Annotated in this window: 46 protein-coding genes, 2 tRNA genes and 2 pseudogenes (2 of these 50 cut by a window edge); 21 read left to right on the top strand and 29 right to left on the bottom strand. The window is 63.8% G+C overall.

Annotation, left to right across the window (positions count from 1 at the left end):
• Nucleotides 1-127: the 5' end (the start) of a DUF2333 family protein gene (locus LLJ08_RS03080; protein WP_228208186.1), read on the bottom strand. The gene continues 932 nt to the left of window position 1, outside the view; 127 of the gene's 1,059 nt are visible here — the first part of the coding sequence; the start codon lies at nucleotides 125-127; its stop codon lies off the left edge, out of view.
• Nucleotides 128-342: 215 nt separating this feature from the next.
• Here LLJ08_RS03080 and LLJ08_RS03075 point away from each other — a divergent pair, with 215 nt between their 5' ends.
• Nucleotides 343-1,938 (top strand): response regulator, encoded by a 1,596-nt coding sequence (locus LLJ08_RS03075; protein WP_014819059.1) that lies wholly within the window; start codon nucleotides 343-345, stop codon nucleotides 1,936-1,938.
• Nucleotides 1,939-2,075: 137 nt separating this feature from the next.
• Complete coding sequence (locus LLJ08_RS03070) at nucleotides 2,076-4,037, top strand: methyl-accepting chemotaxis protein (RefSeq protein WP_228208185.1); 1,962 nt, start codon at nucleotides 2,076-2,078, stop codon at nucleotides 4,035-4,037.
• A 55-nt stretch (nucleotides 4,038-4,092) separates the two neighbouring features.
• Here the strand turns inward: LLJ08_RS03070 and LLJ08_RS03065 are convergent, their stop codons facing one another.
• Nucleotides 4,093-6,372 (bottom strand): YgiQ family radical SAM protein, encoded by a 2,280-nt coding sequence (locus tag LLJ08_RS03065; RefSeq protein ID WP_228208184.1) that lies wholly within the window; start codon nucleotides 6,370-6,372, stop codon nucleotides 4,093-4,095.
• Between the two features lie 78 nt (nucleotides 6,373-6,450).
• Entirely contained in the window at nucleotides 6,451-6,768 is a 318-nt protein-coding gene (locus LLJ08_RS21070) for a hypothetical protein (RefSeq protein ID WP_228208183.1), read from the bottom strand.
• Between LLJ08_RS21070 and LLJ08_RS21065 the strand changes: the two are divergent.
• Nucleotides 6,697-6,846 (top strand): annotated as a pseudogene (locus LLJ08_RS21065) (7TM-DISM domain-containing protein); the annotation flags it as partial. The gene LLJ08_RS21070 and the pseudogene LLJ08_RS21065 overlap by 72 nt on opposite strands.
• A 108-nt stretch (nucleotides 6,847-6,954) precedes the next feature.
• Here the strand turns inward: LLJ08_RS21065 and alr are convergent.
• The 9 genes from alr to rnr all read right to left on the bottom strand — a co-directional run bounded on the left by alr (nucleotide 6,955) and on the right by rnr (nucleotide 17,505).
• Nucleotides 6,955-8,031, bottom strand: coding sequence for an alanine racemase (alr, locus tag LLJ08_RS03050; protein ID WP_228208182.1), 1,077 nt, complete (start codon nucleotides 8,029-8,031; stop codon nucleotides 6,955-6,957).
• 131 nt (nucleotides 8,032-8,162) lie between these two features.
• Entirely contained in the window at nucleotides 8,163-9,557 is a 1,395-nt protein-coding gene (gene dnaB / locus LLJ08_RS03045; protein ID WP_014819054.1) for a replicative DNA helicase, read from the bottom strand.
• A gap of 103 nt (nucleotides 9,558-9,660) precedes the next feature.
• Entirely contained in the window at nucleotides 9,661-10,107 is a 447-nt protein-coding gene (gene rplI, locus LLJ08_RS03040) for a 50S ribosomal protein L9 (protein ID WP_014819053.1), read from the bottom strand.
• A gap of 21 nt (nucleotides 10,108-10,128) precedes the next feature.
• A complete protein-coding gene (locus LLJ08_RS03035; RefSeq protein ID WP_014819052.1) occupies nucleotides 10,129-11,022 on the bottom strand; it encodes a YybS family protein in 894 nt (297 codons plus the stop codon).
• 34 nt (nucleotides 11,023-11,056) lie between these two features.
• The gene (gene rpsR / locus LLJ08_RS03030; RefSeq protein WP_003283112.1) at nucleotides 11,057-11,287 is read right to left on the bottom strand and encodes a 30S ribosomal protein S18; all 231 of its coding nucleotides are present in this window, start codon (nucleotides 11,285-11,287) and stop codon (nucleotides 11,057-11,059) included.
• A gap of 29 nt (nucleotides 11,288-11,316) precedes the next feature.
• A complete protein-coding gene (gene rpsF / locus LLJ08_RS03025) occupies nucleotides 11,317-11,733 on the bottom strand; it encodes a 30S ribosomal protein S6 (RefSeq protein WP_003298557.1) in 417 nt (138 codons plus the stop codon).
• Nucleotides 11,734-11,912: 179 nt separating this feature from the next.
• Entirely contained in the window at nucleotides 11,913-14,081 is a 2,169-nt protein-coding gene (locus LLJ08_RS03020; RefSeq protein ID WP_228208181.1) for a PAS domain-containing protein, read from the bottom strand.
• A gap of 167 nt (nucleotides 14,082-14,248) precedes the next feature.
• Nucleotides 14,249-15,004: a 23S rRNA (guanosine(2251)-2'-O)-methyltransferase RlmB gene (rlmB, locus tag LLJ08_RS03015; RefSeq protein WP_228208180.1), complete on the bottom strand. Its 756-nt coding sequence runs from the start codon at nucleotides 15,002-15,004 to the stop codon at nucleotides 14,249-14,251.
• Entirely contained in the window at nucleotides 15,001-17,505 is a 2,505-nt protein-coding gene (gene rnr / locus LLJ08_RS03010) for a ribonuclease R (protein ID WP_228208179.1), read from the bottom strand. Before rnr ends, rlmB begins: the two co-directional genes overlap by 4 nt.
• A gap of 204 nt (nucleotides 17,506-17,709) precedes the next feature.
• Between rnr and LLJ08_RS03005 the strand changes: the two genes are divergently transcribed.
• A tRNA-Leu gene (locus LLJ08_RS03005) sits at nucleotides 17,710-17,796 on the top strand.
• 115 nt (nucleotides 17,797-17,911) lie between these two features.
• Nucleotides 17,912-17,998, top strand: a tRNA-Leu gene (locus LLJ08_RS03000).
• A 139-nt stretch (nucleotides 17,999-18,137) separates the two neighbouring features.
• On the opposite strand, the gene LLJ08_RS02995 is transcribed toward LLJ08_RS03000, so the two are convergent.
• The 11 genes from LLJ08_RS02995 to LLJ08_RS02945 form a co-directional block, all read right to left on the bottom strand.
• Nucleotides 18,138-19,433, bottom strand: a complete 1,296-nt coding sequence (locus LLJ08_RS02995) for an adenylosuccinate synthase (RefSeq protein WP_023447185.1) — start codon at nucleotides 19,431-19,433, stop codon at nucleotides 18,138-18,140.
• Nucleotides 19,434-19,520: 87 nt separating this feature from the next.
• Nucleotides 19,521-20,708 (bottom strand): ATP phosphoribosyltransferase regulatory subunit, encoded by a 1,188-nt coding sequence (locus tag LLJ08_RS02990; RefSeq protein ID WP_042928100.1) that lies wholly within the window; start codon nucleotides 20,706-20,708, stop codon nucleotides 19,521-19,523.
• A gap of 280 nt (nucleotides 20,709-20,988) precedes the next feature.
• Nucleotides 20,989-21,855: a protease modulator HflC gene (gene hflC / locus LLJ08_RS02985; RefSeq protein WP_003298550.1), complete on the bottom strand. Its 867-nt coding sequence runs from the start codon at nucleotides 21,853-21,855 to the stop codon at nucleotides 20,989-20,991.
• On the bottom strand, nucleotides 21,855-23,036 hold the full coding sequence (gene hflK, locus LLJ08_RS02980) for an FtsH protease activity modulator HflK (protein WP_014819046.1): 1,182 nt from the start codon (nucleotides 23,034-23,036) through the stop codon (nucleotides 21,855-21,857). The genes hflC and hflK overlap by 1 nt, the downstream gene beginning before the upstream one ends.
• Before the next feature lie 98 nt (nucleotides 23,037-23,134).
• Nucleotides 23,135-24,436: a ribosome rescue GTPase HflX gene (gene hflX / locus LLJ08_RS02975; protein WP_023443674.1), complete on the bottom strand. Its 1,302-nt coding sequence runs from the start codon at nucleotides 24,434-24,436 to the stop codon at nucleotides 23,135-23,137.
• Between the two features lie 11 nt (nucleotides 24,437-24,447).
• Complete coding sequence (gene hfq, locus LLJ08_RS02970) at nucleotides 24,448-24,702, bottom strand: RNA chaperone Hfq (protein ID WP_003298547.1); 255 nt, start codon at nucleotides 24,700-24,702, stop codon at nucleotides 24,448-24,450.
• A 93-nt stretch (nucleotides 24,703-24,795) separates the two neighbouring features.
• Nucleotides 24,796-25,767 carry a tRNA (adenosine(37)-N6)-dimethylallyltransferase MiaA gene (gene miaA / locus LLJ08_RS02965; RefSeq protein WP_041015959.1) on the bottom strand — a complete coding sequence of 324 codons (972 nt, stop codon included), beginning with the start codon at nucleotides 25,765-25,767 and terminating at the stop codon, nucleotides 24,796-24,798.
• Nucleotides 25,768-25,846: 79 nt separating this feature from the next.
• Complete coding sequence (mutL, locus tag LLJ08_RS02960) at nucleotides 25,847-27,724, bottom strand: DNA mismatch repair endonuclease MutL (RefSeq protein WP_228208178.1); 1,878 nt, start codon at nucleotides 27,722-27,724, stop codon at nucleotides 25,847-25,849.
• Entirely contained in the window at nucleotides 27,721-29,157 is a 1,437-nt protein-coding gene (locus tag LLJ08_RS02955; protein WP_179485651.1) for an N-acetylmuramoyl-L-alanine amidase, read from the bottom strand. The genes mutL and LLJ08_RS02955 overlap by 4 nt, the downstream gene beginning before the upstream one ends.
• Complete coding sequence (gene tsaE / locus LLJ08_RS02950) at nucleotides 29,154-29,624, bottom strand: tRNA (adenosine(37)-N6)-threonylcarbamoyltransferase complex ATPase subunit type 1 TsaE (protein ID WP_014819041.1); 471 nt, start codon at nucleotides 29,622-29,624, stop codon at nucleotides 29,154-29,156. The genes LLJ08_RS02955 and tsaE overlap by 4 nt, the downstream gene beginning before the upstream one ends.
• On the bottom strand, nucleotides 29,612-31,102 hold the full coding sequence (locus LLJ08_RS02945; RefSeq protein WP_228208177.1) for an NAD(P)H-hydrate dehydratase: 1,491 nt from the start codon (nucleotides 31,100-31,102) through the stop codon (nucleotides 29,612-29,614). Before LLJ08_RS02945 ends, tsaE begins: the two co-directional genes overlap by 13 nt.
• Nucleotides 31,103-31,171: 69 nt before the next feature.
• Between LLJ08_RS02945 and queG the strand changes: the two genes are divergently transcribed.
• Entirely contained in the window at nucleotides 31,172-32,245 is a 1,074-nt protein-coding gene (queG, locus tag LLJ08_RS02940; RefSeq protein ID WP_023443669.1) for a tRNA epoxyqueuosine(34) reductase QueG, read from the top strand.
• A 21-nt stretch (nucleotides 32,246-32,266) separates the two neighbouring features.
• Here queG and ftsH read toward each other — a convergent pair whose 3' ends face one another.
• The 4 genes from ftsH to mpl all read right to left on the bottom strand — a co-directional run bounded on the left by ftsH (nucleotide 32,267) and on the right by mpl (nucleotide 36,645).
• Complete coding sequence (gene ftsH / locus LLJ08_RS02935; protein ID WP_228208176.1) at nucleotides 32,267-34,114, bottom strand: ATP-dependent zinc metalloprotease FtsH; 1,848 nt, start codon at nucleotides 34,112-34,114, stop codon at nucleotides 32,267-32,269.
• Between the two features lie 88 nt (nucleotides 34,115-34,202).
• A complete protein-coding gene (locus tag LLJ08_RS02930; RefSeq protein WP_014819037.1) occupies nucleotides 34,203-34,493 on the bottom strand; it encodes a YceK/YidQ family lipoprotein in 291 nt (96 codons plus the stop codon).
• Nucleotide 34,494: 1 nt separating this feature from the next.
• The gene (gene ubiX, locus LLJ08_RS02925; RefSeq protein ID WP_014819036.1) at nucleotides 34,495-35,124 is read right to left on the bottom strand and encodes a flavin prenyltransferase UbiX; all 630 of its coding nucleotides are present in this window, start codon (nucleotides 35,122-35,124) and stop codon (nucleotides 34,495-34,497) included.
• Nucleotides 35,125-35,295: 171 nt separating this feature from the next.
• Nucleotides 35,296-36,645, bottom strand: coding sequence for a UDP-N-acetylmuramate:L-alanyl-gamma-D-glutamyl-meso-diaminopimelate ligase (gene mpl, locus LLJ08_RS02920; protein ID WP_228208175.1), 1,350 nt, complete (start codon nucleotides 36,643-36,645; stop codon nucleotides 35,296-35,298).
• A 204-nt stretch (nucleotides 36,646-36,849) separates the two neighbouring features.
• Here mpl and yiaY point away from each other — a divergent pair, with 204 nt between their 5' ends.
• The 5 genes and pseudogenes from yiaY to eutC all read left to right on the top strand — a co-directional run bounded on the left by yiaY (nucleotide 36,850) and on the right by eutC (nucleotide 43,597).
• On the top strand, nucleotides 36,850-37,998 hold the full coding sequence (gene yiaY / locus LLJ08_RS02915) for an L-threonine dehydrogenase (protein WP_228208174.1): 1,149 nt from the start codon (nucleotides 36,850-36,852) through the stop codon (nucleotides 37,996-37,998).
• Between the two features lie 152 nt (nucleotides 37,999-38,150).
• On the top strand, nucleotides 38,151-39,671 hold the full coding sequence (exaC, locus tag LLJ08_RS02910; RefSeq protein WP_041015951.1) for an acetaldehyde dehydrogenase ExaC: 1,521 nt from the start codon (nucleotides 38,151-38,153) through the stop codon (nucleotides 39,669-39,671).
• 195 nt (nucleotides 39,672-39,866) lie between these two features.
• Nucleotides 39,867-41,314 (top strand): annotated as a pseudogene (eat, locus tag LLJ08_RS02905) (ethanolamine permease).
• Nucleotides 41,315-41,325: 11 nt separating this feature from the next.
• Nucleotides 41,326-42,717 carry an ethanolamine ammonia-lyase subunit EutB gene (locus LLJ08_RS02900; protein WP_228208173.1) on the top strand — a complete coding sequence of 464 codons (1,392 nt, stop codon included), beginning with the start codon at nucleotides 41,326-41,328 and terminating at the stop codon, nucleotides 42,715-42,717.
• Nucleotides 42,718-42,802: 85 nt separating this feature from the next.
• The gene (gene eutC / locus LLJ08_RS02895) at nucleotides 42,803-43,597 is read left to right on the top strand and encodes an ethanolamine ammonia-lyase subunit EutC (protein WP_228208172.1); all 795 of its coding nucleotides are present in this window, start codon (nucleotides 42,803-42,805) and stop codon (nucleotides 43,595-43,597) included.
• Nucleotides 43,598-43,603: 6 nt separating this feature from the next.
• Here eutC and LLJ08_RS02890 read toward each other — a convergent pair whose 3' ends face one another.
• Nucleotides 43,604-45,157 (bottom strand): alkaline phosphatase D family protein, encoded by a 1,554-nt coding sequence (locus LLJ08_RS02890; RefSeq protein ID WP_228208171.1) that lies wholly within the window; start codon nucleotides 45,155-45,157, stop codon nucleotides 43,604-43,606.
• A gap of 148 nt (nucleotides 45,158-45,305) precedes the next feature.
• Here LLJ08_RS02890 and LLJ08_RS02885 point away from each other — a divergent pair, with 148 nt between their 5' ends.
• Nucleotides 45,306-46,118 (top strand): M90 family metallopeptidase, encoded by an 813-nt coding sequence (locus tag LLJ08_RS02885; RefSeq protein WP_125875658.1) that lies wholly within the window; start codon nucleotides 45,306-45,308, stop codon nucleotides 46,116-46,118.
• Nucleotides 46,119-46,224: 106 nt separating this feature from the next.
• On the top strand, nucleotides 46,225-46,752 hold the full coding sequence (ppa, locus tag LLJ08_RS02880; RefSeq protein ID WP_014819027.1) for an inorganic diphosphatase: 528 nt from the start codon (nucleotides 46,225-46,227) through the stop codon (nucleotides 46,750-46,752).
• A 54-nt stretch (nucleotides 46,753-46,806) separates the two neighbouring features.
• On the opposite strand, the gene LLJ08_RS02875 is transcribed toward ppa, so the two are convergent.
• Entirely contained in the window at nucleotides 46,807-48,291 is a 1,485-nt protein-coding gene (locus tag LLJ08_RS02875; protein ID WP_228208170.1) for a sensor domain-containing diguanylate cyclase, read from the bottom strand.
• A 244-nt stretch (nucleotides 48,292-48,535) separates the two neighbouring features.
• Here LLJ08_RS02875 and LLJ08_RS02870 point away from each other — a divergent pair, with 244 nt between their 5' ends.
• From LLJ08_RS02870 to LLJ08_RS02835, 8 genes are all read left to right on the top strand, one after another.
• Nucleotides 48,536-49,468, top strand: a complete 933-nt coding sequence (locus LLJ08_RS02870) for an ABC transporter substrate-binding protein (protein WP_228208169.1) — start codon at nucleotides 48,536-48,538, stop codon at nucleotides 49,466-49,468.
• Entirely contained in the window at nucleotides 49,462-51,852 is a 2,391-nt protein-coding gene (locus tag LLJ08_RS02865; RefSeq protein WP_228208168.1) for a putative bifunctional diguanylate cyclase/phosphodiesterase, read from the top strand. Before LLJ08_RS02870 ends, LLJ08_RS02865 begins: the two co-directional genes overlap by 7 nt.
• A gap of 89 nt (nucleotides 51,853-51,941) precedes the next feature.
• Nucleotides 51,942-52,439 (top strand): RNA polymerase sigma factor, encoded by a 498-nt coding sequence (locus tag LLJ08_RS02860; protein WP_041015942.1) that lies wholly within the window; start codon nucleotides 51,942-51,944, stop codon nucleotides 52,437-52,439.
• A gap of 196 nt (nucleotides 52,440-52,635) precedes the next feature.
• A complete protein-coding gene (locus tag LLJ08_RS02855) occupies nucleotides 52,636-54,159 on the top strand; it encodes a pyridoxal phosphate-dependent decarboxylase family protein (RefSeq protein ID WP_228208167.1) in 1,524 nt (507 codons plus the stop codon).
• A gap of 11 nt (nucleotides 54,160-54,170) precedes the next feature.
• Complete coding sequence (locus LLJ08_RS02850; protein ID WP_228208166.1) at nucleotides 54,171-55,490, top strand: lysine N(6)-hydroxylase/L-ornithine N(5)-oxygenase family protein; 1,320 nt, start codon at nucleotides 54,171-54,173, stop codon at nucleotides 55,488-55,490.
• Nucleotides 55,487-56,641 (top strand): MFS transporter, encoded by a 1,155-nt coding sequence (locus LLJ08_RS02845; protein ID WP_228208165.1) that lies wholly within the window; start codon nucleotides 55,487-55,489, stop codon nucleotides 56,639-56,641. The genes LLJ08_RS02850 and LLJ08_RS02845 overlap by 4 nt, the downstream gene beginning before the upstream one ends.
• Nucleotides 56,638-57,225: a GNAT family N-acetyltransferase gene (locus LLJ08_RS02840; RefSeq protein WP_228208164.1), complete on the top strand. Its 588-nt coding sequence runs from the start codon at nucleotides 56,638-56,640 to the stop codon at nucleotides 57,223-57,225. Before LLJ08_RS02845 ends, LLJ08_RS02840 begins: the two co-directional genes overlap by 4 nt.
• On the top strand, nucleotides 57,222-57,671 hold the 5' portion of the coding sequence (locus LLJ08_RS02835) for an IucA/IucC family protein (RefSeq protein WP_228208163.1). Its footprint extends 1,359 nt past the window's final position; the window shows 450 of its 1,809 coding nt (coding positions 1-450); it begins with the start codon at nucleotides 57,222-57,224; its stop codon lies off the right edge, out of view. Before LLJ08_RS02840 ends, LLJ08_RS02835 begins: the two co-directional genes overlap by 4 nt.

Below are 57,671 nucleotides of genomic sequence, written 5' to 3'. Positions count from 1 at the left end.
CCAGCAGGTAAACGCCCAGCAGGACGGCAAGAACCAGCAGAAGCGGATTACCCTCCCGCCGTCCGGGTCCGCCGGAAGGGCCACTCGAGCGGCCGAGACGAGCGAAGCGATTCTTCCAGTCCAACATGGGCAATGTGTCCTTCTCGCGAGTTCTGGGGTTCGACCGCACGACGTCGGAGACGTTGCGCTGACATGCCTTTACTATAACGCAGGGCCCCTGCTCACTCAGCGCCAAATTGAGAACCACTACCGCACAGTGGACTTCCAAAGCACCGCCGCAGTGATAGCATGCCGCCACCATAAAGCCAGGGCAGCGCACCCTGTGCACCGGGAAGAATCGCGATGTCGGATCAGGAAGAACTCAAGCAGCATTTCGCCCAGCGGGTCATTCACCAGGCACGCGAAGTGCTGGAAGTTTGGCAGCAACTGCAACGCAGCGAATGGAACGAGGACTACCACGCTGCCCTGACCGAAGCGACGACGCGGCTGCGGCGGTTCGCCGACCGCTTCGAGCAGACCGAGCACAGCGAGCTTGCCCTGAGCATCGAAGATTGCCTGAGCGACATCCGGGACAACCGTGGCCGTCTCTCCAGCAGCACCATCTCCACCCTCAGCCAGCTGATCTACCGTCTGGCGCGTACCGGGTTGCGCCACAGCGATCCGCATAATCAGTCGTTTCTGCCGCCGCTGAGCAAACCGGTGTACATCGCTCTGCAAGATCAGCAGCGCGCCGAACACTTGGTGCGCCAGCTGGACTTCTTCAGCATGTCCGCGCAGGCGTTCAGCAGTGTCGCAGCCTTCCGTACCGCGATGCATCGCCGCCATCCGGCCGCGATCGTCATGGAAGTGGATTTCAACGGTCCGAGCGAAGGGCTGCGCCTCGCCGAGCAGGTCCAACAGGGACTGGAATCGAAGCTGCCGATGCTGTTCTTCAGCCACCTGGAAACCGATACGCCAACGCGCCTTGCTGCGGTGCGCGCCGGTGGCCTGGAGTTCTTTACCGGCACCCTCGACGCCAGCAGCCTGCTGGAGAAGATCGAAATATTCACCCGCACGGCGCACTACGAACCGATCCGCGTACTGATCATCGACGACTCCCGGGCCCAGGCTACCCACACCGAGCGAGTGCTGAACAACGCCGGCATCGTCACCCAGACGCTGATCGAGCCGATTCAGGCCATCGGCGCCCTGGCCGAGTTTCAACCGGACCTGATCATCCTCGACATGTACATGCCCGAGTGCCAGGGCACCGAACTGGCCAAGGTGATTCGTCAACACGAGCGCTATGTCAGCGTGCCGATCATCTACCTCTCGGCCGAGGACGATCTGGACAAGCAGCTCGACGCCATGGGCGAAGGCGGCGATGACTTCCTCACCAAGCCGATCAAGCCCAGTCACCTGATCGCCACCGTGCGCACCCGCGCGACCCGCGCCAGAAGCCTGAAGGCACGCATCGTCCGAGACAGCCTGACCGGGCTCTACAACCATACCCACAGCCTGCAACTGCTTGAGGATGCTCGCTTCCGTGCGCGGCGCGACAACAGCCCGCTGAGCTTCGCCATGCTGGATATCGACCACTTCAAGCAGGTCAACGACACCTTTGGCCATCCCATGGGCGACCGGGTGATCAAGAGCCTGGCGCTGTTCCTGAAGCAGCGTTTGCGCAAGACCGATCACATCGGCCGCTACGGTGGCGAAGAGTTCGCCGTGGTACTGCCGGACACGCCGGCGGACGCCGCCTGCAAGGTGCTCGACGAGATTCGCCAGCGCTTCGCGGAGATTCGCTTTCCAGCCCAGCCCCACGACCTCAGCTGCACCTTCAGCTGCGGTATCACCGAGCTGGCCGGCGATGCCGAGGTCAAGACGCTCACCCAACAGGCCGACGAAGCGCTGTATCGCGCCAAGCACGGGGGCCGCAATCGCGTCGAACGCTACTGACACGACGGATACCCCAATCGCCACGCCAGACAGCGCCTCGCAGAGGCGGCGACCTGACAGGCCCGCGCTCGCTGTAACGCGAATGACATCAAACTGCCATACCTTGCAAGCCTCCTGATTCGTTCTGCGAGGCGAGGATGCGCCTGAAGTCGCTCACCACTCTCAACACCCTGCTGCTCATTGCAGTCTGTCTCGCGCTGGGTGCCACCCTCTGGTGGTCCGAGCAAGCCATGGAGCGCCCCTACCTGCTCATGGCGCGTTACCTGGGGCTGTCTCAACAGTTCCAGCATCAGGCAGCGGAAAATATTCAGGGCTATCTCGCCAGCGGTGACGCATTGCGTCATAGCCAGGCGCAGCAGGCGCTCACCGATCTCCAGCGCGACGTAATCGAACTTCCGGATGGTCTGGCGGAAACGCTACGCCCGAGCCTGGAAGAGCTGGTCCGCTTCACCGCCACCGACCTGCTCGCAGCGGGCAAGCTAGCCGGCGATCCGCAGGGCTTGCTGCTGCAGGCAGAGCGCGAAATGGCCGGAGCGTTGTCGCAGCTCGACGACTACCAGGCGGGAGCCGATCATCCGAGCGCGCGACACTATCAACGGCCTCTTTTCTCGGCCGGGCAACAGCTGCTGCGGCTCAGCCACGCAAGGGGAAAGCTGGTCGCCTCCGGCCGGGATGAGCTGGCCAGCGAAGTGGAGCAGACCCTGCATAACCTCGAACAGGACGCCGCAGAGCTCGAGGCACTGCCGTTACTCGGCGTGCTCGCAGCCGAGCAGTCGGCCGCGAGCAATTTCGCCGCCCTGCTCGACCTCGGCGATGCCGCGAAGCGGACCAGTGAAGACCAGGGCGTTGCGCTCAAGCGCGAGCTGACTAGCCTGATCAAGCGCTACCCGGCCGAGCTGCAGCGTACCCGGCAGCTGATCCGCCAGCGCAGCGAGCTGCTGCAGAGCAGCGCCGGCAAGATCGATGCCGTGCAACAGGCCCTGGCCGAGCTGGAGCCAGCGGTACGCGCCGAGCATGGCCGTATCCAGGCCGAGGTGCGCATGCTGCAGGGCGGCATCATCCTGCTGATCCTGCTGATTGCCCTGGCCATCGATCGCCTGCAGCGCCAGCTGACCCGAGCTCTCGGTCAGCTGGTGCCGGCACTTTCGGAATGGGCCGAGGGAGACTTCGCCAGCGATGCACGGATCGAGTCGAAGATCCGCGAGATCGCCGATATCGAAAGCTCGCTCAATCGCCTGCGCAGCTACCTGCTTGGCCTGGTCGGCACCTTGCGCCTGCAGGCGACCCAGGTCGCTGCCAGCAGTCGAAGCCTCGACGAAATGAGCAGCGACCTGCACGAAGGCGCCCAGCGCCAGACCGGCGATACCGCACAGATACGCGATTCGCTGAGCGAACTGGAGGCCACCATCCAGCAGGTCGCCGATGGCGCCGGAGAAGCCGCCGAGGCGAGCCGCGCTGCGGCGCGCGCCGTGCATCAGGGTCAGCAGGTGATCGGCCAGAGCCTGACCGGCCTGCATGGGCTGGTCAGCGAAGTGCAGGACAATGCGGCGGCAATCGAACGCCTGGCCGACGAAACCACCACCATCGGCAACGTGCTGACTGTTATCCGTGCCATCGCTGAACAGACCAATCTGCTCGCGTTGAATGCCGCCATCGAGGCGGCCCGCGCCGGCGGTCATGGCCGCGGTTTCGCCGTGGTGGCCGACGAGGTGCGCTCACTGGCGCAGCGCACCAGCGGCGCCACCGAAGAAATCCAGCAACTGATCGGTCGCCTGCAACTGGCGGCGCGACAGTCGGTCGAGGCGATGCGCAGCCAGGTCGAGCATGCGCAAAGCACGGCGAACCTCGCCGAAAGTGCCGATCACGCACTGGACGAGATCGTCTCGACCATCGCCACCATCAGCCGCATGGCCGAACAGATCGCCCAGGCGACCGCCCAGCAGGGCGAAGCGGTGGGCGAGATTCGCGGACACAGTGAGCGTATCCACCAGCTCGGCGACGCCAACCTGAATCACATCAGCCGGGGACGTGAGCAAAGTGCGCAGATGCTGCAGCTGGGCAGCGAGCTGGATCGCGCGACCCAGGCGTTCAGGTTCTGAAAAAGAAAACGGAGCCTGGCGCTCCGTTTCCTTATGCCGGCAAGCCTCCCTACCGCTAGCGGGGCGCGACCGGACGCTGCGGCTTACCGCCCTTGCCAGCCGGCTTTCCGCTCTTTTCCGCCTTGCGCCGGGCCTCGGCCGCGGCCTTGGCCTGCTCGCGCTTGTCCCAGGCGTTGCCGTCATGGCTGCGTGGCGGCAGGCCGTTGTGCTGGGTGAGGATCTTGCCGCCCTGCCCGGCCTTCTTGCTGCCGACTGGCGTCGAGTTCTTGCGCCGCGCGCTCTGGTAGCCCTCGGTGGCCGGCTGGTGCGCCGGGATCAGCTGGTGCTTGCCATTGCCGATCAGGTCGGCGCGGCCCATACGGATCAGCGCCTCACGCAGCAGCGGCCAGCCCTTGGGATCGTGATAGCGCAGGAAGGCCTTGTGCAGGCGCCGCTGCTCCTCGCTCTTGACCACGGTGACGCCTTCGCTCTTGTAGGTCACCTTGCGCAGCGGGTTCTTGCCGGTGTGGTACATGGCGGTGGCCGAGGCCATCGGCGACGGATAGAACGCCTGCACCTGGTCGGCGCGGAAACCGTTGGCCTTGAGCCACAGGGCGAGGTTCATCATGTCCTCGTCGGTGGTGCCAGGGTGCGCGGCGATGAAGTATGGGATCAGGTATTGCTCCTTGCCCGCCTCTTTCGAGTACTTCTCGAACATCCGCTTGAAGCGATCGTAGCTGCCGATGCCCGGCTTCATCATCTTGTCCAGCGGACCACGCTCGGTGTGCTCCGGCGCGATCTTCAGGTAGCCGCCGACGTGGTGGGTGACCAGCTCCTTGACGTACTCCGGCGACTCCACGGCGAGGTCGTAGCGCAGGCCGGAGGCGATCAGAATCTTTTTCACACCCGGCAGTGCACGTGCCTTGCGGTACAGCTCGATCAGCGAGCTGTGGTCGGTGTCGAGGTTCTCGCAGATGCCAGGGAACACGCAGGACGGCTTGCGGCAGTGCTTCTCGATTTCGTGGCTCTTGCAGGCCAGGCGATACATGTTGGCAGTCGGCCCGCCGAGATCGGAGACCACGCCGGTGAAGCCCGGTACGTTCTTCATCTCCTCGATCTCATGCAGGATCGACTCGTGGGAACGGCTCTGGATGATGCGGCCCTCGTGCTCGGTGATCGAGCAGAAGGTGCAACCACCGAAGCAGCCACGCATGATGTTCACCGAGAAGCGAATCATCTCGTAGGCCGGGATCTTCGCCCCGGCATAGGCTGGATGCGGCACCCGCGCATAGGGCGCGGCGAACACGTAGTCCATTTCCTCGGTGGTCAGCGGAATGGGCGGCGGGTTGAGCCACAACTCACGATCATCGTGACGCTGGACCAGCGCACGGGCGTTACCGGGGTTGGTCTCCAGGTGCAGCACGCGGTTGGCGTGGGCATACAGCGCCGGGTCGTTGCGCACCTTCTCGAACGACGGCAGGCGGATCACCGTGCGATCACGCTCGAGTTTCGGGTGCGGCAGCAGCTCGACCGGGCGGGCTTCGTTCGGGTCGTCCTGCGGACCCTTGTCCTTCTCGATGGCGCAGGCGGACAGGTCCTGCGTATTGACGTAGGGATTGATGATCTTGTCGATCTTGCCCGGACGGTCGATGCGGGTGGAGTCGATCTCGAACCAGCCCTCGGGCGTGTCCTTGCGGATGAACGCGGTGCCGCGCACGTCGGTGATCGCTTCGATCGGTTCGCCGCGGGCCAGGCGCTGCGCCACCTCGACGATAGCGCGCTCGGCGTTGCCGTAGAGCAGCACATCCGCCGTGGCATCCATCAGGATCGAGCGACGCACCTTGTCCGACCAGTAGTCGTAATGGGCGATGCGCCGCAGCGAGGCCTCGATGCCGCCAAGCACCACCGGAACGTGCTTGTAGGCCTCCTTGCAGCGCTGGCTATAGACCAGGCTGGCGCGATCGGGCCGCTTGCCTGCCAGGCCGCCCGCCGTGTAGGCGTCGTCGGAGCGCACCTTGCGGTCGGCCGTGTAGCGATTGATCATCGAGTCCATGTTGCCGGCGGCGACACCGAAGAACAGATTCGGCTCGCCGAGCTTCGTGAAGTCGTCTTTGCTGTGCCAGTCCGGCTGGCTGATGATGCCGACGCGAAACCCCTGCGCTTCGAGCAGTCGGCCGATGATCGCCATGCCAAAGGACGGATGATCGACGTAGGCATCACCGGTGATGATGATGATGTCGCAGGAATCCCAGCCGAGCTGATCCATCTCCTCCCTGCTCATTGGCAGGAACGGCGCCGGACCGAAACACTCGGCCCAGTACTTGGGATAGTCGAACAATGGCTTTGCGGCGTGCATGGTGGGGAACCGGGACAACGAAAACGGGCGCGGAATATAGCACAAAAAATAACCAAGTCCGACCATCACGCAGGGTCTTTATCGACCTCCGCGACGGGCGCGCGAAGTGTCACTGCCGCCCGCTATACTCGCGCGACTCAACCATTGCTTCGAGCCCGGGAGTGTCTGGTGCGCGTCGTCCTTTTCGCCTTGCTCCTGAGCCTTTGCAGCCTGGGCTCCGCCCATGCCGAAACCGCCCTCCTGAATGCCAGTGACAGTGGCCGTGGTCTGAATGCCCACATCACGCTGCTGGCCGACCCCGGGGCCGAGCTGAGCATCGAAGACCTGCAACACCCAGACGTACAGGCGCGCTTCCTGCCAGCCGAAGGCAAGGCCAGCGTCGGACAGAGCCCGCACCCCTGGTGGATCCGTGTCAGCCTGCAACGGGAAAGCGATGCACCGCCTCAATGGTGGCTGGAAGTTGGCTCGGTGACCCTGAAAGACCTACGCATCTATTTGCCGGACGGCAACGGTGGCTGGATCGAGCGACAATCCAGGGCGCGGGAACTGGGTCCAGCAGGAAGAGCAAGCACGGCCCGCCGATCAACCGATGTAGCGGCGCGGTACACGCCCGGTCACCTTGGTCAGCAGCTCGTAGCCGATGGTCCCGCAGGCCTGGGCCAGCTCGTCGATTGGCATCTGCGCGCCCCACAACTCCACGGCATCCCCTACCTGCGCCTGCGGCAGATCGGTGAGATCCACCGCCAGCATGTCCATCGAGACCCGGCCGGCCAGCGACACGCGCTGGCCATGAATCACCACCGAGGTGCCCGAAGGCGCGGCACGCGGGTAACCATCGGCATAGCCGCAGCTGACCGTGCCGATTCGCGAGGCGCGTTGCGCGACCCAGCTGGCGCCATAGCCGACACTTTCACCTTCGGACACATCACGCACGGCGATCAGGGCACCGGTCAGCGTCATCACCGGGCGCAATCCAAGTTCCTGCGCACTCAGCTCGGCGAACGGCGTGGCGCCATAAAGCATGATGCCGGGACGAATCCAGGCCATATGTGCCTGCGGCAACGCCAACACCGCGGCAGAGTTGGCCAGCGAGCAATTATCGAACTCCAGGGCCAGCAATTCGCTGTAGCGCTCCAGCTGCAACTCGGTCAGGGCATGACCGCGCTCATCGGCGCAGGCGAAGTGGCTGATCAGGTTGAGCTCGCCAACCTGTGCCTTGCCCCTGAGCCGCGCATGGCATTCGCGCAGGCCGTGCAGGGTGAAGCCCAACCTGTGCATGCCCGAATCCAGCTTCAACCACACATTCAACGGCCGCGGCAGATCGGCCGCCAGCAACCAATCGGCCTGACGCTGATCCTGGATGGCAACATCCAGCCCAAGCTCGGCGGCGCGCAAATACTCAGCCGGCTCGAAACAACCTTCCAGCAGCAGGATGCGGGCATCGGGCGCACTGAGGCGAACCTCTTCCGCTTCTTCCAGGCAGGCCACGGCATAGCCGTCGGCAATCTCGCGTAGCGCTGTAACCGCTTCCCGTGCGCCATGCCCGTAGGCATTGGCCTTGACCACGGCAAACGCCTGGCGCTGCGGGGCGCATTGCTTGGCGAGCAGGTAGTTGTGACGAAGCGCGGTCAGATCGACCGTGGCAACCAGCGGACGCATGAAGTTCTTCCTGTACAACGGCGGGTGAGCGAAATCTTACTCCTGTGGACCGGGCCGCGCAGGCTGGCGTTCGGCTGAGTCGGGCGGCAACAACATACAGCCCGCCGTCAAAAACGCCACAGCAGCTACGCTTACTCGTCGTCGAACTGGTAGCTGCCCGGTGCCAGGTTCTCGAAGCGTGAATAGCGGCCGAGGAACGCCAGACGCGTTGTGCCGATCGGCCCGTTACGCTGCTTGCCGATGATAATTTCGGCGACGCCCTTGTACTCGGTTTCGGGGTGATAGACCTCGTCCCGGTAGACGAACATGATGATGTCGGCGTCCTGCTCGATTGCACCCGATTCACGCAAGTCGGAGTTCACCGGGCGCTTGTTGGGGCGCTGTTCGAGCGAGCGGTTGAGCTGCGACAGGGCGATCACCGGACAGTTGAATTCCTTGGCGAGGCCCTTGAGCGAGCGCGAAATCTCGGAAATCTCGTTGGTCCGGTTGTCGCCGCTCGAGCCTGGGATCTGCATCAGCTGAAGGTAGTCGACCATGATCATGGCGATCTCGCCGTGCTCACGGGCCAGGCGCCGGGTCCGCGCACGCATCTCCGACGGGCTGATGCCGGCGGTATCGTCGATGAACAGCTTACGGTCGTTGAGCAGATTCACCGCGGAGGTCAGCCGCGGCCAGTCGTCGTCCTCAAGCTTACCGGCGCGGACCTTGGTCTGGTCGATGCGGCCGAGCGAAGCGAGCATACGAATGACGATGGAGTCCGCGGGCATTTCCAGGGAAAACACCAGTACCGCCTTGTCGGTGCGCAGCACGGCATTCTCGACAAGGTTCATGGCGAATGTCGTCTTACCCATGGACGGACGACCGGCAACGATGATCAGGTCAGCCGGTTGCAGTCCGTTGGTGGCTTCGTCGAGATCGGTAAAGCCGGTGGACAGGCCGGTGATCGCCTCACCCGCATTGAAGAGGGTGTCGATACGATCGATGGCTTTGACCAGGATGTCGTTGATGCCGATCGGTCCGCCGGTCTTGGGCCGCGCTTCGGCGATCTGGAAGATCAGGCGCTCGGCTTCGTCGAGAATTTCTTCGCCGGTACGCCCCTGTGGCGCGTAGGCGCTGTCGGCGATCTCGTTGCTGATGCCGATCAGCTGGCGCAATGTGGCGCGCTCGCGAATGATCTGCGCGTAGGCCTTGATGTTCGCCACCGAAGGCGTGTTCTTCGCCAGCTCACCGAGATAGGCCAGGCCTCCGACCTGCGGCAGGTGCCCTTCCTTGTCCAGTTGCTCGGACAGGGTGACCACGTCGAACGGCGAGTTGCGCTCGGCCAGGGTGAAGATGGCGCGGAAGATGAGGCGATGATCGTGGCGATAGAAATCGCCATCGGATACCTGATCAAGCACGCGCTCCCAGGCATTGTTGTCCAGCATCAGGCCGCCAAGCACCGCCTGCTCTGCCTCGATGGAGTGCGGCGGTACCTTGAGCGCTGCGGTTTCCAGATCGTATTGCTGGGGGACACTGATGTCGTTCATGGCACTCGGAATTCGAAACTACAAAAAAACAAAGGGCACGTTCCACTCGCGTGGAAACGTGCCCGATGTTACTCGTCAGGCACCAGCGGTGCCAGACGATGGCTTAGCCGGCTACGACGATCAGCTTGACGGTCGCTTCGACGTCGGTGTGCAGGTGCACAGCTACGTCGTACTCACCAACCTGACGGATGGTGCCGTTCGGCAGACGGACTTCGCTCTTCGCTACTTCAACGCCAGAGGCGGTCAGTGCGTCGGCGATGTCATGAGTGCCGATGGAACCGAACAGCTTGCCCTCATCGCCCGCGGTAGCGGTGATGGTGACTTCCAGTTCGGCCAGCTGAGCGGCGCGAGTTTCAGCAGAAGCCTTACGCTCGGCAGCAGCTTTTTCCAGGTCAGCACGACGAGCTTCGAACTCGGCGATGTTGGCTGCGGTAGCAGCAGTAGCCTTGCGCTGCGGCAGCAGGTAGTTGCGACCGTAACCAGACTTGACGTTTACCTTGTCGCCCAGGTTGCCCAGGTTTGCGACTTTTTCCAGCAGGATGACTTCCATTTGAGTCTTACCTCTTAACTTTTAACCTTCACCGTTCGCAGGTCCCGCGCCATTCTTACCGGCTGCGCGACCACGAAAATCAAACAGACTGTCGACAATGGCCAAAACGGCCAGTAACGGATAAATCAACTGCATGAACAGCACCAGCGTAACGTACAGCCCCACCAGCCAGAATCGCGGCAGACGCCCCTGAGCCACCAGCCCGTGCATTAGCGCGATACCGGCAAACACCAGCGGTACACTGCACAACGGCGTCAAAACCGCCAGCTGCGCACCCAGGTTCGGTCCAAGCAGCATGCCGACCAGCAGCAGCACCGCCAGCAGTGGCGGGAACCGCAGCGTACGAAACTCACTGCCGAAACCGCCCGGGTTGTACAACGCTGCCTGCCAGTAACGACCAAGCATCAGGCTAAGCAGGGTGACGACCTGCAGCAGTGCAGCCAGAAGGCCGGTCAGTACCGGTGCCAACAAGGACTCCAAGCGTCCGCGCTCCTCCACCGAAAGCTGCTGATAGGCGCCTGACAATGCGTCAGGCAACACTTTCTGCAGTTCGCTGGCCAGCGCCGCAATGGGCTCGCCGAACACCGCACCGAGAGCCCAGACATACAGCAGTCCAAGGCCCACACTGCACAACATCACCCGCACCCACGAAGCCTGACTGCGCAGCAGTAACGCCAGCCCCAGCGAGCCCAGCAATACCAGCAGGGTTCGCGGATCGCCGAAGTACCACCAGGCCAGTGCCGGCAATACCGCCCAGACCAGCACACCCAACGCATCGTTGAGGCCACGGCGCAACAACACCAGGCTGCCCGCGGCTGCACTCAGCCAGAACAACATGGGCAACGCTGCAGCACCCGCCACCACGAAGATGGCTTGCATACGGCCGCGCATGATGAACTCAGCCAGGGCACGCATGCGATTTATCCTTTACTTCTGTCGACCAGCCGGATCAACGGCCGTGGCTGTCGGTGTAGGGCAGCAGGGCCAGGTAGCGGGCGCGCTTGATAGCGGTAGCCAGCTGACGCTGATAACGTGCCTTGGTTCCGGTGATACGGCTAGGAACGATCTTGCCGGTCTCGGAGATATAGGCCTTCAGGGTGTTGAGATCTTTGTAGTCGATCTCTTTCACGCCTTCGGCGGTGAAACGGCAGAACTTACGACGACGGAAAAAACGTGCCATGAAAATAGGCTCCTCAATAGATCCGTGGATTACTCGTCAGCGTTGTTATCGCTGTCACTGTCGCTCTCGTTAGAGCCGTCAGTGTTGTCAGGGCGATCACGACGCTCGCGGCGCTCGCTACGGTTTTCCTCGGCCTTGAGCATTTCAGACTGTTCGGTCTCGGCTTCGTCGCGACGAATGATCAGGTTACGGATGACGGCGTCGTTGTAGCGGAAGTTGTCTTCCAGCTCGGCCAGGGCCTTGCCACTGCACTCGACGTTCAGCATCACATAGTGAGCCTTGTGCACGTTGTTGATGGCGTAAGCCAGCTGACGACGGCCCCAATCTTCCAGGCGGTGAATCTTGCCACCGTCTTCTTCGATCAGCTTGGTGTAACGCTCCACCATGCCGCCGACCTGCTCGCTCTGGTCCGGGTGAACCAGAAAGATGATTTCGTAATGACGCATAATTGCTCCTTACGGGTTGCAGCCTGCCGACTAAGCGGTCAGGCAAGGAGTGAATGACTTGTTGTCTTGCTTGCAGGTAGGCGCGCAAACGCCTGCCGTCCAGGCAAGGGGCGCCATTCTAGAGAAGGGCTGACAGCGGCGCAAGGCAAACTGGTGAATATTTAACCAGCTTTAGACATTCAGTTGCGCAGCGCCGCACGCTCGGCGCGAATACCATCGAGCAGCTCGCGAACCTGGTGGATATCGTACGGCTTTAGCATGGTACGCAACCGATCGAGACCCACATCCGAAGCATTGACCGCATAGCCCGAGGCGATCACCAGCGATAACCTCGGGTGACGCGCACTAGCTTCACGCGCCAGATCGATTCCGCTCATCCCGGCTAGGCCGACATCCGTCAGCAGCACGTCGAAAGGCTGCTGCCCCAGCGCCTCCAGGGCCTCTTCCGCTGTCTCGCTTGCGACGACCTGATGCCCTAGCTCCATCATCACTTCACCGGTAAGCATGCGCAGGGTCGGGTCATCCTCGACGAAGAGGATCTTCAGACTGGCATCATCGGCCACGGGTTTTTCCACGACATCGTCAGGCTGCGGGTCGCCCGCCACCGCTTTGGCCGGACCTGCCGAGAGTTCACCTCCCGCGCCCTGCCGCTGCCCGTCATCGACGCAGCGCGGCAAATGCACATGCACGGCGGTACCACCGCACTCGCCGCTCTCCAGCGTAACGAAGCCACCGCTCTGCTTGACGAATCCATAAACCATGCTCAAGCCGAGACCGGAGGCATTGCTGTCCTGCTTGGTGGTGAAGAAGGGTTCGAATGCCCTTGCGCGCACGTCGTCACTCATGCCGCCGCCCTCGTCGATGACACTGAGCAGGACGTAATCGCCACGCGAGTTGCCAGGCGCATCCTCGCCCAGCTGGCGATTCTCCAGACGCAGCACCACACGCCCGCTACCCGCCATCGCATCGCGCGCGTTGGAAGCGAGGTTCAACACTACGCTCTGCAGATTGCCGACATCGGCGAACACCGGCCATGGCTCGCCCAGCACCTCCAGCTCCAGCTGTACCGCCGAACCCAACGCCCCATTTAGCAGCTCGTGCATCTGCTCAAGCAGCTCCGGCAAGTGCACCTGGCGCGGCAACAATGGCTGGCGACTGGCGAAAGCCAGCAGCTGCGACGCCAGACGCGCACCCTTCTCGACCCCGCTGACGGCCGAGTCCAACCGTCGCGCTGCAGTCTGATCGCTACCGAGACCACGCCGCAGCAGCTGCAGGTTGCCTCCAATGATCTGCAGCATGTTGTTGAAGTCGTGCGCGATGCCACCAGTCAGCTTGCCCACTGCCTCCAACCGCTGAGCCTGCTGCAGGGCCTGCTCGGCCACCTGTCGCTCGGCCTCACTTTGCTGCAGCGCCAGGGTTCGCTCACGGACCAGCTCTTCCAGGTGATCGCGATAACGCTGCAGCTCCGCCTCGTTGCGCTGCTGCTCGGTCACATCCTGCCCTTGAACGAAGATGCCAATGACCCCGCCGTCGTTCTCGACGATCGGCTGCAAAACGAAATCCAGAATCGCTTCCTGTGGCTCCTTGTCCGGATGCCGTCTCAGGAACAGCGATACACGTTTGCCGACATACGGCTGACCGGTGCGATAGACCTCGTCGAGCAGACCGATGAGGGCCTGCCCCTCGATCTCGGGCAATCCCTCGCGAACCGTCTTGCCAAGCAGCTGACGGTGCCCGGTGACCTGCCGATAGGCATCATTGACCAGTTCATATACATGATCAGGGCCGCGCAGAAAGCAGACGAACCCAGGCGCCTGCGCGAACAGACGGCGCAGCTGCTCGCCTTCGGACTGCAGCAGCCTGGCACGGCACATTACGCCTTGTTCCAACTGCTGCAAGGGCTGCAGACCGGCTGCCGCCTGACTCAACGAGTCTTTCATTGCCTGCAGCTCGGTAATGTCCGAGGTGTGCTGCAGAATCGCAACGACCTCTCCCTGCTCATCCAGGATTGGCGTGTGCGTGGCGCTCCAGTAACGATCCTCGTAAACCGGGCCAAGCGGCGTTTGTCGCGCGATGGAGTAACGAATTACCGGCAACGTATCGACTGCCTTGCGGCTGAGCACCCGCGCAAACGAATCGAGCAACTCTTGCACTCGGGTCATCTCGGGACTGAGCGGATCGGCAGCGAAAGCTTCATGAAGGCGCTGACCCTGGATATCCGTCAGTTTTCGCCCGGTAAGCGTCAGGTAAGCTGCATTCGCATCCAGAATGACCAGGTCACGATCAAGCAGGACATAAGCATTCGGGGATAGCCGGAACAGACTTTCGAAAGACGGGCGCTGCTGCATACAACCTCCATGGTACGAGCCTGACGCCGCGTAGCTAACCCAGCAAGGCTCCGGCAGCACCCGGAGCCCTCAAGCAAAATATGACGAGAAGCCGCTATCCGCGGACGGGCCTGGACACCGATTGACCACAAAAAGGTCAATCGGTTTCAGATCAGCAGGTCAGGTGTTCAGCCAGCGACCTTGGCGCTCTTGCGCTGACGCAGCGCCTCGAACAGGCATACGCCGGTCGCCACAGAAACGTTCAGACTGCTGACGCTGCCGGCCATGGGCAGGCGCACCAGATAATCACAGTGTTCACGCGTCAGGCGCCGCATACCGCGACCCTCGGCGCCCATGATAAGCACGATGGGCCCGGTGAGATCCTGATCGTAGAGTGATTGCTCGGCTTCGCCCGCCGTCCCCACGACCCATAATCCACGCTGCTGCAGCTTCTCCAGCGTACGCGCAAGGTTGGTCACGGCGACCAGCGGAATCACTTCCGCCGCACCGCAGGCAACCTTGCGCACGGTGGCATTGAGAGTGGCCGATTTGTCTTTCGGCACGATCACGGCGAGCGCACCCGCCGCGTCCGCGGTGCGCAGACAGGCACCGAGGTTGTGCGGATCCGTCACACCATCCAGCACCAACAGCAGCGGCGGGCCATCGGCGCGATCAAGCAATTCCTCGAGCATGGCCTCACCCCATACCTGACTGGGGCTCACCTCGGCGACCACACCCTGATGCACGCCTTCGACCCAGGCATCCATCTCCCGCCGCTCACACTGCCCGACCCTCACACGTGCCTGAGCAGCCAGCTCGATCACCATCTGGGCGCGCGGATCACCGCGCCCCTCTGCCAGCCATACCTGCTTGACGCGCTTGGGATGATGGCGCAGCAATGCCTCGACAGCGTGCAGGCCGTAGATCTTTTCCAGCTGACTCATGACTTGGCCTTGCGCTTTCTGGCACCGCCACTCGAGCCGGTGGGTTTGTCACCTGACTTGGCTGCAGATTTCGGCTTGGCCGAGCCTGATCGCGACTTGCTCCCGCCCGCCGCCTTCTCGCTCTTGCCCTTCCTGCCGCCCTTCGCCTCGGCGAGCAATGCCTTCTTCAGCTCTCGACTCTTGCGCACATCGGCATTGCCCGGCTCGCGTCCACGGCTCGCACCGTCACGCTGCCCCGGAGCAGACTTGGTACCACCACCGATCAGCTCGAAATCGATCTTGCGCTCATCCAGATCGACGCGCATGACGCGCACCTCGACGCTGTCGCCGAGACGGAAACTGCGCCCACTGCGCTCACCGGACAAGCGGTGGTGCAACGGATCGAAGTGGTAGTAGTCGCCCGGCATGGCAGTGACATGCACCAGTCCTTCTACGTAGATGTCGGTCAGCTCGACGAACAGGCCGAAACCAGTCACCGCAGTAATCACACCAGGGAAGGCCTCGCCGACACGATCCTTCATGAACTCGCACTTGAGCCAGTTAGTGACGTCGCGGGTAGCTTCGTCGGCGCGTCGCTCGGTCATCGAGCATTGCTCGCCCAGCTGCTCCAGCGCGGCTTCGTCGTACGGGTAGATTCGCGCCTTGGGCATGCTGGTGGCGCCTTCACGGCGCACATGAGGGGTGTCTCGACGGGAGCGGATGACACTGCGAATGGCGCGGTGCACTAGCAGATCGGGATAGCGCCTGATTGGCGAAGTGAAGTGGGCGTAAGCCTCGTAGTTCAGGCCAAAGTGACCATTGTTCTCGGCGCTGTATACGGCCTGACTCAGCGAGCGCAGCATGACCGTCTGGATCACATGGAAATCCGGGCGCCCCTGAATCTGCTCCAGCAGCGCCTGGTAATCCTTCGGCGTCGGACCTTCCTTGCCCTTGTGCAACGAGAGACCCAGTTCACCGAGAAAGGCGCGCAGCTTTTCCTGGCGCTCCAGCGGCGGCGCATCGTGGACACGATAAAGCGCTGGGATCTCATGCTTCTGCAGGAATGCCGCCGTGGCGACGTTGGCGCAGAGCATGCACTCCTCGATCAGCTTGTGCGCATCGTTGCGCTCGGTCGGCTTGATCTCGGCAATCTTGCGATCGGCACCGAAGACGATACGCGTTTCCTGGGTCTCGAAATCGATCGCGCCGCGGGTATGACGCGCCTTGAGCAGCACCTTGTAGAGCGAATAGAGCTGCTTGAGATGCGGCAACACTTCGGCGTACTCCCCGCTCAGCCGCTTGCCTTCAGCTGACTTGGGCTGCTCCAGCATCGCGCTGACCTTGTTGTAGGTCAGTCGCGCATGGGAATGAATCACCGCCTCGTAGAACTGGTAGTCGGTCATCTTTCCCGACTTGCTCAGCGTGATCTCGCAGACCATGGCTAGGCGATCGACCTGCGGATTCAGCGAACAGAGCCCGTTGGAAAGCTGCTCAGGCAGCATGGGCACTACCCGCTCAGGGAAGTACACCGAGTTGCCGCGAACCACGGCCTCCTTGTCGAGCGCCGAGTCGACCTTGACGTAGTGCGACACGTCGGCAATGGCGACATACAGGCGGAAACCTCCTGTCAGGAGCTTCCAGCCGCCAGGCTTCTCGCAATAGACCGCATCGTCGAAGTCGCGCGCGTCTTCACCATCGATGGTCACGAACGGTAGATGGCGCAGATCGACGCGCTTGTGCTTGTCCTTTTCCTCGACCTCGGGCTTCAGCCGGGACGCTTCCTTCAGCACCGCTTCCGGCCAGACATGCGGGATATCGAAGCTGCGTAGCGCCACGTCGATTTCCATGCCCGGCGCCATGTAGTTGCCGATCACCTCGACGATGTCGCCCTGCGGCTGGAAGCGCTGGGTCGGCCAGTGAGTGATCTTGACCTCGACAAACTGCCCCGGTTTGGCGTCGAGCGCGCGGCCCGGCGTCACCAGCACTTCCTGCTGGATTTTCGGGTTGTCAGGAATGACAAAACCGACGTCGCTCTCAATGTGGTAGCGACCAACGATGCTTTCGTGCGCCCGACTGATCACTTCAACGATCGCGCCCTCACGACGCCCACGCCGATCAAGCCCGGCAACGCGCGCCAGACAGCGGTCGCCGTCGAACACCAGGCGCATCTGCGCGGGGCTGAGAAACAGGTCATCGCTGCCGTCATCCGGGATGAGAAAGCCGAAGCCGTCGCGGTGCCCACTGACGCGACCGCAGACCAGGTCCAGCTTGTCCACCGGGGCATAGGCGCCGCGCCGGGTGTAGATTAGCTGACCATCGCGCTCCATCGCTCGCAGGCGGCGACGCAGCGCTTCGATATCTTCTTCGGACACCAGCCCGAACTCTTCAACCAGCTCTTCGCGGGCCGCCGGGGAGCCGCGCTCACCGAGATGCTGGAGAATCAGCTCGCGACTGGGAATGGGGTTGTCGTACTTTTCCGCTTCACGAGCGGCCTCGGGATCGAGGGATTGCCAATCGGCCATTAAGAGATGTCACCTTTCATTCATTTATAGGGCCAGAACGCCCTTCTTCTATTGAAGCGCGAATCGCTCCCGGACGGCAGCTTTCACGCGAATTATTTTTCACCATCAGGGGTTTACAAGGCCAAACCTCAGCCGTATAGTTCGCGCCCACAATGTCTGGCAGACGTTGTAACACGGAAACGGCTTAGTATCATCGTTTCTAGTGCCCAGGTGGCGGAATTGGTAGACGCACTAGGTTCAGGTCCTAGCGGTGGCAACACCGTGGAAGTTCGAGTCTTCTCCTGGGCACCACTTATTCAAATGAAGCCCGCTGCGACATGGCGAGTCTCATGCAAGACGAAGAAGCCGACTTCGACCGATCTGATCGGTGAAATGGCAAAAAGTCGGTGAGCGATCATCGCAATGTGCCCAGGTGGCGGAATTGGTAGACGCACTAGGTTCAGGTCCTAGCGGTGGCAACACCGTGGAAGTTCGAGTCTTCTCCTGGGCACCACTCTTCAAGAAAAAACCGAGCCTCTGGCTCGGTTTTTTCGTTTCGGCGAGCAACTGATTGAACTACCCCTTCCGATAGCCGGCCACGCCAGACAAAAGAAGACCGCCCGAAGGCGGTCTTTTTGTACCTGCAGCCTAGATCAGGCGTAAGGGTGGCGCAGCACAATGGTTTCGTTGCGATCCGGGCCGGTGGAGATGATATCCACCGGCGCCTCGACCAGCTCCTCGAGACGCTTGATGTACGCGCGCGCATTCGCGGGCAGCTCATCAAGGGTCTTCGCACCAACAGTCGACTCGCTCCAGCCCGGCATCTCTTCGTATACCGGCTGCAGGCCGTCATAGCTGTCCGCATCGGTCGGCGCGTCAACCAGAACATCGCCGTTACGATCCTTGTAACCGACACATATGCGGATGGTTTCCAGACCATCAAGCACGTCGAGCTTGGTCAGGCAGATGCCGGATATACTGTTGATCTCGATGGCACGACGCAGGATCACTGCATCGAACCAGCCACAGCGCCGCGCACGACCGGTAGTGGAACCGAACTCGTGACCGCGCTCGGCCAGGCGAGCACCGATATCATCGAACAGCTCGGTCGGGAACGGACCGGAACCCACGCGCGTGGTGTATGCCTTGGTGATACCGAGAATGTAATCCAGATACAGCGGACCGAAGCCCGAACCGGTGGCAGTGCCGCCGGCAGTGGTGCTGGAGCTGGTGACGTAGGGATAGGTGCCATGGTCGATGTCCAGCAGCGAGCCCTGCGCGCCCTCGAACATGATGCAGGCGCCCTGCTTGCGCAGCTCGTGCAGGCGGGCGGTGACATCGGTGATCAACGGCTTGAGGATTTCCGCGTAGCCGAGCGCCTCATCTAGGGTCTTCTGGAAATCAACCGGCTCGACCTTGTAGAAGTTCTGTAGCACGAAGTTGTGGTATTCCAGCAGCTCGCGCAGCTTGACCGCGAAGCGCTCCGGGTTGAACAGGTCAGCAATGCGCAGGCCGCGACGTGCAACCTTGTCCTCGTAAGCCGGGCCAATGCCACGACCCGTCGTGCCGATCTTGCCTTCCGAGCGCGAAGCCTCACGCGCCTGATCCAGCGCCACGTGGTACGGCAGGATCAGCGTGCAGGACGGACTGATGCGCAGGCGCTCGCGTACCGGCACGCCCTTTTCTTCCAGCTTGGTGATCTCACGCAGCAGCGCATCGGGAGCGACCACCACGCCGTTGCCGATCAGACACTGCACATTGTCACGCAGGATGCCGGACGGAATCAGGTGCAGCACGGTCTTCTCACCGTCGATGACCAGGGTATGTCCGGCATTGTGGCCGCCCTGGTAACGCACGACCGCAGCCGCCTGATCGGTCAGCAGATCGACGATCTTGCCCTTGCCCTCATCACCCCACTGGGTGCCCAGGACCACGACGTTCTTACCCATAACCCTCTGTCCTCTTCGGCGAAGCATGCCGGTCGCAACCGGCGATAATCGAAACCAGGCCAGCGCCGCAGCGCGGCGCCACAACCATCAGGACGCCAGCGAAGCCACCGTCCAGACACCATCCTTCAATTGCAATTGCCGGTCGCAGCCGAGCTGCGCAGCATCGGCTCGCGACTGCCCATCAAGGGCTTGCACCACGCGCTCACCCTGACGCCGCAGCTGACGGACCGCATCCCACAGACCCGGTTCGCCGTCTTGCGGCGCCCAAACGCCCGACACAGGCGCGGAAAGATCAGCACTGCCCAGACTGACCAGCGTCTTCAGGTCGGTGGAGAAACCCGTCGCCGGGCGTGCGCGACCGAAGTCGGCACCAATGTCGTCATAACGACCACCCTGCGCGATCGACTGACCGACGCCGGGTACGAACACCGCGAACACCACTCCAGTATGGTAGTGATAGCCACGCAACTCGCCCAAATCGAAATACAGCGGCACATCCGGATAACGCGCCGCCAGCTGATCGGCAATGGCCGTCAGCGTTTCCAGCGCGGCCCGCACCTCGGCGGGCGCAGCCGCCAGCGCCATACGCGCCTGATCGAGCACTTCCCGTCCGCCGCACAGCCGCGCCAGCGCGCGCAGCATGCCGGTCAATGCAGGATCGAGCGCAGCAGTCTGCTCGGCAATCTCGTCCATCGCCTTGCGCTGCAGCGCATCGAACAACCGCTGCTCGGCTTCGCCGCTCAGCCCGGCAGCCTTGGCCAGACCGCGATAGATGCCCACATGCCCGAGATCCATATGCACATCCGGCACCTCGGCAAGCTCGAGCATTTCCAGCATCAGACTGATGACCTCGATATCACTGGCAGCAGACGCATCACCATACAGCTCAGCCCCCAACTGGATAGGGCTGCGCGAGGTGGAAAGCGCCTGCGGCTTGGCATGCAACACACTACCGGCATAGCACAGGCGACTGGGACCTTCGCGACGCAGGGTATGCGCGTCGACCCGGGCCACTTGTGGCGTGATATCAGCCCGCAGCCCCATCTGGCGACCGGAAAGCGGGTCGATGACCTTGAACGTACGCAGATCCAGATCCTGCCCGGAACCGGTGAGCAACGACTCGAGAAACTCCACGTGCGGGGTGATGACCAGCTCGTAGCCCCAGCACTGGAACAGGTCCAGCACGCGCCGACGCGCCGTTTCGATACGCGCCGCCTCCGGCGGCAGCACCTCTTCGATGCCATCTGGCAAAAGCCAGCGGTCTACCGTTGCCATTCGCGAAATCACCTCTCGTTCCGGTAAGCCCAGACGAAAACCGCGGCAGCAGCCTTAGCCGGCCTTCGGTCGCGTGCAGTTGTATTCGAACCATGGCATCCGAGCCATGCCCTGTGAAGGGATCGGCATGACCGCTGCATGCCTGGGATAGCCTGCGACCTCAAGGGCACAGACGCAAAAAAGCCGGGATTTTCCCGGCTGGCGGATCATAGCAATCTTTTCTCTAACGGTCACCCGACGGCACGGCCGTGCCGCCGGGGAACCTTCATCTCGCCATCAACTAGTTGCTCTTTTCCAGATAACGGAAGAAATCGCTCTTCGGATCGAGCACCAACACGTCTTCCTTGCTGGAGAAGCTCTCGCGATAAGCCTGCAGACTGCGATGGAAGGCATAGAACTCCTGATCCTGACCATACGCCGCGGCATAGATGGCAGCAGCCTGAGCATCGCCATCACCGCGCAGCTCCTCAGCCTCGCGGAACGCCTCGGCCAGCAGGACACGGCGCTGACGATCGGCGTCGGCACGGATACCTTCGGCTAGCTCTTTACCTTTGGCGCGATGCTCACGAGCCTCACGCTCACGCTCAGAGCTCATCCGCTCGAACACGCTGCGATTGACTTCCCGCGGCAGATCAATGCCCTTGACGCGCACATCGACCACTTCGATGCCCAGCTCCTGTTGAGCGGCGCGGTTCAGGCTGGTTGTGACCTGAGCCATCAGCTCGTCACGCTGACCGGACACGGACTCGTGCAACGTGCGCTTACCGAACTGGTCACGCAACGCCGCCTCCAGACGGCGAGCCAGGCGCTCATCGGCAATCTGCTTCATCCCCGAGGTCGCGGTGTAGAAGCGCTCGGCATCATCCACACGCCACTTGGCGTAGGAGTCGACCATCAGCGCTTTCTTTTCCAGGGTCAGGAAACGGGAAGTCGTGGTATCCAGTGTCAGCAGTCGCGCATCGAATTTGCGCACCGAGTTCACGTACGGAATCTTCATGTGCAGGCCAGGCTTCACATCAGGCTCGACGATGCGGCCGAAGCGCAGCAGGACTGCACGCTCGGTCTGCGAGACGATGTAGAAGCTGTTCCACAGAACGATTGCCGCCACAACGCCCACGATCAGGGCGGTAAGGGATTTATTGCTCATCAGCGGCTCTCCCTCGTACGAACTTCACGCGGATCCAGCTCCGGCGGCAGACGGGTGCCCTGGGTAGCCGCGCCCGACGCAACCCCGGCCGGAGCCGGCGTGCTCGCACCACGACTGTTGATCATCTTGTCCAGCGGCAGATAGAGCAGGTTCTGCCCGCTGTCACCACTCACCATGACCTTGCTGGTATTGCTCATGACTTCCTGCATGGTTTCCAGATACAGGCGCTCGCGCGTCACTTCCGGCGCCTTGCGATATTCGGCGACCAGCTTGCTGAAGCGATCCGCCTCACCCTGAGCGCGGGAAATCACCGCGTCGCGGTAACCACTGGCTTCTTCCAGCATGCGCTGGGCCTGACCGCGGGCTTCGGGAATCACGCCATTGGCGTACGACTCAGCCTGGTTCTTCTCACGCTGCTCGTCTTCACGCGCGCGAATCACGTCATCGAACGCTTCCTGCACCTCACGCGGCGCAGCTGCGCTCTGCAGGTTGACCTGGGTGACGACGATGCCTGTGGCGTAATTGTCGAGGAAACGCTGCAAGCGCTCCTTGACCTCGCCAGCCATCACTTCACGACCTTCAGTCAGCACCTGATCCATGGCGGTCGAACCCACCACATGCCGCACGGCGCTGTCGGTCGCATGCTGCAGGCTTACTTCAGGCTGATCGACATTGAGCACGAACGCCTGAAGATTGCTGATCTTGTACTGAACGGTGAGCGGCACCTCGATGATGTTCTCATCCTCGGTGAGCATCTGCCCCTGCTTGCTGTAAGAACGCTCGCGGGTGACGTTTTCCTGGAACTTGCGATCGATCGGCGGGAAGTAGATGTTCAGGCCCGGCCCGACCGTCTCGTGATACTTGCCGAAGCGCAGCACGACGGCCTGCTCCTGCTCGTCGACGATATAGATCGCATTGAACAGCCAGACGGCCAGCAGCACGACCAGGGCAATCCAAACCAGACCGAAGCCGCCGCGCTTGCCGCTGCCACCGAAATTGCTGCCGCCGCCACGCTTCTTGCCACCGAACATGCCGTTCAGGCTGTCCTGCAGCTTGCGGAAAGCCTCATCGAGATCCGGCGGGCCTTTCTGGTCGCCACCGCCACCACCGCGACGGCCACCGCCACCACTGCCCCAGGGATCCTGGTTGTTCGAGTTGCCACCCGGCTCATTCCAAGCCATAGCGCTCTCCATTCAAATAAAGCTAAAGGCGCGCCCACGGCGCGCCCACCAATGCTACAGAAAGCCCCGAACTACCGGCAAAATTGCCACTAGAGGCTTTATTGCAAAGTGTGTTGCTCGATGAACTCATCCACCCGCAACCCTTCGCGACTGATCAAGCGATTCAATTCGATTCTTGGCAAGCGAACTTCCAGCAGGCTGCCACCCTCGTCATCATGCGTTTCCCGCTGCACCGCGCTGAGCTCGAAGAACTGCGCCCGCAGCCGCCCGAGCCGCTGTGGCAGGCGCAGCGTCCCGACAAACAGATCGTTGCCCAGCAGCTCGGCAATGGCCTGGCGCACCAGATCCAGCCCCAATCCATCACGAGCGGACACCCAGACACGCTGCGGCTTGCCATCGGCGTCGCGCTGAATCTGCGGCTCAATGCCCTCCATCAGGTCAACCTTGTTGTAGACCTCGAGCATCGGCAACTCGTTGGCGCCGATCTCACCGAGCACCGCCAGCACCTGCTCGATCTGCTGATCGCGCTCTGGCTCGTGCGCATCGATGACATGCAAGAGAAGATCGGCGTTGCTGGACTCTTCCAGCGTAGCCCTGAAGGACTCCACCAACTTGTGTGGCAGATGACGGATGAAACCCACGGTGTCGGCCAGCACCACCGGCCCGACATCATCCAGCTCAAGCCGCCGCAACGTCGGATCGAGCGTGGCGAACAGCTGATTGGCCGCGTACACATCCGACTCGGTCAGCGCATTAAACAAGGTGGATTTGCCGGCGTTGGTATAACCAACCAGCGACACGGAGGGTATATCGGCACGACGACGCCCGCGACGGGCCTGCTCGCGCTGACCGCGGACCTTTTCCAGACGCTGCTTGATTTGCCGGATGCGCACACGCAGCAAGCGGCGGTCGGTTTCCAGCTGGGTTTCACCTGGGCCACGCAGACCGATACCGCCCTTCTGTCGCTCAAGGTGAGTCCAGCCGCGAACCAGGCGCGTACTCATGTGCTCAAGCTGGGCCAGTTCGACCTGTAGCTTGCCTTCATGGGTGCGTGCGCGCTGGGCGAAGATATCCAGAATCAGACCGGTGCGATCCAGCACGCGACATTCGAGCGCTCGCTCGAGGTTGCGCTCCTGGCTAGGCGTCAGGGTGTGATTGAAGATCACCAACTCGGCCTCGCCATCCTTGACGAGGTCATGCAGCTCCTCGACCTTGCCACTGCCGATCAGGAACTTGGCGGACGGCTGATGCCGGGCGACATTGACGAAGCCAACCGCCTCGGCGCCTGCCGAGCGCGCCAGCTCCTGGAATTCCTGAGGGTCCTCGCGCGCCGCGGGGTCCTGGCCGTCCAGGTGCACCAGGATAGCCCGCTCACCACCACCGGGACGTTCGAAGAACAAAGAAACCTACCTCAGTCGTTGCTCGACTCGGATTGCTCGGCATCACCAGCGGTCGGCAGGCGCACAGGGCGGCCCGGAACCACAGTGGAGATGGCGTGCTTGTAGACCATCTGGCTGACGGTGTTTTTCAGAAGAATGACGAACTGGTCGAAGGATTCGATCTGGCCTTGCAGCTTGATGCCGTTGACCAGATAGATGGAAACCGGGACGCGTTCCTTACGCAGTGTGTTGAGGTAAGGGTCTTGTAGCGAATGCCCTTTTGACATGTGCCGCACTCCTTAGAGGATCTGTTTTCATTAGTGTTCTAAAAGTACAACCGACGATCCACTTGTCTGAGAATAGACGGTCAATTCGCAGTGTCAGCTCAATATGGAGAGCGATTGCAGGTATTTCAATGCGCGCGGCAGATTGTCGCGGGACAAACTGTCCAGCCAGTGCATCTCCCCCCAGCTTCGCAACCAGGTGAACTGCCGTTTGGCCAGTTGCCGGGTTGCGATGATGCCGCGCTCCACCATTTCCTCTCGGGTCGATGATCCGTCCAGATATTCCCAGACCTGACGATAACCAACCGCTCGAATCGACGGCATGCCAAGGTGCAGATCACCCCGATTCCTCAGGGCTTCGACCTCTTCGACAAAGCCCTGTTCAACCATGTGCAGGAAACGTCTCTCGATGCGTTCATGCAAGATGTGGCGTTGTGCGGGGGCGATGCACAGTTGCGCGACAGTATAAGGCAAGACTCCTGAGCCTGGAGCGTCTGCGACGGCTTTTTGCGACCTTTGTCGGGCGCGGTGCTCGCTCATGGTCAAGCCGCTGACGCGATATACCTCTAGCGCGCGTACCAGCCGCTGCGGATCGTTAGGATGAATGCGCGCTGCCGACTCCGGATCCACCTGGGCCAACTGATCGTGCAGCACCTGCAACCCTTGCGTCGCAGCCAGCGCCTCGAGCTCGGCACGTAGCAACGGGTCAGCTGCCGGCATATCGGCGAGTCCTTCCTGCAACGCCTTGAAATACAACATGGTGCCGCCAACCAGCAGAGGAATTCGGCCAGCCGCGCTGATCTCGGCCATGGCCGCCAGGGCATCTGCGCTGAACTCTGCAGCCGAGTAGCTCTCGGCCGGGTCGAGGATGTCCACCAGACGATGGGGAAACTCGGCCAACACCTCAGCCGACGGCTTTGCCGTGCCGATATCCATGCCGCGATAGACCAGCGCCGAATCGACACTGATCAGCTCGCAGGGCAGCAAGCGCGCCAGTTCCAACGCAAGATCGGTCTTGCCCGACGCAGTGGGGCCCATGAGGAAGATGGCAGGAGGGAGAGCGGACATCAGGAAGCTCGACGGTCTTGGCCGCATAGTTTCCGGCGGCAGGCGGTCGGCTGCAAGCACGGCTCGCCGCCAAGGCTGCTCAGCGACCGCGCAGGAACAGCTTGTCCAGTTCGTCCATGCCGAGCTGCGTCCAGGTCGGACGCCCGTGATTGCACTGCCCGCTGCGCTCGGTATGTTCCATATCGCGCAGCAAGGCGTTCATCTCGGGCACCGTCAGCCGCCGGTTGGCGCGCACTGCGCCATGACACGCCATGGTCGCCAGCAGCTCGTTCAGATGGGCCTGAATACGGTCACTGGTGCCGTACTCAAGCAGATCGGCCAACACGTCGCGGACCAGCCGGGTCGCTTCGGCCTGCTTGAGCAGCGACGGGATCTGTCGAATAGCCAAGGTTTCCGGCCCCAGTCGTTGCAGCTCGAAACCCAGCATCTGAAACCATTGCCCGTGCTCTTCGGCGCAGTCGGCTTCACGCTGACTCAGCGCAATCGACTCAGGCACCAGCAATGGTTGCCCGCGCAAGCCTTCGCTGGCCATGGCGGTTTTCAGTCGCTCATAGGTGATGCGTTCGTGAGCGGCGTGCATGTCAACCAACACCATGCCCTGGGCATTTTCGGCGAGGATGTAGACGCCCTTGAGCTGCGCAAGCGCATACCCCAGCGGCGGCACGTCATCCTGACTCGCCGGCAGTGCCGCGGGACCGCTTTCGGGCAACGGCGTGAAGAACTCGCGATAAGCACCCTGAGTTTCGGCGGTATAGCCGGCCGAAGCTGGCCGTGGCGCGTGATAACCGGCCCCTGCGCCGCGCCAGGACGACGTATCACCCTGGGGCCGCTCAAGCACGCTGGCCGCCAGACTCATTTCGTTCTGCCCGGCGAACTCGCCAGCGGCCAGTCCGGAAACCTGCGTCATCGGAGTGACGCTGGCCGGTGCCGCGAGCTGATCTTCCGGCCGCACATCCCCCAGCGCGCGATGCAGCGTTCCGTAAAGGAAGTCATGCACCATGCGGCTGTCGCGGAAGCGCACTTCATGCTTGGTCGGGTGCACGTTGACGTCCACCACCGCCGGGTCGACATCGAGGAACAGCACGAATGTCGGGTGCCGGCCGTTGAACAGCACATCGCGATAGGCCTGGCGTACCGCATGGGCCACCAGCTTGTCGCGAACCATGCGCCCGTTGACGTAGAAATACTGCAGGTCCGCCTGACTGCGCGAGAAGGTCGGCAGCCCGACCCAGCCCCACAGTCGCAAGCCGTTACGCTCGATCTCGATGGGCAGCGCCTGCTCGAGGAACGCCGGCCCGCATACCGAAGCGACACGACGCGCGCGCGCCGCATCGTCTTCGGCCTGGTGCAGCGCCAGCACGACCTTGCCGTTGTGGCGCAGATGGAAGGCCACGTCGAAACGCGCCAGCGCCAGGCGCTTGATGACTTCCTGAAGGTGATCGAATTCGGTCTTCTCGGTGCGCAGAAACTTGCGTCGCGCCGGCGTATTGAAGAACAGATCGCGCACCTCCACCGAGGTGCCCACTGGATGCGCCGCGGGCTGCACCCGCGCTTCCATTTCACGCCCCTCGGTCTCCACCTGCCAGGCCTCGCTGGCATCGGCAGTGCGTGAAGTCATGGTCAGACGCGAGACGGAACTGATCGAAGCCAGCGCTTCGCCCCGAAAACCCAGACTCATGACCCGTTCAAGGTCTTCCAGATCACGAATCTTGCTGGTGGCGTGACGCGCCAAGGCCAGCGGCAGATCGTCCGGCGGAATGCCGCAGCCGTCGTCGCGCACTCGCAGCAGCTTGACCCCGCCCTGCTCAATGTCCACATCGATGCGTCGCGCGCCCGAATCCAGACTATTTTCCAGCAGCTCCTTGATCACCGAGGCCGGGCGCTCCACCACCTCGCCGGCGGCAATCTGGTTCGCCAGCCGCGGACTTAGCAGCTGGATGCGCGGCACCTCGCTCATGGCTGCGAGGCCAGCGTGGTAGCGGGAATGTTCAGCGTCTGGCCGATCTTGATCACGTCATTGCGCAGATTGTTGGCGCTGCGCAGGGAAGTCAGGCTTACCTGATAGCGCTGGGCGAGCAATGCCAGGCTCTCGCCGGAACGTACGATGTGCTCGCGCGGCGCACTGGCGATCTTGCCGGAATCCCGCAACCAGGCCACATAGGTTCCAGGCGGCGGATTCTCATGAAAGAACTGCCTTACGCCACTGTGGATCGAGCGCGCCAGCGACTGCTGGTGGCTCGCCGTCTGCAGCTTCTTGGCCTCGGACGGGTTCGAGATGAAGCCGGTCTCCACCAGAATCGACGGGATATCCGGCGACTTCAGCACCATGAAGCCCGCCTGCTCGACTCGCCGCTTGTGCAGCGGGGTGATGCGCCCCATGTTGCTCAATACTTTCTGCCCGACATTCAGGCTCGATGACAACGAGGCGGTCATCGACAGATCCAGCAGCACACCTGCAAGCATCTGGTCCTTGTCGCCGAGACTGACGTTGCCGGCACCGCCAATCAGGTCGGAACGGTTCTCGCTGTCGGCCAGCCAGCGCGCGGTCTCCGAGGTGGCACCGCGGTCGGACAGGGCGAACACCGAGGCACCGTAGGCCGCCGAACGCGGCGCGGCATCGGCATGGATCGAGACGAACAGGTCGGCGCCCTTCTTGCGCGCGATCTCGGTGCGTTTGCGCAGCGGGATGAAGTAGTCGCCCGTGCGCACCAGCTCGGCTCGAAAACCCTTGTCGGCGTTGATCTGTCGTTGCAGTTCCTTGGAAATCTGCAGTACCACGTGTTTCTCGTAGATCTTGCCGGGTCCAATCGCGCCGGGGTCTTCGCCACCATGACCGGCGTCGATGGCGATCACGATGTCGCGCTTACTGCTCGCCGTAGCCGGCAGCTTCACCGCCGGCAGGGTCGGGGAAACCGGCGCGGCGGGTGTCGCCGGAGTGGCGGTGGCTGGCGGCTGGGTCGCGGCGCGAGCGGCTGTCGCCTGATCGAAGAGGTCGACCACCAGGCGATGACCGTATTGCTGATTGGGCGCCAGACTGAAGCTCTTCGGCGCTACCGGCGCATGCAGATCGACGACCACGCGAAGTGTGTCGGCATCGTGCTGGCCGGCGCGCAGAGAGGCGACCGGCGTGTTCTTCAACGGCAGCTTGTCGAGCTCGGCCTTGAGCGTCGCGCCGGTCACGTCGATGACCAGCCGATCGGGCGCGGTAAGGGTAAATATCTTGTGTTCGACCGGGCCGGATAGATCGAACACCAGGCGGGTGTTGTCCGGCGCACGCCACAGACGCACGCTCTGCACATCGCTGGCGGCATGAAGGTCGGTTGCCATCAGCAACAGCACCAATCCACCAATCAGGGTGCGAATGCGCGTACCCAAACCCATGTTATTCATAGCTCTCCGTCGGTCAGGGCGACACACCAGGCTTCACCCCGCGCGGTGTGGGGCGACAGGCGCAGCGTACGGCCGGCCTCATGCGGTGCAATGGTAATGTCCATGTCGGCCTTTGGCAAAATGCCGGCCCCGCGCTCCGGCCATTCGATCAGGCACAGCGCATTGCCTTCGAAATAGTCGCGGATGCCGAGGAACTCCAGTTCTTCGGGATCGACCAGACGATACAGGTCGAAGTGGTAAACCTGCACATCGCCCAACTCGTAGGGTTCGACCAATGTGAAGGTCGGACTCTTGACCTTGCCCGCATGACCGAAGCCGCGAATCAGGCCGCGCGACAACGTGGTCTTGCCCGCACCCAGGTCGCCATGCAGATAGATGACGCCACGACCGCCGGTCGCCTGAGCGATGCGTGCGCCCAGCGCGAGCATGGCAGCCTCGTCTGCGGCATACAGATTCACTTCCGGCATGGCGACTGCTCCTCGAGCAACTGACGAATCACGGGAATCAGATCGCTGGCGGCGAGTCCGCGCCCCTGCTCACCCAAGCGCTCGCCAGCGGAGGCGTGTAACCACGCCCCCAGGCAGGCCGCGTCGAATGGCGTCAGGTCTTGCGCCAGCAACGCACCGATCACGCCGGCCAACACGTCGCCCAAACCGGCACTGGCCATCGCCGGATGGCCGCGATCACACAGCGCCAGCCGACCATCCGCGGCGGCGATCAGCGTACCGGCGCCTTTGAGCAGTGCCACGCAGGCGTAGCGATGGGCCAGCGCACGCGCCGCAGCGGGGCGATCAGCCTGGATTTCAGCTACCGAGCACTGCAGCAGCCGCGCAGCCTCGCCCGGGTGCGGGGTGATCACGCTCGCCGCCGGCAATTCGATGCCGCCAGCCGCCAGCAGGTTCAGCGCATCGGCGTCCCACACCTGCGGCAACTCATGTTGCGCCGCCAGCGACAGCAGGCTGCGTCCCCAGGGCGCCTGTCCCAGGCCCGGGCCGACTACCAGCACATCGGCGCGCTCGACCAGCGCGGTCAGGCTATAGGTCGACTCGACGCCACTGCACATGATTTCCGGGCGTCGTACCAGCGAAGCGGTGACATGTTCCGGACGAGTCGCCAGCGTCACCATGCCCGCGCCGCAGCGCAACGCCGCCTCGGCGCTGAGCAGCGCGGCGCCGCCGGTCCCCAGATCGCCGCCAATGACCAGCACCTGACCGAAGCTGCCCTTGTGCGCCACCGGCGAGCGCGGCGCGACAGGCACCAACGTTGACTGATCCAGGCGTACAGCGTCGCCTGCGACCTGACTGACGATCTGCGGATCGGCCTGCAGATCATCGAATACCAACGTACCGACGCGATCCGGGCCGTCCGCGGTGAACAGCCCGAGCTTGAGCCCGATGAAGGTCACACTGAGATCGGCACGCACCGCGTGACCCAGCACCCGCCCGCTGTTGGCGCAGAGCCCGGACGGCAGATCGATGGCCAGCACCGGTAGCGCACTGGCATTGATCGCCTCGATCGCTGCGACATATGGCTCGCGCACATCACCGGCAATGCCGGTGCCCAGTAGCGCATCCACCAGCACGCCCTGCAACATCGCCTCGGCATGCCAGGGCTCGACGACCACACCGCTCGCCCGTGCCTCGGCCAGGGCCTGCGCGGCATCGCCCTGCAAAGCTTGCGGATCGCCCACCGCCAGCACCCGCACCTGCCAGCCGGAGCGCTGCGCCAGCGCCGCGACCAGATAGCCATCGCCGGCGTTATTGCCACGTCCGGCCAATACGGTAACCGCCCCGGCATCCGGCCAGCGCCGACGCAGCGCACGCCATGCGGCATGAGCGGCACGCTGCATCAATTCGAAACCGGGATTGCCGGCGGCAATCAGGCGCGCATCGAGTTCGCGCACCTGGGCAGCGGTATACAGAGCGACGGGCAGGGAATCGGTCATCGGAGCAGGGATCATCGCGGCGGAATGTCTGGCAGAATTATACGCACCCGCCTGTCATGCCGCTCTCCAATGTCCAGCCTCTCTCTCGACCCCGCCGCCCTCGCCCAATCCATCAAGGAATGGGGGCGTGAGCTCGGCTTCCAGCAGGTGGGGATCACCGATGTCGACCTCGGCGAGCACGAAGCGCATCTGGAGGCCTGGCTGGCAGCCGGTTATCAGGGCGAGATGGACTACATGGCCGCCCACGGCAGCAAGCGTTCGCGGCCGGACGAACTGGTGCCGGGCACGCTCAGGGTGATCTCGCTGCGCATGGACTACCTGCCCGGCGACACGCGCATGACGCAGCAGCTCGCAAGTCCCGAGAAGGCCTATGTGTCACGCTATGCGCTGGGCCGCGATTACCACAAGCTGATCCGCAAACGCATCCAGCAGCTCGCCGAGCGCATTCAGCAGATGGTCGGCCCGTTCGGCTTTCGCGCCTTCGTCGACAGCGCGCCGGTGCTGGAGAAGGCCGCCGGGCAGCAGGCCGGTCTCGGCTGGATCGGCAAGAACACCCTGCTGCTCAACCGCAAGGCGGGCAGTTGGTTCTTTCTCGGCGAACTGTTCGTCGATATCGCGCTGCCGGTCGACGAACCGACGACTCGCGATCACTGCGGCAGCTGCCACGCCTGCCTGGACGTCTGCCCCACCGATGCCTTCGTCGGCGAACGGCTACTCGATGCGCGACGCTGCATTTCCTATCTCACCATCGAGCTGAAAGGCGCGATCCCCGTCGAGCTGCGCGACAAGATCGGCAACCGCGTATTCGGATGCGACGATTGCCAGATCGTCTGCCCGTGGAACCGATTCGCCCGCCCCACCGAGCAGAGCGACTTTCAACCACGCCATAGCCTGGACAACGCCGAGCTGGCGACCCTGTTCCGCTGGACGGAAGAGGAGTTTCTCAGCCGCACCGAGGGTTCGCCGCTACGCCGCGCCGGTTACCAGCGCTGGCTGCGCAACCTGGCGGTCGGTCTGGGCAACGCGCCGTCAAGCATCCCGGTGCTGGAAGCGCTCCAGGCGCGCCGCGACGACCCCTCGGAGCTGGTACGCGAGCATGTCGAGTGGGCGCTGGCGCAACATGCCCAGCGCCAGCCCGACTGACTCGCCAGCCCTGAGGCCGCATCAGGCCTGAGGGGATGTCTGCGCCGGATCACTGGTCGGAGCAGCACTGAGCTCACGCAACTGCTCGGCATCCAGAGTCTCCTGCTGTAGCAAACGCCGCGCACAGCGCTCGAGCAATTCATGTCGTTCTTCAAGCAACCCCAGGCTGCGCTGGAATGCAGACTGCACCAGCTCCTGCACTTCCTCATCGATAGCGGTTGCCGTGCTCTCCGCATAGTCATGCTGCGGCTTGAGGCCGAGCATCGCCTCGTTGCCAAGGAACGAGTTCGGCTCACGCTCCAGCGCCAGGTGGCCGAGACGCTTGGACATGCCGTAGCGCGTCACCATGGCGCGGGCGATATCGGTGACCTTGGCCAGATCGTCCGCCGCACCGGTGGACAGATGCGCATACACCAGCCACTCCGCCGCACGCCCGCCGAGCAATACCGCCATCTTGTTTTCCAGCTCGTCGCGGGTCATCAGGAAGCGATCCTCGATGGGGCGCTGGATGGTGTAGCCCAGCGCGCCCATGCCACGCGGGATGATCGACACCTTGTGCACCGGATCGACGCCTGGCAGCGCCATGGCCACTAGCGCATGGCCCATCTCGTGATAGGCGACGATCTCCCGCTCGCGCGGGTTGAGCAGGCGGTTGCGCTTTTCCAGCCCGGCGATGATGCGTTCGATGGCTGCGGTGAAGTCTTCCATGGCCACCGCTTCGGCATTGCGCCGGGTCGCCAGCAGCGTCGCCTCATTGACCAGATTGGCCAGATCGGCACCGGTAAAGCCCGGCGTCAGCGCGGCGATGGCCTGCGGATCGACATCGGTGCCCAGTCGCGATTTCTTCAGGTGCACATTGAGAATCTGAACCCGCCCGACCTTGTCCGGTCGATCGACGAGCACCTGACGGTCGAAACGGCCGGCACGCAGCAGCGCCGGGTCGAGGATTTCCGGTCGGTTGGTGGCGGCCAGCAGGACCAGCCCGCTGGAGGTATCGAAACCGTCCATTTCCACCAGCAGCTGGTTGAGCGTCTGCTCCTTCTCGTCATGCCCGCCGGACAATGGTCCGGCGCCGCGGGCGCGGCCGAGGGCGTCCAGTTCGTCGATAAAGATGATCGCTGGCGCCTGGGCCCGCGCCTGTTCGAAGAGATCGCGCACCCGCGCGGCACCGACGCCGACGAACATCTCGACGAACTCGGAACCGGAAATGGAGAAGAACGGCACCTTCGCCTCGCCAGCGACGGCGCGCGCCAGCAACGTTTTGCCGGTGCCGGGTGGACCGACCAGCAGCACGCCCTTGGGCATGCGTCCGCCTAGGCGGCCATAGGTTTGCGGATCGCGGAGAAACTCGATGATTTCCTTGAGCTCGTCCTTGGCCTCGTCGACGCCGGCGACATCGGCGAAGCTCACCTTCATGTCGGTCTCGACATAGACACGCGCCTTGCTCTTGCCGATCTGCATCATGCCGCCGCCACCCAGGCCGCTGCCGATGCGCTTTAGCAGGAACAGCCAGATGCCGAAGAAGAGTATGGCCGGCACGATCCACGACAGCAGGTCACGCACCAGCGTGCTTTCCACTTTGCCGGTGTAGCGCACCGGGTACTGCTGCAGATGCTCGGCCAGCTGGGGCTCGACGCGGTTGCTGATGAAACGTCGCTGACCGCTGGCCAAGGGCTCCTTCAGCAAGCCCTCGATGCGCCGCTCGGTGACCGCCAGCTCTTCGACGCGGCCCTCCTTGAGGTGCTGCTCGAACTCGCTGTAAGGGATGGTCGCCACCTCCTGCTGGATCGACAGCAGGTACTGCAGGCCGAGGAACACCAGAATGGCGATCATCCAGTAATTCATGTGGAACTGAGTTCGGTCTTTCACACCTGTTCTCCTTGTGCCGCAGACGGGGAAATTATGCCTGCTGCACGGGAGGCCAGCCTGAACCCAGATCAGTAATAAGGCGCGCCGCTCAAAGACCGCCGCGCACGCCGAGGCCGACACCCAGCTCCGCCGCCACGGCGAAGGGCAACAGCAGCGTATCCACCAGGGCGCTGGCGGGCAGATCCAGCGCGGGATATTTCGGCGGCATGGCACCGAAACGATCCATCGGGCAGCAACCGCCGTTGAGGCTGTACCAGTCCAGGCGTGTGCCGGAATAGATGATCGGTGCGCCGGGCTTGGCGGCATCCAGCGTGCGCACGCTGGCACAGCCCCCGAGCTGGCTCAGCGTCGCCAGAAGTAGCAGCGCTCGGCCGATCATCTCAGTCGTCACTGACGATATGGTGCTCGCCCCAGCGCGGCAGCATGTCCTGCGGGATATTGAGCAGATTGAGGATGCGCGCTACGACGAAATCGACCAGGTCGTCGATGGTCTGCGGCTGGTGATAGAAGCCCGGCGAGGCCGGCAGGATGGTCACCCCGAGGTTGGATAGCTTGAGCATGTTCTCAAGGTGAATGCTCGAATAAGGGGCCTCACGCGGTACCAGGATCAACTGGCGACGTTCCTTGAGCGCGACGTCGGCGGCACGCTCGATCAGGTTGTTGCAGGCGCCGGCGGCAATCGCCGAGAGCGTGCCGGTCGAGCATGGCACCACCACCATGGCGGTCGGTGCGCCGGAGCCGGAGGCCGGTGGCGCCATCCAGTCCTCCTTGGCGAACACGCGGATCTGCCCGGCGGCGGCACCGGTGTATTCCGAGAGGAACGCCTGCATGGCCTGCGGCTTGGCCGGCAGCACCACGTCGGTCTCGGTGGCCATCACCAGCTGCGCGGCCTTGGAGATCAGGAAGTGCACCTCGCGGTCCTCCTGGATCAGGCAATCGAGCAGACGCAGGCCGTACTGCGCGCCGGATGCGCCGGTCATGGCCAAGGTGATGCGTTCCGGTCCGTTCATACATTTGTTCCCTTGTAGCCACTTGGTCGTGTTCGGGCGGGCTGAAGCGGAACGCCGCCCGGCCCACCCTACTTGCTGATGCGATCCGCGTGGAAATGCCTTCGGCGATTTCCACCCTACCCACGGTCATCGTTGGGTGGAAAACCGCGAAGCGTTTTCCACCTTGAGCAATCAGCTCAACGCCTCAGCCAATTTGCCGTGCAACCCACCGAAACCGCCATTGCTCATCACCACCACCTGGGTGCCCGGCACGGCGTCAGCTTTGACCTTGGCGATGATCGCCTTCAGCGAATCGCACACGGTGGTCGGCACCGGCGAGCCGGCGACGATTGCGGCCAGATCCCAGCCAAGATTGGCGGGTGCGTACCAGATCGCCTGGTTGGCCAGCGCCACGGATTCAGCCAGGCCCTCGCGATGCGCGCCGAGCTTCATGGAGTTGGAACGCGGTTCGACCACCGCGATGATCGGCGTATCACCGACGCGCTTGCGCAGGCCGTCGAGGGTGGTGGCGATGGCGGTCGGGTGGTGCGCGAAGTCGTCATAGATGGTCACGCCGTTGACCTCAGCGACCTTTTCCATGCGTCGCTTGACGCTCAGGAACTCGCTCAGCGCCTCGGCGCCCTGCTTCGGCAGCACACCCACATGCCGCGCCGCGGCGAGCGTCGCCAACGCGTTGTTGACGTTGTGCTGGCCGGTCAGTTCCCATTCCACTACGCCCTGTACGACGCCCTCGAAGATCACCTCGAAGCGCGAACCGTCGGCGCTGAGCAGCTTCGCCTGCCACTGGCCGCCGTCACCGGTGGTCTGCACAGGGGTCCAGCAGCCCATGCCGATGACGCGCTTGAGCGCACCTTCCGACTCGGGATGGATGATCAGTCCCTCGCCCGGCACCGTGCGTACCAGATGATGAAACTGCCGCTCGATAGCGGCGAGATCCGGAAAGATGTCCGCGTGATCGAATTCCAGGTTGTTGAGGATCGCGGTGCGCGGGCGGTAGTGGACGAACTTGCTGCGCTTGTCGAAGAAAGCACTGTCGTATTCGTCGGCCTCGACCACGAAGAACGGAGTACCACCGAGCCGTGCGGAGATACCGAAGTTCTGCGGCACGCCACCGATGAGAAAGCCCGGGCTCATGCCGGCATGTTCCAGAACCCAGGCCAACATGCTACTGGTGGTGGTCTTGCCATGGGTTCCGGCCGCCGCCAGCACCCAGCGCCCCTGCAGCACGTGGTCGGCCAGCCACTGCGGGCCGGAGACATAGGGCAGGCCCTTGTTCAGCACGTATTCCACCGCCGGGTTGCCGCGACTGAGGGCATTGCCGATCACCACCAGATCCGGCGCCGGCTCGAGCTGGCTCGGCTCGTAGCCCTGGGTCAGCTCGATGCCCTGGGCTTCGAGCTGGGTGCTCATCGGTGGATAGACGTTGGCGTCGGAGCCGGTGACGCGATGCCCGAGTTCCTTGGCCAGCACCGCGAGCGAACCCATGAAGGTGCCGCAGATGCCGAGAATGTGGATATGCATGGATGCCCTCAAAAGCGGTGAGACCCACTGAAAAACTGCGGCGCAGGTTAGCACAGCAGGTCCCGCCAGCCGACCAGGCGCCGTTAGTCGGACGTAGAGCCGAAACACGACCGACTAGTCACCTTCTTGAGCCAGATCATTTCGCCCTCAGGTCCAGATGCGATGCTGCGAAAACCTCATTCCAGACAATCACAGGCATTCACCATGAGCAGCACCTTCTTCATACCCGCAGTGAACATGATGGGCGCCGGAAGCCTTGATGAAGCGATGGTCGCCATCGCCAACTACGGCTTTCGCAAAGCGCTGATCGTCACCGATGTCGGACTGGCACGAGCAGGCGTCGCCGAAAAGGTCGCCGCGCTGCTGGCTGCCGCGGATATCCAATCGGTCGTATTCGACGGCGCACAACCGAACCCAACCGTCGGCAACGTCGAGAAGGGCCTGGCCCAGCTGCGCGACAGCGCCTGCGATTTCATCATTTCCCTCGGTGGCGGCTCGCCTCATGACTGCGCCAAGGGCATCGCCCTGTGCGCCACCAACGGCGGGAATATCGCCGACTACGAAGGCGTCGACCGCTCGGCCAAACCACAACTGCCGCTGGTGGCGATCAACACCACCGCCGGCACCGCCAGCGAGATGACTCGTTTCTGCATCATCACCGACGAAGCCCGCCACGTGAAAATGGCCATCGTCGACCGCAATGTCACGCCGCTGCTGTCGGTGAACGACCCGGCATTGATGGTCGCCATGCCCAAGAGGCTGACCGCCGCGACCGGCATGGACGCCCTCACCCACGCGATTGAAGCCTATGTCTCGACCGCCGCCACGCCGATCACCGATGCCTGCGCGCTCAAGGCCATCGAACTGATCTCGGCAAACCTGCGTACCGCCGTCGAGAACGGCAGCGACATGCCCGCCCGCGAAGCCATGGCCTACGCACAGTTCCTCGCCGGGATGGCGTTCAACAACGCCTCGCTGGGCTACGTCCACGCCATGGCTCACCAGCTCGGCGGCTTCTACGATCTGCCGCACGGCGTCTGCAACGCCGTACTGCTGCCTCACGTGGAGAGCTACAACGCCAGCGTCTGCCCCGAACGCCTGCGCGACGTTGCAACCGCGATGGGCGTGGAGACCCGCGGACTTGACGCCGCGCAGGGTGCCGAAGCCGCACTCGTGGCAATCCGTACCCTGTCGCAGGCAATCGGCATTCCGGGCGGCCTGGCCGAGCTTGGCGCCAAGGCCGATGACATCCCGACGCTGGCCGCCAACGCCATGAACGATGCCTGCGGCCTGACCAACCCGCGCCGCGCCACGCAAGAGGAAATCGAAGCGATCTTCCATAGCGCCCTCTGAGCCCCTGGGCCGGGGCTTCCGCCCCGGCCCGACCGCGCGGCAGCGCTCGCTCTGCCGCCACGAAAAGCGCCCCTGGCCACCGCGACAGTATTCAAGTCGTGATCTACGCTTTATGCAGCGAATCTCCATCCAAGAACAAACCGGAGCCCCCCATGATCTACGCCCCTCCCGGCACCGACGGTGCCCTCGTTACCCTCAAGGCCCGCTACGGCAACTTCATCAATGGCGAGTTCGTCGAACCCGTCAACGGGCAGTATTTCACCAACCTGTCTCCGGTTAACGGACAGCCGATTGCCGAGTTTCCGCGCTCCGACGCCGCCGACATCGAGAAGGCGCTGGACGCCGCCCATGCCGCTGCCGATGCCTGGGGCAAGACCAGCGTGCAGGCGCGCTCGCTGATCCTGTTGCAGATCGCCGACCGTATCGAGCAGAACCTGGAGATGCTCGCCGTCACCGAAACCTGGGACAACGGCAAGGCCGTGCGGGAAACGCTGAACGCCGATATCCCGCTGGCGGCTGACCACTTCCGTTACTTCGCCGGCTGCATCCGCGCCCAGGAGGGCACCGCAGCCGAGATCGACGAGCACACCGCGGCCTATCACTTCCATGAGCCGCTGGGCGTGGTCGGGCAGATCATCCCGTGGAACTTCCCGATCCTGATGGCCGCCTGGAAACTCGCCCCGGCACTGGCGGCAGGCAACTGCGTGGTGCTGAAACCGGCCGAGCAGACCCCTCTAGGCATCGCAGTGCTGATGGAAGTCATCGGCGACTTGCTGCCCCCGGGCGTGCTCAACGTCGTGCAGGGCTACGGTCGTGAAGCCGGCGAGGCCCTGGCCTCGAGCAAGCGCATCGCCAAGATCGCTTTCACCGGCTCCACCCCGGTGGGCTCGCACATCATGAAGCGTGCCGCCGAGAGCATCATCCCGAGCACCGTAGAGCTGGGCGGCAAGAGCCCGAACATCTACTTCGAAGACATCATGCAGGCCGAACCGACCTTCATCGAGAAGGCCGCCGAAGGCCTGGTGCTGGGCTTCTTCAACCAGGGCGAGGTGTGCACCTGCCCGTCGCGCGCGCTGGTGCAGGAATCCATCTACGCCCCCTTCATGGAAGCGGTGATGAAGAAGGTCGCGCAGATCAAGCGCGGCGACCCGCTGGACACCGAGACCATGGTCGGCGCCCAGGCCAGCCAGCAGCAGTTCGACAAGATCATGTCCTACCTGGAGATCGCCAAGGGCGAAGGCGCGGAGGTGCTCACCGGCGGCGCAGCGGAGAAGCTCGAAGGCTCTCTCGCCACCGGCTATTACATCCAGCCGACCCTGCTCAAGGGCACCAACCAGATGCGTGTGTTCCAGGAGGAGATCTTCGGCCCGGTGATCGGCGTCACCACCTTCAAGGACGAGGCCGAAGCCCTGGCCATCGCCAACGACACCGAGTACGGCCTCGGCGCTGGCGTATGGACCCGCGACATCAACCGCGCCTACCGCATGGGCCGGGCGATCAAGGCGGGCCGTGTCTGGACCAACTGCTACCACCTCTATCCGGCGCATGCCGCGTTCGGTGGCTACAAGAAGTCCGGCGTCGGTCGCGAAACCCACAAGATGATCCTCGACAGCTACCAGCAGACCAAGAACCTGCTGATCAGCTACGACATCAACCCGCTGGGCTTCTTCTGATAGATCGGCGCGGGCGGCATACCCGTCCGCGCCTTGAACAAGATACCTGCCGGGCTCCGCCGTGGTGCTGCGGAGCACGCAAAAGGTGCGTTCCTGTCAAACTTGGCTGACAAAACACCGTAAATATCGCTTTCCGGCGTGGGGCATGACGCTTGCTAGGGAGAGACCTGCCAACCTATCCAAGAGGATTTCCCCATGGCCCTCGAACACAGCCGTTCAACGCCACCGCACCATGCAATCGATTTCGAAACCGTTGGCAGTAGCTATTTCCAGGAACGCGAACTGAAGAAAGGCGCCGCCGGCTGGGTGCTGCTGGTCGGTCTCGGCGTCGCCTACGTGATCTCCGGCGACTATGCCGGCTGGAACTTCGGGCTCGCCCAGGGCGGTTGGGGTGGCTTGTTCATCGCCACGTTGCTGATGGCGACCATGTACCTGTGCATGTGCTTCTCGCTGGCCGAGCTGTCATCGATGGTCCCCACGGCTGGTGGCGGCTACGGCTTCGCCCGCACCGCGTTCGGCCCACTGGGTGGCTTTCTCACCGGCACGGCGATCCTCATCGAATACGCCATCGCGCCGGCAGCCATCGCTGTATTCATCGGCGCCTATTGCGAATCGCTGTTCGGCATCGGCGGCTGGATGATCTATCTCGCCTTCTACATCATCTTCATCGGCATCCATATCTTCGGCGTCGGCGAGGCGCTGAAGCTGATGTTCATCATCACCGCCGTCGCCGCCCTGGCGCTGGCCGTGTTCATCGTGGCGATGGTGCCGCACTTCTCGGTGGACAAGCTGCTCGATATCGCACCGACCACCGCTGCCGGTGCCAGCAACTTCTTGCCCTATGGCTACGTCGGCATCTGGGCGGCGATTCCCTATGCCATCTGGTTCTTTCTCGCCGTGGAAGGCGTACCGCTGGCCGCCGAGGAAACCAAGAATCCGCAGCGCGACATGCCGCGTGGATTGATCGGCGCCATGCTGATTCTGGTCGCCTTTGCTGGCCTGATCTTGCTGGTCGGCCCGGGCGGCGCCGGCTCCAGCACGCTGGTGGCGTCCGGCAATCCGCTGGTGGAAGCGCTGACCACCGCCTACGGCTCGTCCACCTGGATGAGCGGCTTCGTCAATCTGGTCGGCCTGGCCGGGCTGATCGCCAGTTTCTTCTCGATCATCTATGCCTACTCGCGGCAGATCTTCGCCCTGTCGCGGGCCGGCTACCTGCCGCGCAAGCTGTCGCTGACCAACAAGAACAAGGCGCCGGTGCTGGCCCTGGTGATCCCCGGCGTGATCGGCTTCCTGCTGTCGCTGACCGGCCAGGGCGACCTGCTGATCCTCGTCGCGGTGTTCGGCGCGACCATCTCCTACGTCTTGATGATGGCCTCGCACATCGTCCTGCGCCTGCGCCGGCCAGACCTGCATCGCCCGTACAAGACACCGGCGGCATCGTCACCTCGGGCGTGGCGCTGGTGCTGGCCTGCATAGCGGTCATCGCGGGTTTCCTAGTCGATCCGCGGGTGGTGATCGGCGCCGCGATCATCTACGGGATCTTCATCGCCTATTTCGCGATCTACAGTCGACACCATCTGGTGGCCGGCACGCCGGAAGAGGAATTTGCGGCGATTGAGCAGGCCGAGGCGACACTGAAGTAGGGAGAGCAGCCATGACGTACTCGCACAGTGTGGGCGGCACCACCTGGCGCTTCGACGACCTGCGCGAGGTGATGGCCAAGGCCAGCCCGGCGCGCTCCGGCGACCTGCTCGCCGGGGTCGCGGCGGGCAGCGACGCCGAGCGAGTGGCGGCGCAGATGTGCCTGGCCGCAGTGCCGCTCAAGCGCTTTCTCGAAGAAGCACTGATCCCGTACGAAAGCGATGAAGTTACCCGGCTGATCATCGACAGCCATGACGCTGCGGCGTTCGCCCCGGTCAGCCACCTGACCGTCGGCGATTTCCGCAACTGGCTGCTCGGCGAGGAGGCGGACGAGTCGTCGCTGAAAGCGCTGGCACCAGGGCTGACGCCGGAGATGGTCGCTGCGGTGTCGAAGATCATGCGTGTGCAGGATCTGATCCTCGTCGCGCAAAAGGTGCGCGTCGTCACCCGCTTTCGCAACAGCATCGGTCTGGCCGGACGCATGTCCACCCGGCTGCAGCCGAACCATCCCACCGACGACGGCGCCGGCATCGCCGCGAGCATTCTCGACGGCCTGCTCTACGGCAACGGCGACGCGGTGATCGGCATCAACCCGGCCACCGACAGCACCGCCGGCATCTGCGAGCTGCTGAAGATGCTCGATGCGGTGATCAGTCGCTACGAGATCCCGACCCAGGCCTGCATCCTCACCCACGTCACCACTTCCATCGAGGCGATCAACCGCGGCGCGCCGCTGGACCTGGTGTTCCAGTCCATCGCCGGCACCGAGGCGGCCAATGCCAGCTTCGGCATCAGCCTGGCGACGCTGCAGGAAGGCTACGAGGCCGGCCTGTCGCAGAAGCGCGGCACGCTGGGCGACAACCTCATGTATTTCGAGACCGGCCAGGGCAGCGCGCTGTCGGCCAACGCCCACCACGGCGTCGATCAGCAGACCTGCGAAGCCCGCGCCTACGCCGTCGCGCGCCGCTACAAGCCGCTGCTGGTGAACACCGTGGTCGGCTTTATCGGCCCGGAATACCTCTACAACGGCAAGCAGATCATCCGCGCCGGGCTGGAGGACCACTTCTGCGGCAAGCTGCTCGGCGTGCCGATGGGTTGCGACATTTGCTACACCAACCACGCCGAAGCCGACCAGGACGACATGGATATGCTGCTGACCCTGCTCGGCACAGCGGGCATCAACTTCATCATGGGCATCCCGGGCTCGGACGATGTGATGCTCAACTACCAGACCACCTCCTTCCACGACGCGCTCTACGTGCGCCAGGTGCTGGGCCTCAGGCCCGCGCCGGAATTCGAGGAGTGGCTGGCGAAGATGCAGATCCTCCGACAGGACGGCAACCGCCTGCAGCTCGGCCGCGAGCTGCCCGAAGCCTTCCGCCGGGCGCTGGAGAACATGGCATGAAGCGGCTCTTGCTACCTCGGCCATGCTCAGGTGGAAAACGCTGCGCGCTTCTTCACGCGTCTGACCGTCACGCTCCGAGGTAGCCATGCCCGATCGAACCCCCGCGATAAAGAATCCCTGGCAGCACCTGCGCCAGCTGACCCCGGCACGCATCGCCCTTGGCCGGGCTGGTGTCAGCCTGCCCACCGACGCGCAGCTGGATTTCCAGTTCGCCCACGCCCAGGCGCGCGATGCCGTGCATCTGCCGCTTGACTGCGCAGCGCTGGCCGCCGAACTGGAAAAGCATGACCTCAGCCATCTGCATCTGCGCAGCGCCGCCACCGACCGGCAGATCTACCTGCAGCGCCCGGACCTCGGTCGGCGCCTCGACGAAGTCAGCGCCGCAACGCTCGATGAGCATGCGGGCGACGGTTGCGATCTGGCGCTGGTGATCGCCGACGGCCTCTCGGCACTGGCGGTGCAGCGCCACGCCGCACCGATGGCCTTGAAGATCGCCGAGCAGTGTCAGGCCGAAGGCTGGGCGCTCGGGCCGATCACCCTGGTCGAACAGGGCCGCGTCGCGATTGCCGACGAAATCGGCCAGCGGCTGAAGGCGCGCATGGTGGTCATTCTGCTCGGCGAACGCCCAGGGCTCAGTTCGCCGGACAGCCTGGGCCTGTACTTCACCTGGGCGCCGCAGGTCGGCCGGCACGATGCGCAACGCAACTGCATTTCCAACATTCGCCCCGAGGGTCTGAGCTACAACCTCGCCGCGCACCGCCTGCTCTATCTGATGCGCGAAGCCAGCCGCCGGCAGCTCTCTGGCGTACAGCTCAAGGACGAGGCAGAAGTCCCGGCGCTGGAAGGTGAATCCCGCGCCGGCAACTTCCTGCTCGGCTGAGCCGGCTCAGGCCGGCTGCCAGGGCTCAAGCGTCTGGCTGTAGACCACCGTGCCGTCGATGTCGCGCAGACTCACGCCCAGCGCACCGCTCTGCGCGTCGATCTCCACCTCGCCGAAAAACTGGAAGCCGGCCCGCGGCGAGCTGTTCGCAGTCGCCGGAGCCTTCTGGAACACCACCTCCGGACCAAAGGTACCGTCCAGCGGATTCGGTCCAAAGCTGCCGGCGTTCAGTGGCCCGGCGACAAACTCCCAGAACGGTTCGAAACGCTGATAGGCAGCGCGATTGGGATGATAGTGGTGCGCCGCGCAGTAGTGCACATCCGCGGTCAGCCAGACGGTGTTGCGCACTCGTGCACGCTGGATGAAGGTCAGCAGGTCGGCGATTTCCAGCTCCCGGCCCAACGCCTCACCGTCGTTGCCATTGGCGATTGCCTCCCAGCGCGGACCGTCCGGTACGTGCAGGCCGATGGGCATGTCGGCGGCGATGACCTTCCAGGTTGCGCGCGAGGCTCGCAGCTCTCGCTTGAGCCATCGCAGCTGCTCGCGGCCGAGAAACGCCGTGTCGGTGCCCTGCTCCGCTTGCAGGTTGTGGGTGTTCGGCCCGCGGTAGCTGCGCATGTCCAGCACGAACACATCCAGCAGCGGCCCGTAGCTGACTTTGCGATAGATGCGGCCGAGCTTGTCGCCGCGGGCCAGGCGCATCGGTGCGTATTCCAGATACGCCTGGCGTGCGCGCTGCACCAGCGTATCGATGTCGCGCACCTGCTGATAGCGGTCATCCAGCTCCTTGCTCGGCGACCAGTTGTTGGTCACCTCGTGGTCATCCCACTGCCAGATCTGCGGCACCTCGGCGTTGAAGGCGCGCAGGTTCTCGTCCAGCAGGTTGTAGCGGTAGTTGCCGCGAAACTCGCGCAGCGTCTCGGCGACCTTGCTCTTCTCTTCGGTGACCAGGTTGCGCCAGACACTGCCGTCCTCGGCGGTCACTTCGGCGGGGATCGGCCCGTCGGCATAGATCACGTCGCCGCTGTGCAGAAAGAAGTCCGGTCGGCGCATGCGCATGCTTTCGTAGATACGCATGCCGCCGAAGTCCGGGTTGATGCCGTAGCCCTGGCCGCAGGTATCGCCACCCCAGACGAAACGGATATTGCGCGGGCGAGTTGGTGCGCTGCGCAGATGGCCGAACCAGGGCTCGCTGAGCACGCCGCTGCGAGCATCCTCGAAGCGCGCGCGGTAGAAGATCGACTGATCTGCCGGCAGCCCACGCAGATCGACGCGGGCCGTGAAGTCCTGACCGGCATCGGTGATCGAAGACAGCATGCGCCGCGGATTGCCGAAGCGGCTGCGCGTATCCCACTCGACGACCAATCGCCCGGGCCTGTCGCAGCGGCTCCAGATCAGCGCGCGGCCGTCCGTGACGTCGCCGGACTGCACGCCGTCGAGCATCTGCGGACGCTCGCGCGGCGCGGCGATGATGGCGGGTGCAATGCCCAGAGCCGGCAGGGCGATGCCGGCGCCGATGCCCTGCAGCAGTTGGCGGCGTTTCTGATCCGGTGCGGTCATCTCGGGGTCTCCTTGCGAGTGAGTGGTTCTCCTGATGTAGCCGCCCCGCTTGACAGTCCCGTGACGCACCGACCGACGGTACTTCACTGCTTGTCGCATCCCGCAGCCACGCTTAATGTGGGCGCCCACTTCGCTGGAGCCTCCGCCCATGTGGTCCTTCCGCGCCTGGCAGCGCAAACGCATCCTTGCCCGCAACCCGGTCGCGCCTGAGCTGTGGCAGCAGGTGCTCGACAGCCTGCCGATACTCGATGGCCTGAGCGGGGACGAGTTGAGCCGTCTGCGTGAGCGCGCCGTGCTGTTTCTGCACGATAAGCGCCTGACGCCGCTGGCAGGGGTCGAACTACAAGCCGAGGATCGCCTGCGCCTGGCGCTGCAGGCGCAATTGCCGCTGCTGCACCTGGCCGATCTCGGCTGGTATCGCGGCTTTCACGAGATCGTGATCTACCCCGACGACTTCCTCAGCCCGCAGAAGCACCGCGACGCCGCCGGCGTCGAGCATGAATGGGACGCCGAGCACAGCGGCGAAGCCTGGTTGCAGGGCCCGGTGATCCTGGCCTGGCCTGGCGTACAGCAGAGTGGCGGCTGGGAGGCCTACAACCTGGTGATCCACGAGCTGGCGCACAAGCTGGACATGCTCAACGGCGACGCCAACGGCCTGCCGCCGCTGCACCGGCAGATGCGCATCGACGCCTGGGCCAGCGCCATGCAGCGCGCCTACGACCAGCTCGACCGCATGCTCGACGCCGACCCGGATGCCGAGACACCGATCGACCCCTACGCCGCCGAGAACCCGGCAGAGTTCTTTGCCGTGACCAGCGAGTATTTCTTCAGCGCGCCCGACGTGCTGCATCGGGCCTTTCCCGAGGTCTACGCGCAGCTGGCGGACTTCTATCGGCAGGACCCGCTGGCGCGCTTGCAACGCCTGCAGGCCGAACATCCCGATTACCGGGAACCTGCGTAGGCCGGGCGCGTCGAAGCCGGCGTGCATTGCACGCGACATTGCGCCTATAATCGCGCCCACTTTTTCCGCCCCCAGGCCGCGCTGGCCGATCAGGAGCCCATCGTTCATGAGCTACAGCAAAGTCCCGGCTGGCAAAGACCTGCCGAACGACATCTACGTCGCCATCGAGATCCCGGCCAACCACGCGCCGATCAAGTACGAAATCGATCACGACACCGACTGCCTGTTCGTCGACCGCTTCATGGCCACCCCGATGTTCTACCCGGCCAACTACGGTTTCATTCCGCACACCCTGGCCGATGACGGCGACCCCCTCGACGTGCTGGTCGTGACCCCCTATCCGGTTGCCCCGGGTTCGGTCATCCGCTGCCGTCCGGTCGGCGTACTGAACATGACCGACGAAGCCGGCGGCGACGCCAAGCTGATCGCCGTTCCGCACGACAAGCTGACCCAGCTGTACGTGGACGTGAAGGAATACACCGATCTGCCGCCGCTGCTGATCGAGCAGATCAAGCACTTCTTCGAGAACTACAAGGATCTCGAGAAGGGCAAGTGGGTCAAGGTCGAAGGCTGGGAAGGCGCCGACGCCGCCCGCGCCGCCATCATCAAAGCTGCCGAGGCTTACCAGAAGTAAGTCGAAGCACTGAAGAAAAGCCGGCCACAAGCCGGCTTTTTTATTGCCCGCGATTTAGCCTTCCGCTTCGTCCTCCGGGCGGCCGACGCGAACCTGGTTTCGACCTCCGTGCTTGGCGTCATAGAGCGCCTTGTCCGCCCACGCGATCAACTGATCGATCTCATGCTGCCCGGCCTGCGTCTGGGCCACGCCGATGCTAACCGTGATCTCGATGTTGCCCGCTGCGGTCGTCAATTGCGCCTGCTCAATGGCCATGCGGATCTTCTCGGCCACACTGCGTGCGCCGTCGGGATCTGTATGCGGCAGTGCAATTGCAAACTCCTCTCCACCGAGACGGCCGAACAGATCGTGCGCGCGCAGCATGCTGGCGCATGTCGCAGTGAACTGCTTGAGTACCGCGTCGCCGATCGGATGGCCGTGCACATCGTTGACGCGTTTGAAGTGGTCGATGTCGAGCATCAGCAGGCTGAGGCTTTCATCGTGGCGGCGAGCCCGGGCAAGCTCGGCCTCCAGGCCGGTCAGGAACGATCGACGGCTGCTCACCCCCGTCAGCACATCGGTATTGGCCAGCTGCGCCAGTTGATCGTGAGCCTGACGCAGCTTTTCCGTGCTCTGGAAATAGCGGTTGCTCAGGACAAATATCAGCAGCGCGACCGCCGCCAGCAGCAGCGAGATGATACCAGCCGAGGCAATCAGCAGCTCCCGGCGCTCATCGAACGCAGCCATGAAATCCTTCGGTGACAACAGCACAACGACCACGACCCCATCATCGGCGAGCCGCCGGTAGGCACCCAGGCGATACTCACCATCGATCGCGCTCACCCCTTCGTAATAACCGCGCTCAGGGGCATTCGGATCGAAATAGGGCTTGTCTTCCGGCACCTTGAAACGCCCGTAACGGCCGACGACGGGCGCTCCCGCGGCAATGGCACGCAAGCTGCGATCAGTGCCAACCAGCGCGATGCTGCCATTGGGGCCCACGTTTATCTGCTGGTAGTAGTCAGCGAAGAAGCTGGTGGGAATGGAGAGCACCAGAACGCCGGCGAACTCACCGTCTTGGTGAATGGGGCGAGTGAACTGGATGGTCCACTGTTTCGACACCCTGCCCAGCACCGGCTTGCTGATGAACAGGCGGTCTTCCCCGGGGTGGTCGCGGTGTACGCGGAAATGCTCGCGATCACTCAGATCCACAGGCTTGATATTCGCGTCGAGGTTGGAAAAAACCAGTCGGCCGTCCTTGTCGATCACTGCCAGTTGCGTGAGGAAATTGCCATAGACAGCCAGCTCCTCGTCCACATAACCGGCGAAGTCGGCGTGCTCCAGCACGTCTTCGCGCATATCCAGGAGCACGGTATCCATCAGCCTTATCACGCTGTGCACATGCGCCTCGAAGGCGGTGGCCAGGTTCATCGCGTCGTTGCGCGCGGCGTCCGTGGCGAGGACGCGCTCGTGCTTTATCTCATTGAGAACGAAGACCCACATTGGCACCAGCGTCAGGGTCAATATGAGTGCCGCCAGTAGTCCTGCCTTGCGTTTCAAGCTTCCGCTCCGTCGCGTCCTACGCGAAGTTCTTGTTCTGGAAGCTACCAGACGCGCGCTTGCGTCCGCCGGACACGTTGTCGCAGCTCAGCTGCCACGTCCGGCAGCAGGCACTGCGGACCCAGGTCATCGCGTCACGGCGAGGTCTCTACTGCACTCGGTGGGAATACCCACTGCTTTAGCAGGGATTCCCGTGACCGTACGGTTTCGCTATGGTGGCATTCAGGTATCACGGAGTGATCGCATGGTCCGGGGCTCAATCCTATTGCTGATGTTCATCGCCTTGCTCGGCTGCCAGCCCGACCCGGACTCCGTCCGGGTCGGCAGTAACCGCTGGCTCGGCTATGCACCGTTCTATCTGGCGGACGAGCTGCAATGGACGGCCCCGAGCGGTGTTCGCCTGGTCGAATACCCGACCACCACCGGTGTGCTGCGCGGCTTTCGCAATGGCATGCTGGATGCCGCCATGCTGACCCTGGACGAAACGCTGCTGCTGCAGGCCAGCGCCGATCTGAATCTGGAGATCATTCTGGTCACCAATGTCTCCGCCGGCGCGGACGTCCTGTTCGCCCGCGCCCCGATAGCCACGGTCGACGATCTGCGCGGCCGGCGAATCGGCGTGGAGAACACCGCGCTCGGAGCCTATTTCCTCTCCCGCGTGCTGGATCAGGCGCAGCTGGATATCGCAGACCTGCAAGTGGTCAGCCTGCCGGTGCATGAGCAGGTCGAGGCGTATGCCGCCGGACGCGTTGACGCGGTCATCACCTTCGCCTCGGAAGGGCCGGCGCTGGAGGCCAGCGGCGCGCGCCGCATCTTCGACAGCCGCCAACTGCCGGGTGAGATCGTCGACGTTCTGGTCGTTGATCGCCAGCGGGTCAATCCTGAGCAGCGCAAGCGCCTCAGAGCGCTCTGGTTCGACGCCTTGCGCGCCTGGCAGGATCAGCGCGCCAAGACCGACCCGCACCTGCTTGCACGCCTGGGCCTGACGCCCGCTGCGCTGCAGGTCACGCTGGATGGTTTGCTCATGGGCGATCGCGCGGTCAATCGCGAATGGCTCCGTGACGGCCAGCTACACCGCAGCATCGCACGCCTGAACCAGTACATGGGCGAGCGACAACTGCTGAACAACGTCCGGCATGAGGGGCTGGTCCCCCGCTGCGAGGTGCTCGAATGCTGACAAGATTGTCGCTGCGAAAATCGCTGCCCCTGCTGCTGGGCATCTTCGGCCTGATGTTCACGGTGCTCCTGACCACCTGGCACCTGCCGACGCGCATCGAGGAAACGCTCACCGACTGGCGCGACCACACCGCGCAGCACCTAGCCCTGCTGCAGAGCAGCCTGAGCGACCATCGCCGGCTGGGGCGCAACGCCGAACTGGAGACGGAGCTGGCCGACCTGGCGAGCCTGGAGGGGGTGCGCTGGGCGATGGTGATCGGCCCTGACCTGCAGATAATCGCCACCACCCGGCTGGGCCTGACCGCCGAGCGACTCGAGCTGATCGACGCCGCCGCGCTCAAGGCCCGTGTCGACAGCGGTCGCCCCGCCTGGGCCGGCGAAGGCGCGCGACAGCTGGCGATCTACCCGCTGGACCATGTCGCACAGAATGGCACGCCGGTGCGCGAAGCGCTGCTGGCCGAATACGACTTCACGCCGATGCTCGCGCAGACCAAACGTGACGCCTGGTTCTATCTGGCCCAGACCCTGACGTTATTGCTGCTGCTCGGCCTGATCCTCAACCGCATCTACGGACGCCTGCTGACGCGCCGCCTGGCGCGCATCGACCAGGCCGCACGGCAGTTCGCCATCGACCAGCGGCCGCAGACCCTGGCGGTGGCCGGCCGCGACGAGATCGGCCGGCTCGCCGCCACCCTCAGTCGCATGATGAACCAGCTGCACGAGCGGCAGCTGGCCCTCAGCGAAAGCGAACAGCTGCTGCGCGACCTGGTCGACACGGCGCCGATCGGCATGCTGGTGGTCGACCGCGAGCTGCGCGTGCTGCAGGCCAACCCGGCGGCTGCCGCCCTGTTCGGCTGTACCCCGGGGGAGCTCATCGGCAACCTGCCGGGCGACCGCCTGGCAGAGAGCGATGCCACCGCGCGCCTGCGCAGCACGCCGGCGAACACCGCGCTGGAGCTGACCGGCCGCCGAAATGGCCAGGACATTCCGCTGGAAATCAGCTGCACGCCCTTCCAGCGCTACGGCGTGCGCCATTTCCTGGTCCTGCTGCGCGATATCAGCGACCGACTGCGCGCCGAACAACGGCTGCGCTTTCTCGCCCACTTCGATCCGCTGACCCAGCTGGCCAACCGCAACTACCTGATGCAGCGCCTCGACCAGCTGTTGGCAGCTCGCCTGCCGTTGAGCCTGCTCTACCTCGACCTGGATCACTTCAAGCGCATCAACGACAGCCTCGGCCACGAAATAGGGGACAAGTTGCTGATACAGATCGGCGATCGCCTCGGCCAGCTGATGCCGGAAAAATCCCTGCTTTCGCGCACAGGCGGCGACGAGTTCATGCTGTTGCTCGACAGCAGCGATGCCCGGCGTGCGGAACAGCTGGCGAAAAGCATCATCGAGCGTTTCGAGCTGCCGGTGCGCATCGGTCAGTACGAGTGCTTCGTCAGCCCGAGTATCGGCATCGCGGTCAGCGACGGCCGGCACAGCGCTACCGAGCTGCTCAAGCGCGTCGACCTGGCGCTGTACGCGGCCAAGGATGCCGGACGCAATCGCACCGTCATCTACAACGAAGCACTCAGCGACGCGGCCGCCAGCCGCCGTGAACTGGAGCAGGCACTGCGGCGCGCGCTGGATCACGAAGAGTTCGTGCTGCACTACCAGCCGCAGGTCAACGCCCAGGGTGAGCCGGAAGTCATGGAGGCCCTGCTGCGCTGGGCTTCGCCGGACCGCGGCCTGGTGCCGCCCGGGGAGTTCATTCCGGTGCTGGAAGAGAGCGGCATGATCATCGAGGCGACCCGCTGGGTGTTTCGCGAGGCCTGCCGCCAGGCTTGTCGCTGGCACGCCATGGGGCATGCGCTGCGCATCGCGGTCAACCTGTCGCCACTGGACTTCCGCCAGGCGGATCTGGCCGGCAGCCTGCTGGCGATTCTCAAGGAAGAAGGCGCATCGGCGAGCATGCTGGAACTGGAGGTCACCGAGAGTGCGCTGCTCGAAGCCGATGAGCATGTCCAGCAGACCCTCGGCCGCCTGAAGGCCGCCGGGCTGCCGCTGCTGCTCGACGACTTCGGCACCGGCTACGCCTCGCTGACCTACCTGCAGCGCTTCCGCTTCGATGGCATCAAGATCGACCGCGAGTTCGTCAGCGGGCTGCCGGATAGCGAACAGTCGGTCGCGCTGGTGCGCGGCATCCTCACCATGGCCAGCCACCTCGGCCTGCACGTGGTCGCCGAAGGCGTGGAGAACGAGCGTCAGGCGGCGTTCCTGCGCCTCAACGGCTGCCCCAGCTTGCAGGGATTCCACTACGCACGGCCGCAGCCGGCAGCGCAGTGCCGCCTGCAGCAGAACGGTCGACCGATCAACCTGCAGCTGCCGCTGGACGGATAAGCACCGACCGGCGTGCCAGCATTAAGCCTGCAATTGCGAACAGTTCGCATCTGGGATAGTTTCGTTGCCCCTCTCGGTGGCACGCTCCCATGCGCGACAACAACAAGATTTCCGATTCCTGCCTGCAGTGTTACGTCCATCATCGCCAGCAACTGGTCGCCCACCTCACGCGCCTCGGCGGCTGTCGCGCGCTGGCCGAGGACCTGGCGCAGGATGCCTGGCTGAAGCTCGCCCAGGTCATGCCCGAGCAGCGTCTCGACAATCCCAAGGCCTATCTCTTTCGCATCGCCACCAATCTGCTGCGCGACGCCATGCGCCATCGCGCCTTGCTCGGTGCATCAGACGAAGCTCCGCTCGAACTCATCGAAGCCGTGCAGGCCGATCCTTGCGGGCTGGTTGAAAACCACTGCGCGCTGCAGTGCGTGCTGCGCCAGCTCGATGACCTGCCGCCGCGTTGCCGCGAGGTGTTCGAACTGGCCCGGCTGGAAGGTCTCAGCCAGGCCGAGATAGCCGGACGCCTTGGCATCTCGGTGAATACCGTGATCGCCCAGCTGGCCAAGGCGCGCCAGCGACTGGAGCGGCCGTAACTTTTTTCTTCGACGCCGTAATGGTTTTTCCGCGCTGATTCGTCTTGCCTGTGCCCTTGCGCAATTGAGAGTTATTCTCGATTAACCGGCATCCTCGCAGATGCTTTCGTGCGGTCCAGCCGCCAGACGAGAAACCACCGAAGCCGCGAAAACGGCCCGCTCCGGGTCGCGGCCGCGCTCGGCCCGAGGAATGTGCATGACCCCGTCCAGTACCGTAGTGCCCTTCGCCCCCGGCCCCGTCAGCAACGGGCTGTTCACCCGCAGCAATCACGATGACTACCGCCAGCTCATGCAGCAGGGGCTGAACCTGGTGCAGCAGTGTCTGCAGCGCCAGCAGCAGCCGTTCAGCGGCATCCTTCCGCAGGAACTGGCCGCCGATTTCGAGCGCGTCGATCTTGAGCGTCCGCTGGGCGACGCCGGCGCCGCGCTGCGCGAGCTGGATCAGCTCTACCTGCGCGACGCGGTGTACTTCCACCACCCGCGCTACGTCGCCCACCTCAACTGCCCGGTGGTGCTGCCGGCGCTGCTCGCCGAAGTGCTGGTGTCATCGCTCAATTCTTCGCTGGACACTTGGGACCAGAGCGCCGGCGGCACGCTGATCGAACAGCGCCTGATCGATTGGACCTGTGCGCGTATCGGCCTCGGCGGCCAGGCCGACGGCGTGTTCACCAGCGGTGGCACCCAGTCCAACCTGATGGGCCTGCTGCTTGCCCGCGAGCATGTCTGCAATCGATTGCCGGGCCACGGCGGCAACCTGCGTCATGGCCTACCGGCCGGGGCCGCCGGGCTACGCATATTCGCCTCCCGCGCCAGCCACTTCAGCGTGCAGAAATCCGCCGCGCTGCTGGGCCTGGGCTACGACGCCGTGCGCAGCATCGAAACCGACAGTGCCCAGTGCATGAGCGTGCCGGCGTTGGCCCAGGCCCTGGCCGACTGTCAGCGCCTGGGCGAGCTACCCATGGCCGTGGTCGCCACCGCCGGCACCACCGACTTCGGCAGCATCGATCCGTTGCCGGAAATCGCCGCGCTGTGCCAGCACTATGGCGTCTGGCTACACGTCGACGCGGCCTATGGCGGCGGTCTGCTGGTCGCACCGCGCTACCGCGGCTGGCTGGCCGGTATCGAGCACGCCGACTCGGTCACCGTCGACTATCACAAGTCGTTCTTCCAGCCGGTCAGCTGCAGCGGTTTCTTCGTTCGCCAGCGTCAGCACCTGAGCTACATCACCCACCATGCCGACTACCTCAACCCGCGCAGCCAGACCCGCGAGGGCACGCCGAACCTGGTCAACAAGAGCATCCAGACCACCCGCCGCTTCGACGCACTGAAGCTCTGGCTGACCCTGCGCGTCCTCGGCGCCGAGCATATCGGGGCAATGTTCGAGGAGGTCATCGACCGCGCCGCCGACACCCATCGCCTGCTCGCCGACGACCCGGCCTTTGAGGTCTTCGCCCCGCGCCTGAGCACGCTGGTGTTCCGCTTCGTCGCGCCAGGCGTGGCGGACGAGCGCCTGGACGAGATCAACCGCGAGATCCGCAAGGCGATCTTCCGCTCCGGCGCGGCGGTCATTGCCGCCACAGTGGTCGAGGGCCGGCAGTACCTCAAGTTCACCCTGCTCAACCCGGAAACCACGCTGGACGACCTGCGCACCATCGTCGAGCTGATTCGCGGCCACGGCACTCGCCTGCTCGACGGCCTACCCACCGCCGCCAACCAGTAAGGAGATCGCACATGAACAAGATGTATGACTTCATTGGCATCGGCATCGGCCCGTTCAACCTCGGCCTGGCCTGCCTGGCCGAGCCCATCGACGGGCTCGATTGCCTGTTTCTCGACCGCGCCGAGGGTTTCAACTGGCACCCTGGCATGATGCTCGACAGCGCCACCCTGCAGACGCCGTTCATGGCTGATCTGGTGACCCTCGCCGACCCCACCAGCCGCTTCAGCTTCCTCAACTACGCCAAGCAGGTGGGGCGGCTGTACGCCTTCTACATCAAGGAAGACTTCTTCCTGATGCGCCGCGAATACAACCAGTACTGCCAGTGGGTGGTCGAGCAGCTCGACAGCCTGCGCTTCGGGCATTTCGTCCAGCAGGTCGACTACCTCGACGAGCACCGCTGCTATCGGGTGCGCGGCGTGCACACGCGCAGCGGCGAGGGCTTCGAGTTCCTCACCCGCCGCCTGGTACTCGGCACCGGCACCACGCCCTATCTGCCGACCTGCTGCGAGGCACTGGCCGAGCACGTCAGCCACAGCGGCAACTACCTGCAGGACAAGCCGCGCCTGCAGGGCAAGCGCTCGATCACCGTGGTTGGCAGCGGTCAGAGCGCGGCCGAGATCTACTACGACCTGTTGCAGGAAATCGACCGCCACGACTACCAGCTCAACTGGATCACCCGGGCGCCGCGCTTCTTCCCGCTGGAATACACCAAGCTGACGCTGGAGATGACCAGCCCGGAGTACATCGACTACTTCCACAGCCTGCCGCGCAGCACCCGGGAAAAGCTCATCGACAGCCAGAAGGGCCTGTACAAGGGCATCAACGCCACCCTGATCAACGCCATCTACGACGAGCTGTACAACCAGAGCCTCAAGGGCGAGGTGCCGACCCAGCTGCTGACCAACGCCGAGCTGCGCCGCTGCCAGCGCCTGGGCGATGGCACGCTGGAGCTGGAGTTCTTCCAGCACGAGCTGGAGCAGAGCTATCGCCACCGCTGCGACGCACTGGTGATGGCCAGCGGGTATCAGTACCGCCTTCCGCGATTTATCCAGCCGATTGCCGAGCGTATCGCCTGGCAGGCACCGGAACGCTTCGCCGTGGCGCGCAACTACAGCATCGACCGCAACGGCGGCGAGGTCTTCGTTCAGAACGCCGGGCTCGTCGATCACGGCCTGGTGACGCCGGATCTCGGCATGGGCTGCTACCGCAACGCCTCAATCCTGCGCGAGATCTGCGGGCGCGAGCACTACGCGGTGGAGACGAAGATCGCCTTCCAGCAGTTCAGCCTGCCGCGATCGCTGGCACCGCAGGGCGCGGTGGCGGCGCGATGACGCTGCGACGCGCACTGATCGGCATGACGCTGCTGGCCGTGCTCGGCGACAGCCTGCTGATGCCGTTCTACCCGCAATACTTCGCCGAGCGTTTCGGCGAGTTGCGCAGCGAGCAGGTCGGGCTGTACCTGGCCGCGGTGTGCCTGGTGGCGATGCTCGCACTGCCCGTGTGGGTGCGCCTTGCACGCCATGCTCACCCGCTGCGGCTGCTGATCGTCGGTCAGCTGGTAGCCGGCGTGCTGGCACTGGCCTGCGCGGCCATCGACCGGCAGTGGCTGTTCTGGCCGGTGTCGCTGGGGATGATCGCCTTCAAGGCCAGCTACCTGCTGATGTATCCCTACGTCATGGGCCTGGTAGGCACCGACCAGCAGGTACGCACCATCGGCCTGCTTTCGGTGGTGGTGCACCTGGGCGCAATCGCCGGCGCGACGCTGGGCGGCGGCGTGCTGCACTACCTCAGTCCGGCGCGGATGTTCGTGCTGATGGGGCTGATGGACTTCGTGCAGATGGCCGTCAGCCTGCTCTTGTTGCGCCATGCGCCGCAGCCGGCACGGGTCGATGCGAGCACGCCGCCACGGGCTGCGCAGGAACACCTGGCGATCATCCGCCTGTGCCTGCTGATGCTGGCTTTCTACTTCTGCGTCTACCTGGCGCGGCCGTTCTTCACGCTGTACTGGGAACAGCTCGGCGGACCACAGGCCAGCTGGATCACCGGCCTGGTCTATGCCATTCCCGGCATGCTGGCACTGCTCGCCCTCGCCCTGCACTACCACGCCGGGCAGCACCTGACCGCCTGGCTGCTGCTCGGTGCCGCCGGGCTGGCGTTGCAGGGCGTCGAGCAGATGCCGCTGGTGCTGGCCGGGCGCGTGCTGTTCGGCTGGGCGCTGTACCAGCTCACCGTGGCGCTGGATGCGCGACTGTTCGCCCTCAGCCGGCCGGAGCACTACGGCCGCGACTACAGCCTGATCAACATCTTCCAGAACCTCGGCGTACTCACCGCCTCCTGGCTGGCCGGCGTGGTGGTGCGTGATGCCGGCCTCACCGCGCCGTTCTTCCTATCCGCCATCGGCCTCGTTCTCACCGCCTGCGTGCTGCGCTGGCTGCTGGTTTCAGCACCAGTCAGCGCGCCTCTCTGTGGAGCCAAATCATGAATACCGCTCTTTCCCGCGCGGATGGTCCGCGCTTCGTTCGCTACTGCAGGCTCGGCGCCATGCATTTCGATACAGTGCAGGCCGAGCATCTGCCGCTGCTGCACGACTGGCTGCGCCGCGACTACGCGCGATTCTGGGCCATGGGCCATTTGAGCCTGGCGCAGCTGGCCAATTACGTCGACGAGATCCAGCACAGCAGCCATCGCGACATTGCCCTCGGTATGTGCAACGGCGAACCCGCGTTCCTTTTCGAGGGCTATCACCCAGCCCATGACCGCCTCGCCGACCACTACCAGGTGCGCCCCGGCGACCGCGGCATGCACCTGCTGCTCGCCCCCTGCAAAAAGCCCGTGCACGGCTTCAGCCTGGAAGTCATGCGCAGCATCCTCGCCTATCAGTTCGCCGACCCATTCGCGCGGCGCATCGTCGTCGAGCCCGATGCGCGCAACGCCAAGGTGCATGCCTTGAACCAGCGCGTCGGCTTCGTCTACCAGCGCCTGCTGCAGCTACCGGAAAAGGATGCGTGCCTGGCGTTCTGCACCCGCGCGCAGTTCCTCGCTACCCTTCAGGAGAATCCGCAATGAATCAGCTCGTGCACCTGCCAAACGCCGCCGGCGATCTGGCCACCGAACACCTGCAGGCCGAACATTGGGCCCGCGCCAATCGCCTGCTGGTGAAGAAAGCCCTGGCCGAGTTCAGCCACGAGAAGTTGTTCAGCCCCGAGCCGCTCGGCGACAGCCACTACCGCGTCGCAGTGCCGGACAGCTCGACCGAGTACCGCTTCAAGGCGCGACGACTGGCGCTGGATCACTGGTCCATCGTTACCGACTCCATCGAGAAGCTCAGCGATGGTCAGCAACTGCCACTGGACGCGCTGAGCTTCATCATCGAGTTCGCCGACACCCTGGGCATCTCGGAAAACAACCTGCCGGTCTACCTCGACGAGATCAGCAGCACCCTGTTCGGCAGCGCCTACAAGCTCGCCAACAGCCCGCTGAGCGCTGCCCAGCTGGCCCTGGCGGACTTCCAG

Source organism: Stutzerimonas chloritidismutans (assembly GCF_020783375.1).
In the GTDB taxonomy this organism is placed as follows: Bacteria; Pseudomonadota; Gammaproteobacteria; order Pseudomonadales; family Pseudomonadaceae; genus Stutzerimonas; species Stutzerimonas kunmingensis.
This window is presented reverse-complemented; position numbering and strand designations above follow the sequence as displayed.

Excerpts from the sequence above, each read along its gene's own strand:
- LLJ08_RS03075 (WP_014819059.1), top strand. The coding sequence starts at position 343 with ATGTCGGATCAGGAAGAACTCAAGCAGCATTTCGCCCAGCGGGTCATT.
- LLJ08_RS03070 (WP_228208185.1), top strand. The coding sequence starts at position 2,076 with ATGCGCCTGAAGTCGCTCACCACTCTCAACACCCTGCTGCTCATTGCA.
- LLJ08_RS03065 (WP_228208184.1), bottom strand. The coding sequence starts at position 6,372 with ATGCACGCCGCAAAGCCATTGTTCGACTATCCCAAGTACTGGGCCGAG.
- alr (WP_228208182.1), bottom strand. The coding sequence starts at position 8,031 with ATGCGTCCGCTGGTTGCCACGGTCGATCTGACCGCGCTTCGTCACAAC.
- dnaB (WP_014819054.1), bottom strand. The coding sequence starts at position 9,557 with ATGAACGACATCAGTGTCCCCCAGCAATACGATCTGGAAACCGCAGCG.
- rplI (WP_014819053.1), bottom strand. The coding sequence starts at position 10,107 with ATGGAAGTCATCCTGCTGGAAAAAGTCGCAAACCTGGGCAACCTGGGC.
- LLJ08_RS03035 (WP_014819052.1), bottom strand. The coding sequence starts at position 11,022 with ATGCGTGCCCTGGCTGAGTTCATCATGCGCGGCCGTATGCAAGCCATC.
- rpsR (WP_003283112.1), bottom strand. The coding sequence starts at position 11,287 with ATGGCACGTTTTTTCCGTCGTCGTAAGTTCTGCCGTTTCACCGCCGAA.
- rpsF (WP_003298557.1), bottom strand. The coding sequence starts at position 11,733 with ATGCGTCATTACGAAATCATCTTTCTGGTTCACCCGGACCAGAGCGAG.
- LLJ08_RS03020 (WP_228208181.1), bottom strand. The coding sequence starts at position 14,081 with ATGCAGCAGCGCCCGTCTTTCGAAAGTCTGTTCCGGCTATCCCCGAAT.
- rlmB (WP_228208180.1), bottom strand. The coding sequence starts at position 15,004 with ATGAGTCAGCTGGAAAAGATCTACGGCCTGCACGCTGTCGAGGCATTG.
- rnr (WP_228208179.1), bottom strand. The coding sequence starts at position 17,505 with ATGGCCGATTGGCAATCCCTCGATCCCGAGGCCGCTCGTGAAGCGGAA.
- LLJ08_RS02995 (WP_023447185.1), bottom strand. The coding sequence starts at position 19,433 with ATGGGTAAGAACGTCGTGGTCCTGGGCACCCAGTGGGGTGATGAGGGC.
- LLJ08_RS02990 (WP_042928100.1), bottom strand. The coding sequence starts at position 20,708 with ATGGCAACGGTAGACCGCTGGCTTTTGCCAGATGGCATCGAAGAGGTG.
- hflC (WP_003298550.1), bottom strand. The coding sequence starts at position 21,855 with ATGAGCAATAAATCCCTTACCGCCCTGATCGTGGGCGTTGTGGCGGCA.
- hflK (WP_014819046.1), bottom strand. The coding sequence starts at position 23,036 with ATGGCTTGGAATGAGCCGGGTGGCAACTCGAACAACCAGGATCCCTGG.
- hfq (WP_003298547.1), bottom strand. The coding sequence starts at position 24,702 with ATGTCAAAAGGGCATTCGCTACAAGACCCTTACCTCAACACACTGCGT.
- miaA (WP_041015959.1), bottom strand. The coding sequence starts at position 25,767 with ATGTCCGCTCTCCCTCCTGCCATCTTCCTCATGGGCCCCACTGCGTCG.
- mutL (WP_228208178.1), bottom strand. The coding sequence starts at position 27,724 with ATGAGCGAGGTGCCGCGCATCCAGCTGCTAAGTCCGCGGCTGGCGAAC.
- LLJ08_RS02955 (WP_179485651.1), bottom strand. The coding sequence starts at position 29,157 with ATGAATAACATGGGTTTGGGTACGCGCATTCGCACCCTGATTGGTGGA.
- tsaE (WP_014819041.1), bottom strand. The coding sequence starts at position 29,624 with ATGCCGGAAGTGAATCTGTATGCCGCAGACGAGGCTGCCATGCTCGCG.
- LLJ08_RS02945 (WP_228208177.1), bottom strand. The coding sequence starts at position 31,102 with ATGACCGATTCCCTGCCCGTCGCTCTGTATACCGCTGCCCAGGTGCGC.
- queG (WP_023443669.1), top strand. The coding sequence starts at position 31,172 with ATGTCCAGCCTCTCTCTCGACCCCGCCGCCCTCGCCCAATCCATCAAG.
- LLJ08_RS02930 (WP_014819037.1), bottom strand. The coding sequence starts at position 34,493 with ATGATCGGCCGAGCGCTGCTACTTCTGGCGACGCTGAGCCAGCTCGGG.
- ubiX (WP_014819036.1), bottom strand. The coding sequence starts at position 35,124 with ATGAACGGACCGGAACGCATCACCTTGGCCATGACCGGCGCATCCGGC.
- mpl (WP_228208175.1), bottom strand. The coding sequence starts at position 36,645 with ATGCATATCCACATTCTCGGCATCTGCGGCACCTTCATGGGTTCGCTC.
- yiaY (WP_228208174.1), top strand. The coding sequence starts at position 36,850 with ATGAGCAGCACCTTCTTCATACCCGCAGTGAACATGATGGGCGCCGGA.
- exaC (WP_041015951.1), top strand. The coding sequence starts at position 38,151 with ATGATCTACGCCCCTCCCGGCACCGACGGTGCCCTCGTTACCCTCAAG.
- LLJ08_RS02900 (WP_228208173.1), top strand. The coding sequence starts at position 41,326 with ATGACGTACTCGCACAGTGTGGGCGGCACCACCTGGCGCTTCGACGAC.
- eutC (WP_228208172.1), top strand. The coding sequence starts at position 42,803 with ATGCCCGATCGAACCCCCGCGATAAAGAATCCCTGGCAGCACCTGCGC.
- LLJ08_RS02890 (WP_228208171.1), bottom strand. The coding sequence starts at position 45,157 with ATGACCGCACCGGATCAGAAACGCCGCCAACTGCTGCAGGGCATCGGC.
- LLJ08_RS02885 (WP_125875658.1), top strand. The coding sequence starts at position 45,306 with ATGTGGTCCTTCCGCGCCTGGCAGCGCAAACGCATCCTTGCCCGCAAC.
- ppa (WP_014819027.1), top strand. The coding sequence starts at position 46,225 with ATGAGCTACAGCAAAGTCCCGGCTGGCAAAGACCTGCCGAACGACATC.
- LLJ08_RS02870 (WP_228208169.1), top strand. The coding sequence starts at position 48,536 with ATGGTCCGGGGCTCAATCCTATTGCTGATGTTCATCGCCTTGCTCGGC.
- LLJ08_RS02865 (WP_228208168.1), top strand. The coding sequence starts at position 49,462 with ATGCTGACAAGATTGTCGCTGCGAAAATCGCTGCCCCTGCTGCTGGGC.
- LLJ08_RS02860 (WP_041015942.1), top strand. The coding sequence starts at position 51,942 with ATGCGCGACAACAACAAGATTTCCGATTCCTGCCTGCAGTGTTACGTC.
- LLJ08_RS02855 (WP_228208167.1), top strand. The coding sequence starts at position 52,636 with ATGACCCCGTCCAGTACCGTAGTGCCCTTCGCCCCCGGCCCCGTCAGC.
- LLJ08_RS02850 (WP_228208166.1), top strand. The coding sequence starts at position 54,171 with ATGAACAAGATGTATGACTTCATTGGCATCGGCATCGGCCCGTTCAAC.
- LLJ08_RS02845 (WP_228208165.1), top strand. The coding sequence starts at position 55,487 with ATGACGCTGCGACGCGCACTGATCGGCATGACGCTGCTGGCCGTGCTC.
- LLJ08_RS02840 (WP_228208164.1), top strand. The coding sequence starts at position 56,638 with ATGAATACCGCTCTTTCCCGCGCGGATGGTCCGCGCTTCGTTCGCTAC.